Below are 56,648 nucleotides of genomic sequence, written 5' to 3' on the forward strand. Positions count from 1 at the left end.
GACGGCGTCGACCTGTCCGCCGACCGCGACCCGGGCTCGGCGGAGGCCGTGACCGGGCTGGCCCGCGGCCTCGACCTCAAGGTCGGCACCGACCCCGGAGCCCCCTACGTGGTGGTGCGCGGCACCGACGTGACCGCGGCGATCCGCGAGAGCCGCATCTCGGCCGCCGTGAGCGCCGTGGCCACCAACCTCGAGGTGCGCTCCGAGCTCATCCGCCGCCAGCGCGCCGCCCTGGCCGCGCAGGCCGCGCTGCGCGGCGTCGTGGCCGAGGGCCGCGACCTGACCACCGTGGTCGCCCCCGACGCCGCCGTGCGCGTGCTGGTCGTCGTCGACGAGGCCCGCCGCCTGGCCCGGCGCGCCCTGGAGCTGCACGGCGCCGCCGACGCCGCCGCGGTCGAGGCCACCCGCGACGAGGTGGTGCGCCGCGACCGCGACGACTCCACCGTCGCCTCCTTCACCGAGGCCGCCGACGGCGTCGCCGTCCTCGACAACTCCGGGACCCTGGAGGAGGGCGTCGAGGCGCTGCTCTCCCTGGTCCGCGCCGCACTGACCACCACCGCTGGAGCCCGCGCATGAGCGCCGAGAACACCGCCCCCCACCACGACGACGAGCTGGACCCCAGCGACGCCCTGCGCGTCGGCCTGGACGACTACGAGCTCTCCGAGGACGACCTCGCCGTCCTGTCGGGCGCCTCCGACGGCGCCCACGGCGACGACGACGGCGCCGTCCTGCCCGTCATCGCGATCATCGGGCGCCCCAACGTGGGCAAGTCGACCCTGGTCAACCGCGTGCTGGGCCGCCGCGAGGCCGTCGTGCAGGACGTCCCCGGCGTCACCCGCGACCGCGTCACCTACACCACCGAGTGGGCGGGCACCCCGTTCAACGTGGTCGACACCGGCGGCTGGGAGGTCGACGTCCACGGGCTCGACGCCCGCGTCGCCGAGCAGGCCGAGATCGCCATCGAGATGGCCGACGTCGTCGTGTTCGTCGTCGACGCCTCCGTGGGCGCCACGGCCACCGACGAGGCCGTCGTGAAGCTGATCCGCCGCTCGGGCAAGCCCGTGGTGCTCGCGGCGAACAAGGTCGACGACGCCCGCACCGAGGCCGACGCCGCCCAGCTGTGGTCGCTCGGCCTGGGGGAGCCGTTCCCGGTCTCGGCGCTGCACGGCCGCGGCTCGGGCGAGCTCCTCGACGCGATGCTCGCCGCCGTCCCCGAGACGCTCGTGGGCGAGCGCGAGGTCACCGGCGGCCCCCGCCGCGTGGCGCTGCTCGGTCGGCCCAACGTGGGCAAGTCGAGCCTGCTGAACAAGCTGGTCGGGTCCGAGCGCGTCGTCGTCGACCCCACCGCCGGCACCACCCGCGACCCGGTCGACGAGCTGGTCGAGCTCGGCGGGCGCCCGTGGCGCTTCGTCGACACCGCCGGCATCCGCCGTCGCGTGCACCAGACCTCCGGCGCCGACTTCTACGCCTCCCTGCGCACGCAGGCGGCCCTGGAGCGCGCCGAGGTGGCCGTGGTGCTGCTGGAGGCCTCCGAGCGCCTCACCGAGCAGGACACCCGCATCATCTCCACCGTCATGGAGTCGGGGCGGGCCCTGGTGCTGGCGTTCAACAAGTGGGACCTGACCGACGAGGAGCGCCGCCACTACCTGGAGCGCGAGATCGAGCAGGACCTGGGCCAGGTGGCCTGGGCGCCGCGCGTCAACATCTCCGCCCGCACCGGCCGCCACACCGACCGCCTGGTGCCCGCGCTCGACGTCGCCCTCGACAGCTGGGACCAGCGCATCTCCACCGGGCGCCTGAACCAGTTCCTCACCTCCGTGGTGCAGGCCCACCCGCACCCCCTGCGCGGCGGCAAGCAGCCGCGCATCCTCTTCGGCACCCAGGCCTCCACGCGGCCCCCGCGTTTCGTGCTGTTCGCCTCGGGCTTCCTGGAGGCGCAGTACCGTCGCTTCCTCGAGCGGCGCCTGCGCGAGCAGTTCGGCTTCGAGGGCAGCCCCGTCGAGGTCAGCGTCCGGGTGCGGGAGAAGCGCCGCCGCTGACGCGGTGGTCGTGCCCGCTGACGCGCTGACCGTGCCCGCTGTCGGTGCCGGCGGGCATGATCCGGCAGGTGGTCGAACACCTGTCTGGTCCTGCCGCCGTCCCGTCCGGCATGACGCTGAGCCGCGCCTGGCAGGAGTACGTCGCGACCGCGACGGTCGACCCCAAGACCCTGTCCCTCTACGAGACCGTCTTCGCGTGCCACGTGGAGCCCGTGCTCGGTGACCGGCGGGTCGCCGACCTGACCGCTGACGACGTCGAGGCCCTGCTCGGCGGGGCGAGGTCCCGGGGCAGCAGCCCGTCGGTGGTCCGCCTGGCGCTGCTCGTGGTCGCGGTGACGTGCCGGCGGGCGATGGCGCTCGGGGTGGTCGACCGGCTGCCGACGCAGGGCGTGCGCGCTCCTCGACCCGTGGCTCCCCGCCCCCGGGTCCTGACCCCGCAGGAGTTCACCGCAGTGCGGGACGCGATGCCCACGCCGGCGGCGCGGCTGCTCGCCGAGCTCCTGGTGCGCAGCGGCCTGCGCGTCGGGGAAGCCCTCGCCCTCGTGGTGGGCGACCTGCACGACGGTGCGCTGGTGGTCTCGCGCTGCCTCTCCGAACCCGGCCGGCGCTTCTCGGGGAGCGGACAGCGCTTCGTCCTCCGTCCCTCGACGAAGAACGGCGCCGATCGCCGCGTGGTCATCGGGGAGGACTTCGCGAGGCGGCTCGAGGTGTGGGCGCAGGAGCAGGGGCTAGGACCGGCCGACCTCCTCTTCCCGGGCCGGCTCGTCCTTCCCGAGCCGTCGGGCAGGAGCTCCCCCACGAGGAAGTACTCGGAGCCGCTGACCGCAGAGCGCCTGCAGGCGCTGGGGACCTTCACCGGCCCCAACGGGACCGTCTACCAGCACGGCACGGTGAACGGGTACGCCACCGGGCGCTGCCGCGAGGCCTGCTGCCGCCAGGCGGTGGCCGAGTACTCCGCCGCCAGGGCACGCGCGCGTCGCGCCCTGGCGGGACCGTCGCGGCCGGCCCGCAGGAGCGGCCTCAGCGCACCCGCCGGTGCCCAGGAGCCCTTGGCCGAGCCGGGGGCCCCGCTGGGGGCGACCACGCCGCAGGGCTGGGCCCGCGTGTGGTCCGAGGCGGTGCGGGCTGCCGGTCTCGACTTCCGCCCGCTGCCGCGACAGACGCGTCACGCCCACGCGTCGTGGCTCAACGGCGGTGGGGTCAGCGTCGACGAGATCGCCGAGCGGCTCGGTCACCGCGACGAGCGCTCGACGCGGGGGTACGTCCGCCCCGTCGGGGCCGAGCCGGAGGCCGTCAGCGTCCTCGACGCGCTCCTCGAGGCACCTGCCTCACCTGCCCGCGGAGCCGGCTCCGACAACCTGTAAGGTGTTCACCGGTCCATCACGGACCACCGGATGTCGGCCTGGTCGATGTCACGGGCTGTGGCGCAGCTTGGTAGCGCACGTGACTGGGGGTCACGGGGTCGCAGGTTCAAATCCTGTCAGCCCGACATCAGAGCCCTGGTGGGAGTTCCTCCCACCAGGGCTCTCGTCGTCCCAGGGGCTGCGTCCGCCGCCGTCAGCCGACGCGCACGACCATCTTCCCGGTGTTGCCGCCGCGCATCATCGAGCTGAAGGCCTCGAAGGTGCGCTCGACGCCGTCGACCACGGTCTCCTCGTGGACCAGCTCACCGGCGGCGAACCACTCGGCCAGGCGGGCGGTCGCCTCGGGCAGCTGCGCGGCGTAGCTGCCGAGGGTGAAGCCCTGCAGGGTGAGGCCGCGGGTGATGGCGTTGGCCAGGTTGTCCGGGCCGGGGGTGCGCGGGGCGCTCCGGTCGGCGTTGTAGCCGCTGATCGCGCCGCACAGCGCCAGGCGCCCGCCGCGGTTCATGACGTCGAGCGCCGCCTCCAGGTGGTCACCACCGACGTTGTCGAAGTACACGTCCACGCCGTCCGGCACCAGCGCGGGCAGCTGCTCGCGCACGGGGGCGGCCTTGTAGTCGAGCGCGGCGTCGAAGCCGGAGCGCTCGCGCAGGCGCGCGGTCTTCTCGGGCCCACCGGCCGAGCCGACGACGCGCGAGGCGCCGAGCAGCCGGGCGACCTGCCCGACGGCGCTGCCCACGGCACCCGCGGCGCCGGAGACGAAGACGACCTCGCCGGGCTGCAGGTGGGCGACGGAGGTCAGGCCCACGTAGGCCGTCTGGCCGGTCAGGCCCAGGATCCCCAGGTGCACCGACGACGACACCGCCTCGCCGGAGGGCCCGCTCACCTCGGGGACGGCGCGGAAGCCGGAGGCGTCGCCCTGGGCGACGTCGCGCCACCCCAGCGCGTGGGTGACCAGGGTGCCGACGGGCAGCTCCTCGGCCGTGCTGGCGACGACGCGGCCCACGGCACCGCCGGTCATCGCCTCACCGAGGCCGAAGGGGGGCACGTAGCTCTTCACGTCGTCCATGCGGCCGCGCATGTACGGGTCGACCGAGACGAACTCGTTGGCGACCCGCACCTGGCCGGGCGCCAGCTCGGGGAGCTCCACCTCGACGAGGCGGACGTCGCTGGGCTGCGGCTCGGCCTGGGGGCGGGAGACGAGCTGCCACTGGCGGCTGCGGGCGGTCTGCGCGGCCGGTGCGGACTGTGCGGTCATGGGGGGACCTCCTGGGGTCGGGGGGCGGTTCGAGGGGTGCTGCGTCAGCGGGCGAGCAGGCCGGCCGCGAGCAGGGCGCAGCCGAGCAGCGGGGGCCCGGCCTGGACCAGCGCCGCCCGCAGCTTCGAGCGGTCGGACAGGGCGAGCACCAGGCCCGCCGCCACCATCGAGCCGGCACCCGTGAGGGCCAGCGCCGCGCCGACGGCGCTCGTGGTGCTGCCCGCAGCGCTGGTGCCGACCACGACGACCCCCGCGCCCGCCGCGACGGCGAGGAAGAGGTTGTAGAAGCCCTGGTTGAACGCCAGCGCGCGGGTCGCGCGCGCCATCTCCGGCGTGGTGCCGAAGGTGGCGCGCGCCCGCGGGCTCGTCCAGGCCAGGGACTCCAGCACGAAGATCCACACGTGCAGGAGAGCGGCGGCGCTGATGAGGACGAGCCCGGTGGTGACCACGAGCAAGTACTGTAACGATCGTTGCACAACAACGCGAACGGGAGGGCCACGTGGGTCGCCAGCAGGGGTTCGACACCAGCGCCGTCGTGCGCAGCGCCAGAGCGGTCTTCTGGGAGCACGGCTACGACGGCGCCTCCGTCCCCGCCCTCGAGCGCGCCACCGGCCTCGGCCGCTCCAGCCTCTACCACGCCTTCGGCAGCAAGCGGGGCCTCTTCGACGCCGCCGTCACCAGCTACCTCGACGAGGTCGTCCGCCCCCGCCTGCAGCCCCTGCGCGCCGCCGCCGTCGCCCCGACGGCGCTCGCGGGCTACCTCACCGGCCTGCGCGCAGCCCTGGCCGCGGCCCCGCGCACCCCGGGCTGCCTCCTGCTCAACACGGCGACCTCGCCCCTGGGTGGCGACGACGCCGTCGCCGCCACCGTCGGGGCCTACCGGGCCGAGCTGGCCTCCGCCCTGGCGGCAGGGGTGCGCGCCGCCAGGCCCGACCTCGACGCCGCCGCGGCGCGCCACCTCACCGAGACGCTCACCGGCCTGGTCCTGGCGGCCTTCGCCCTCGCCAGGACCGACCCGGCCGCCGCCACCGGCTGCCTCGACACCGCCCTGGTGGCCTGCTCACCCCTCGGCCTACCGCCTGCTCACCCCACGAGGGGCACGCGCAGCGCCAGCCGGTAGCCGCCCTCGCCGTCGGGCCCGGCCACCAGGTCACCGCCCAGCAGGTCGGCGCGCTCGCGCAGGCCCACCAGGCCCATCTGGGACGACGGCAGCCCCAGCGGCCGGCCCGAGCGCGGCCCGTTGGCCACGACGACCTCCAGCACGTCGCCGTCCCGCGACCCCCGACGCGCCACCCGCACCGACACCGCGGCACCGGGTGCGTGCTTGCGGGCGTTGGTCAGCCCCTCCTGCACCGTGCGGTACACCGCCCGCTCGACGGGGGGCTCCAGCACCAGGGCGTCGTCCAGCTCCAGCGACACCCCGCACCCGGACGCCTCCACCAGGTGCCGCAGGTCCGACAGCCTCGGCTGCGGCTCCAGGGGCGCTTGGCCGGGTCGGGGCGCCCGCAGCACCCCGACCATGTGCCGCAGCTCCTCCAGGGTCGCCACCCCGAGCTCCCGGATGGTCGAGGCGCTGGAGCGCACCACCTCGTCGGGCGCGGTGACCTGCAGCGCCCCCGCCTGCACCGCGATGAGGCTCACCTGGTGGGAGACGACGTCGTGCATCTCGCGGGCCAGCCGCAGCCGCTCGCGCTCCAGCGCCCGCGCCTCGCGCATCTCCCGCTCCGCGCAGTGCGCCGCCTCCAGCGCCACCAGCTGCTCGCGCAGCTCCTCGCGGGTCCGCGCCAGGCGGCCCAGCGCCACCGGCGCCGCCCCCGCCAACGACCCGTAGACCAGGTCGAGCAGGAGGTCCCGGGGGCTCTCGCCGGCCAGCGCCAGCAGGTCGTGGGGCGTCGGCGGCGAGGGCAGCGCGGCCAGCGCCGCGGTCACCGCGGCCGCCACCAGCAGCAGCCGCCGGTGCTCCGAGCGCCGGGACAGCTGGTACAGCGCCACCAGTGCCGGCACCAGCGCGAACGACAGCGACAGCGCCGGCAGCGTCATCACGAACCCCGCCTGCGGCGCGCGACGGCGCAGCAGCAGGCCCAGCAGCGCCACCCCCGCGGCCACCGCCCCCCAGCCCTCGACGCGCCCGCCGCTGGAGGTGGTCACCGCGTCCAGCGCCGCCGCCGCCAGCAGACCCACCTCGCCCAGCACGCGCAGCGCCGTGCGCCCGCCCTCACCCACCCGGCGCCCACCCGTCGTCCAGGCCCGCCTGCCGCGCCAGCAGCGCCGCCTGCACCCGGCTGGTGACGGCCAGCTTGCCCAGCACCGCGCTCACGTGGTCCTTCGCCGTGCTCGACCGCATCCCCAGCTGCCGCCCCACCTCGGCGTTCGACAGCCCCCGGCCCAGCAGCGCCAGCACCTCCGCTCCCGGGCGGTCAGCGCGGCCACCTGCGCCCGGGCCGCCTGAGCCGCTGCGCCGCCCGCGTCCTGACGCCGCAGGAGCGCCCGCGCCGCCCCGGGGGACAGGACCACCGCCCCGGCCGCCAGCGCCAGCACCGACGCGACCAGCTGCTCGGGAGGCGTGTCCTTGAGCAGGAACCCCGACGCGCCCCGCGCCAGCGCCTCCTCCACGTGCTCGTCGGCGTCGAAGGACGTCAGCATCGCCACCGCCGGCGGCTCCGGCAGCGCCACCAGCTGCGGGAGCACCGCCAGCCCGTCGACCACGGGCATCCGCACGTCCAGCAGCACCACCGCCGGACGGACCGCCGCGACGACGCCCGCGGCGTCGACCCCCGTCGCGCACGCCAGCACCTCGACCCCCTCGGAGGCGTCGAGCACCACCTGCAGGCAGGACCGCACCAGCGCCTCGTCGTCGACCACCACGACCCCCACCACCCCGGGATCATCGCGGCTGCCCCCCGGGCGCGGTCGGGCGGGCCCCCCGACCCACCCGCTCGGCCCTGCGATGCTTGTCCCGTGACGGGCCAGGGCAGCGGTGCGGCTCCCGGCCCCGCTCCGCGCCGGCGGCCCGACGCGTCCATGACGCTGCTCGTCGAGGTCGTCGAGCGCCCCCTCGACCCCGGCTACGCCGCCGCCGCCGAGCGCCGGCGCTCCCGGGAGGCCACCGGCAGCGAGGCCTCCCGCCGCGGGCCCCGCCGCCGCCGGGCCGCGGTCACCGCGGCGATGGCGCTGGTCGCGGGCCTGCTGGTCACCGGCGCCGCCTCGGCGCTGACCCGCCCCAGCGACCCCGACGACCGCGCCGCCCTGGTCAGCGACATCGAGCGCCGCACCGCCGACGCCGACGACGCCGCCGCGCAGGCCGCCGCGCTGCGCGCCCAGGTGCAGGCCCAGCAGGACGCCCTGCTCGCCGGTGACGACGACGCCCCCACCCGCGACCCCGGCCTCCTGGTGGCGTCGGGCACCACGGCCGTGACCGGCCCCGGCCTCGTCGTCACCGTCTCCGACGGCCCGGGCGCCACCGGCGACGGCGCCAGCGACCCCCGCGACGTCGACCCCGACGTCGACGCCCGCGTGCAGGACGGCGACCTGCAGCGCGTGGCCAACGGCCTGTGGAGCTCCGGCGCCGAGGCGGTGGCCATCAACGGGCAGCGCCTCACCGCCGCCACCGCCATCCGCAGCGCCGGCGGCGCGGTGCTGGTCAACTTCCGCCCGCTGTCCCCGCCCTACCGCGTCGAGGCCGTCGGCTCGCCCAACGCCCTCGCCGCGTCGTTCGCCCTGACCCCCGCCGCCCGCTGGCTGCAGGCCCTCTCGGACCAGTACGGCATCGGCGTCCAGGTCTCGACGTCGGACGAGCTGGACCTGCCCGCGCTCGACGCGCAGCGCCTCTACAGTGCTCGGGTCCCCGAGGAGCAGGAGCCCACCCCGTGATCGCCGCCGTCGGCCTCGTGCTGGGCATCGTCCTCGGTCTGGTGCTCGACCCGTCCGTCCCGCCGTGGCTGCAGCCCTACCTGCCGATCGCGGTGGTCGCCGCGCTGGACGCCGTCTTCGGGGGCTTCCGCGCCCTGCTCGACGGCATCTTCGACGACCGCGTCTTCATCGTGTCGTTCCTGTCGAACGTGGTGGTCGCGGCGGTGATCGTCTACCTGGGAGACCAGCTCGGCGTGGGCAGCCAGCTCTCCACCGGGGTCATCGTCGTCCTCGGCATCCGCATCTTCTCCAACGTCGCCTCCATCCGGCGGCACCTGTTCAAGGCATGAGCGCCCGCTCCCCGGAGCCGACCGGGCAGCCGACCGGGCAGCCGACCGAGCAGCCCGACGAGCAGCCCGGCGTCCTGCCGGGCCAGCTGGCCCTGGACCTGCCCGCTCCCGAGCCGGATCGCGTGCCCGAGCCGGGGCCCGCGGCGCTCCCCGCCGCGGAGCGACCCGGCAGCGGCGGCAGGCCGGTCACCGGGATGCGGGGGCTGCGGGCGGCCCTGGCCCCCCGCGCGACCCGCGGGCAGGTCGTCGTGGGGCTGCTGTGCCTGCTGCTGGGCGTGGCGGTGGCGGTGCAGGTGCGCCAGCGCACCGGCGCCGACCTGGCCGGCCTGCCGCAGTCGGAGCTGCTGGGCCTGCTGGACGACGCCACCGACCGCTCCGACCGCCTGCAGCGGGAGATCAGCGAGCTGGAGACGGCCCGGGGCCAGCTCGAGGCCAGCGGCGACCAGCAGGCCGCGGCCCGCGAGCTGGCCCAGCAGCGCCTGGACACGCTCGGCATCCTCGCCGGCACCCTCCCGGCGAGCGGCCCGGGCATCCGCCTGACCGTGCAGGTCCCCGCGGGCACGACGCCCAGCGCCGCCACGCTCCTGCTGGGGGCGGTGCAGGAGCTGCGCGACGCCGGTGCGGAGGCCATCCAGATCGGCGACGCCCGCGTGGTCGCCAGCACGGCCTTCACCGACGACACGAGCTCGGGCGACGGCGCCGTCGCGGTCACCGGGCCCGGGGGGCCGGTGGTCGTGCGGGCGCCCTTCACGGTGCTCGCGGTCGGCGGGGCGCAGACCCTGGCGTCGGCCATGGAGTTCCCCGACGGCGTCGGTCCCACGGTCCGCCGGGTGGGCGGGTCGATCAGCGTGGAGCAGCTCGACCAGGTCGACGTGACGGCGTTGCAGCCCGCACCGGAGCCTGCGTACGCTCGGCCGGTCGACCCGGCCGACGCCGGCTGACGCCCCCCACACGCTCCCAGGAGGACGCCACGTGACCGACGTCGAGGTGCCCGAGGGCCTGCGCTACACCGCCGAGCACGAGTGGGTCGCCGACGCCGGCGACGGCGTGGTCCGCGTGGGCATCACCGCCTACGCCCAGGGCGAGCTCGGCGACATCGTCTACGTCTCCCTGCCCGCGGTGGGCGAGCGCGTCGAGGCCGGCACCTCCTGCGGCGAGCTGGAGTCCACCAAGAGCGTCAGCGACCTGTACGCCCCGGTGACCGGTGAGGTGGTCGCCCGCAACGACAGCCTCGACGGCAGCCCGGAGCTGGTGAACTCCGACCCGTACGGCGAGGGCTGGGTCCTCGACCTGCGGCTGGACGACCCGGCCGCCCTCGACGCGCTCCTCGACGCCGCCGGCTACCGCGCGCAGATCTCCTGACCGCACCGGTGAGCGCGACGAGGGTGACTAGGGTGGGCCTGTGAGCGAGCGCGACGAGAACGAGCGCGACGAGCCCGGTCGCGGCGGGTCGGACACCACGATGTCCTTCCCGGCCATCTCGGTGCCCGAGGTCGAGGTCTCCGGCGAGGCGCCCCCGCCCGGCCTGACGTCCGACCAGCAGCGCGCCGTCGACGCGCTCCCGGAGGACTGCGCCCTGCTGGTGGTCCAGCGCGGCCCCAACGCCGGCGCGCGCTTCCTGCTCGACGCCGAGCGCACCACCGCCGGGCGCCAGCCCAGCAGCGACATCTTCCTCGACGACGTCACCGTCTCCCGCCGTCACGCGGAGTTCGTCCGCGACGGCGAGCGGTTCCGCGTGCGCGACGTCGGCAGCCTGAACGGCACCTACGTCAACCGCGACCGCGTCGACGACGTGCTGCTGTCCGCGGGTGACGAGGTGCAGATCGGCAAGTACCGCCTCACCTTCCACCCGTACCGCGCCGCCCGGTGACGCGGCGGTGACGCGGCGGTGACCCCGCCCCCGCAGGGCTCGGGCGCCGCCGGCCGCAGCGAGGAGCCCCTGCTCACCATCGGTGAGCTGCTCTCACGCCTGGCTCCCGAGTTCCCCGACGTGTCGCACTCCAAGGTCCGCTTCCTGGAGGACCGGGGCCTGGTCTCGCCGCAGCGGACCCCGAGCGGGTACCGCAAGTTCGCGCCGGCCGACGTCGAGCGCCTGCGCGCCGTCCTGACCCTGCAGCGCGACCAGTACCTGCCGCTGCGCGTCATCCGCGCCCACCTCGACGCGCAGGACGCCGGCCTGGAGGTCCCCGCCGACCCGGCTCCCGCCGCCGCGCCGCCGCCACCCCCCGCACAGCCGCTGCAGCCCGTGCAGCCGGCGTCCCAGGACCCGTCGGAGCCGGTGGCCGTGACGCGCGCCGAGGCGCTGGAGGCCGCCGGCGGCGCCACCGGGCTGCTCGAGGCGCTGGAGGACCACGGGCTCCTGCCCCGCGAGAGCGCCGGCCGCTACCCCGCGGCCGCCCTCGACCTGGTGCGGGCGGCCCGCGTCCTGGCCGACCACGGCGTCGAGCCGCGGCACCTGCGGGCGCTGCGCAGCGCCGTCGGCCACGAGGCCGCCCTCGTGGAGCAGGTGGTGAGCCCCCTGCGCCGCCAGCGGTCCGCCGACGGCGACGGCGAGGCGCAGCGCGTGGGCGCCGAGCTGGTGTCCTCCATGCTGGCGCTGCACGCCGCGGCCCTGGGCTGCGCCCTCGACCCGTCGTGAGCCCGACCGGGGGTTACGGTGGGCGGGTGCGTGAGCTGGACGTCGTGGGTGTCAGGGTCGAGATGCCCTCGAACAACCCCATCGTGCTGCTGCGGGAGCGCGACGGAGACCGCTTCCTGCCCATCTGGATCGGTGCGCCCGAGGCCAGCGCCATCGCCTTCGCCCAGCAGGGCGTCGTGCCGCCGCGGCCCCTGACGCACGACCTGCTGAAGGACGTCATCGCCGCGGTGGGCCGCCAGCTGGTCGAGGTCCGCATCGTGTCGGTGACCGACGGCGTCTACCACGCCGAGCTCGTCCTCGACGGCGGGTTGACCGTCAGCGCCCGCTCGTCCGACGCGATCGCCCTTGCGCTGCGCACCGGCTCGCCGATCCTGGGGGCCGAGGAGGTCCTGGAGGCCGGGGGCCTGCCCGCCCCCGAGCAGGACGAGGACGAGGTGGAGAAGTTCCGCGAGTTCCTCGACCACGTCAGCGCCGAGGACTTCGAGGCCCCCGGCGGCGACGACACGCCGGGGAGCGACACGCCGGGACGGTGAGGGGCCCCGTCGTTGACGGGCGCCCTGGGCGGCCCTACCGTCAGGGAGACGACGTGCGCCCGACCTGGTGGCGTCGCGAGGACGGGAGGTCCGCGTGAGGGGCTCGGGAGACGGTGGCGGGACCCGCGGGTCCGTCGCTGCGCAGAGCCTGCTGTTCACGGAGGCGCTGCCGGCGCTCGACCGTGACGCGGGCTACCGGGGCCCCACGGCCTGCAAGGCGGCGGGCATCACCTACCGCCAGCTCGACTACTGGGCCCGCACGGGCCTGGTCGAGCCCAGCGTGCGCCCCGCCAGCGGCTCGGGCACCCAGCGGCTCTACGGCTTCCGCGACATCCTCGTGCTCAAGGTGGTCAAGCGGCTGCTCGACACCGGCGTCTCCCTGCAGCAGATCCGCTCCGCCGTCGTGCACCTGCGCGAGCGCGAGGTCGAGGACCTGGCCCAGATCACCCTCATGAGCGACGGCGCCAGCGTCTACGAGTGCACCTCCGCCGAGGAGGTCGTCGACCTCGTCCAGGGCGGCCAGGGCGTCTTCGGCATCGCCGTGGGCCGGGTCTGGCGCGAGGTCGAGTCCTCGCTGGCCACGCTGCCGAGCGAGAAGGTCGACGGCGGCGGCTCCGGCACCGACGAGCTCGCCGCCCGCCGGGCCGCCCGACGCACCACCTGAGCCCCCAGCCCGGGGCGGTCGGCGCGGTCAGCCCAGCACGGTCCGCAGCCGGGAGCCGGCAGCGGTCCGCTGCACCTCCAGGCGCGCGGGCACGCGCGTGCGCAGCTCCGGGACGTGGCTGACCAGCCCCACCGCGCGCCCCCCGGCGCGCAGCTGCTCCAGCACGCCCATCACCTCCTCCAGCGACTCCGGGTCCAGCGTGCCGAAACCCTCGTCGACGAACAGGGTCTCCACCGGCGTCCCGCCGCCCTCGGCGCGCACGACGTCGGCCAGGCCCAGCGCCAGCGCCAGGGAAGCCATGAAGGTCTCGCCTCCCGACAGGGTCGCGACGTCGCGCTCCACGCCCGTCCACGCGTCGAGCACCCGCAGGCCCAGCCCTGACCCCGCCCCGCGCCGCTCCAGGGCGTCGGTGTGCACCAGGCGGTAGCGCCCGTCGCTCATGACCTCCAGGCGCTCGCTGGCCGAGACCGCCACCTGCTCCAGCCGCGCCGCCAGCACGAACGTCGACAGCTTCATCCGCCGGGTGTTGCCGCCCCCGGTCCCCTCGGCGCAGCGGGCCAGGTCACCGGCGACCTCCGCGGCGGCCGCCAGCGGCCGGGCGGCCGCCGCCCCCTGCTCGGCCTGCACCACGAGCCGCTCCAGCACCTGCGACGCGCTGCTCGCCCGCTCGGCGGCGCGCAGCGCGGTGTCGGCAGCGGCGTCGGCCTCCTCGCGCTCGCGCCGGGCCCCGACCAGCGCCTCCGCCGTCCCGACCGCCGGGCCTGCTCCTGGGCCCTCTGCGACGGCCGCACCCAGCTCCTCGAGCTGGGCCTGCACCCGGGCGCCGGCGCGCTCGTGCTCGGCCACGGCCTCCTCGAGGCGGCGGCGCTCGCCGGCCGGGCGCTCGGCCAGCGCCGCGGACTCGAGGTCGGCGAAGCCCCCTGAGACCGCCGCGGCGCTGGCGGCCTCCCGGGCCGCCTCCTCGGCGCGGAGGGCGGAGGCCTCGGCCTCGGAGGCGGCGGCGAGCTGCTCGGCGGCGTCGGCCAGGGCCGCCAGGCGCGCGCTGCGAGCGGTCAGCCCCTCCTCGCCGTCGCGGGCGCGCTCGAGGCGCTCGGAGTCGTGGGCCAGCCCCGCCGCGAGCTGCTCGGCCCGCTCGCCCAGGCGCGCCAGCGACGCCACGACCTGCTCCTGGGTGCGGACCGCCGCCGCGTCGGCGGCCTCGACGTCGGCCAGCCGGGCGCGCAGGCTCCCCACCAGCGCCGCCGCGGAGGAGGCGGCCGCGGCCCGGGCGCGCAGCTCCTCGACGCGTGCGGCGGCCTGCTCGGTGCCCAGGTCGCCGGCGCGGGCGCGGGCGGCGGCCACCTCGCGCTGGAGGTCGTCGAGGCGCTGCTGCGCCGTCCGCGCGGCGGCCTCCGCGCGGTCCCACCGCTGCTGGGCGGCGTCCTCGGCGGCGGCCGCACCGCTGCCCGAGGCGCTGCCCGAGCTGTCAGGCCCCTCCGGAGCCGCTGGAGCCGGGTGCTCGCAGGCGCCGCACACCGGGCAGGCCGCCCCGGGCCGCAGGCGCGCGGCCAGCTCGGCCGCGACGCCGTCCAGCCGTCGCTGGCGGGCGTCCAGCCACCCCGCGCGGGCCTCCAGGGCGGCCTGGGCCGCGTCGTGGGAGCCCTGCGCCGCCGACGCGCGGCGGGTCTCCAGGGCGTCGGCGGCCCGGGCGTGGTCGAGCACCGCCTCGGCCTCGTGCAGGGCGTCGGCGGCCGCCGGGGCGAGGACGGCCAGGTCGGTGCTCCCGGCGAGCTGCTCGGCCAGCTCGACGCGCTGGAGCGCGTGCTGCTCGCGCTCGGCGGCGACCTGCTGCTGGAGCGCGTGCACCCGCTCGTGCTCGGCGGCCACCTCGCGGGCCTGCCGCTGCCGGGCGGCCAGGTCGGACTCCAGCGCCACCAGCTCGCTCAGGCGGCCCTGCTCGCGGCGGTGGGCAGCGGCGCGCTCCCGCAGGTCCTGCGAGGTCGGCGGCTCCTGCGCCGAGGTCGCCGCGGAGGCCTCCCCTGAGGCCTTCCCTGAAGCCTGCCCGGGGGTCTCGCCGGCGACCTCGGCCAGGTGGGCCGCGGCGGCGCCGGCGCGGGCGGTGGCCTCGCGCAGGGCGGTGCCGGCCGCGCGCACGGCGTGCAGGTGACCGCTCAGCCCCGCCGCGGCCGCGGCGGCCACCAGCTCGGTGCGCTGCGCGGCGACGCTCGGCGCGGCGGCGAGCAGGGCGCTGCGGCGTGCGTGCAGGTCCGCCAGGCGCTGGGCCCGGTCGGCGGCGGTCTGCGCGGCGTGCTCGCGGGTCTGCGCCGCCCGGGCTGCTGCGGCGGCGGAGGCGCGCTGCGCCTCGGCGGAGGTCGCGGCTGCGCGCACGGCGCCGGCCAGCTGGCTCACGCGCTCGACCACCTGCTCATGACCGGTGGGGCCGTCCTCGGGGGCTCGGGGGCCCACTCGGCGGCGGTGTGCTCGGCGCGCTCGGCGGTGGAGGCCAGTGCCGCGGTGGCCCGCTCCAGCGCGGTGGCGGTGCGGGTGCGCTCGGCCACCAGCCACCGCTCGGCCCGCTCGAAGCGGTCGGTGGCGAACAGGTGCTGCAGCAGCGCCCGGCGCTCGGCGACCCCGGAGCGCAGGAAGGTGGCGAACTGCCCCTGGGGCAGCAGCACCACGGTGGCGAACTGCGCCAGGCCCATGCCCAGCAGGTCGGTGACGAGCTGGGCGGCCTCGTCGTTGCGGGACGACAGCGGCCGCCACCCGTCGTCGCCGGCCTCGGGGTGGCCGGGGGCGTGCTCGCTGAGCAGGGTGCGGGCCTGCTCGGTGGTGGTGCCCTCGCCGCGGCGCTTGGGCCGCTGCCAGGCCGGGGAGCGCTCCACCCGCAGCCGGCGCCCGGCGACGGTCAGCTCCAGCTCGACCACCGGCGCCAGGTCGGGGGCGGCGTGGTGGGAGCGCAGGTCGGGGGCCGCGGCGGCCCGGGCCCCGGGCACGGCGCCGTACAGGGCGAAGCAGACCGCGTCGAGCACGCTGGTCTTGCCCGCCCCGGTCCGCCCGTGCAGCAGGAACAGGCCGTCGGCGGACAGGGCGTCGAGGTCGACCTGCTCGCTGCCGGCGAAGGGCCCGAAGGCCTGCACCGACAGGCGGTGGAGCCTCACGCCACCACGCCCGCGGCCGTGCTGGGGCCGCTGGGGCCGCTCGAGGTGCCGGTGAGCGCTCGCTCCCCGTCGCGCAGGTCGACGGCGGCCAGCTCGGGCCTGCCCGAGGGGTGGCCCGGGTGGCCCGGGTGGCCCGGGTGGCCCGGGTGGTCGGCGTCGACGTGCTCGGTGCGGGTGGCCTCCAGCGCGGCGCGCAGCAGGGCGCGCTCGGCGTCGTCGGTGGCGCGGCCGCGGGCGTGCTCGACGAAGGAGCAGCACAGGGCCTCGTCGTCCAGGCCGGCGACGCGCTCGGCGTAGCCCTGGGGCCGCCGGGCCCCGGGGACGGGGTCGGGCTCCCACGAGAGCACCAGCACGTGGGGGAAGCGGGCGCGCAGCGCGGCCATCGGCTCGCGGGGGCGCTCGGGGTCGGTCAGGACCACCTGGCACCACGAGCCTTCGGCGGTGGCGTGCTCAGGAGCGCCCAGCAGGTGCTCCAGGCGGCCCCGCAGCAGCGCCAGGGCCCGGGGCGGGGCGACGTCGACGGCGTCGACGCGCTCCACCCCGCTCGCGCCGAGCTCGACCAGCCAGTGGCCCTTGGTGCGCCCGGCCTCGCCGAAGGAGTACGCCAGCGGGGAGCCGGAGTAGCGGACCTGACCGGTGGGACCGTCGGTGAGGACCTGGCGGCCGTGCAGGTGCCCCAGGGCCAGGTAGTCGGGCCGCCCACCGGGCTCGTCGTCCGGCGCGTCGTCGGGGTGGCCCAGCAGCACGCCCGCCGGCACCGACCCGACGCCGCCGACGGTGATGTCGCGCTCGTCGCCGCTGGCCTCGCCGCCGACGACGAAGGCGTGGGCGGCGACCAGCGCGCGGGTGCGGCCCCGGGCGCCGTCGCTCGAGCGCCGGGAGGCGAGGTCGGCCCGCACCCGGGCTCCCACCTCACCGAGCACCGCCGCGTGGCTGCGGGCGGTGCCCAGCTGCCCCGCCACCAGCCCCGGCTCCAGGTAGGGCACGCCGTACAGCACCACCGGGCCGTGCGCGTCGGAGAGCTCCACGGGGCGGGCGGTGTCGGCGACCCGGGTGCGCAGGTGCAGCCCGGCGCCCTCGGTGGCGCGGCCGCCGAACCCCAGGCGGGTGGCGGAGTCGTGGTTGCCGCTGGTCAGCAGCACCTGCGCACCCGTGCCCAGGAGTCGGTGCAGCGCGTCGTCCAGGACGCCGACCGCGTCGACCGCGGGCAGGGCCCGGTCGTACACGTCACCGGCGACGACGACGGCGTCGACGCGCTCGGCGCGGACCACCTCCACGAGCGCGTCGAGGGCGGCGGCCTGGTGCTCGAGCATGCCCACGCGGTGGAAGGAGCGGCCCAGGTGCCAGTCGGAGGTGTGGAGGATCCGCACCCCTGCGACGCTAGGCGGCCCCACCGACAGCCCGTCGTGGCGGGGCGGGTGCCCTTCGCTCCCGGCGGTGTGCTGCGAGGAGGTGGCCGTGGGCCAGGAGGTCGACCCCGACGCGCTGGGACCGGACCAGCTGCGCGAGCACCGCGCCAAGCTCGTGCAGGGCCTCAGCGCGCTCTCGGGGATGCTCGCGGGTGACCGCAGCCCGGTCGGACGCGCGTTCGACTCCGGGGCTCCCGAGGTCGGCCTCGAGCTCGAGCTGGTGCTCGCCGACCCCGCCACCTGGGCCCCGGCGCGCTGCAACGAGGACGTGCTGGCCCGCATCGCCGGCACGCCGGACGCCGCGCTGTGGGGCCCGGAGATCAGCGCCCACACCCTGGAGCTGAACGCCCCGCCCACCACCCTGGCCGGCTCCGGCCTGGCCGAGCTGGAGCGAGGACTGCGCTCGCGGCTGGACGCCGTCGGCGCCCGGGCCCGCGAGGCCGGGCCCGGCTGCTGATGACGGGGATCCTGCCCACCCTGGGCCCCGAGCACCTCGACCCGGGGTGGATGACGCGCTCACCGCGGTACCGGGCGCTGCAGGAGGCGGTGCTCGCCGCCCGCGGGGAGGACCTCGAGCTCGACATCGGGGCCGTGGAGGGGGACGGCGTCGACGTCGAGGAGGAGGGCCTGCGCCACCGGCTGGGGTCGCTGGCCGCCGAGGGGGCCTGCACCAGCACCCAGGTGCACCTCAAGGTCGCCCCGGAGGGCTTCGCCGACACCTGGAACGCCGCCCAGCTGCTCATGGGACCCCAGGTGGCCCTGGGGGCCAACAGCCCCTTCGCCCTGGGGCGCCGGGTGTGGGCCGAGACCCGCATCCCGCTGTTCACCCAGTCCGTCGACGTCCGCTCCCTCGAGCACGCCCGCACCGGGGTGGCGCCCCGCGTCTTCTGCGGCAGCGACTGGCTGCGCACCGGCGCCCACGACCTCTTCGCCGAGAACGTGCGGCGCTTCCCGCCGCTGCTGCCGCAGAACTCCGACGAGGACCCCCTCGCCGAGCTGCTCGCCGGGAGGGTCCCCGCCCTGCCCGAGCTGTGCCTGCAGGGCGGCACGGTGTGGCGCTGGAACCGCCCCGTCTACGACGTCACCCCCGCCCGCGGCGGGCTGCCCGCCCGCCCGCACCTGCGGGTGGAGAACCGGGTGCTCCCCGCCGCCCCCACGGTCACCGACGCCGTGACCGACGCCGCGGTGTGGCTGGGCGCCGTGCGGGGCCTGCGCGAGGCCGGCCCGGACCCGGCCGCGCTCCTGCCCCACGACGCCGCCGTCGACGGGCTCTTCGACGCCGCCCGACACGGCCTGGACGCCCACCTGCCCTGGCCCGGCCTGGGAAGGGTCGGCGCCCGCCGGCTGCTGCTCGACGTCGTCCTGCCCCTGGCCGCCGACGGGCTGGCCGCCGCAGGGGTGGACGGCGCCGTCGCCGACCGCTACCTCGAGGTGGCCCGGGCCCGGGCCGCCTCCGGGCAGAACGGCGCCACCTGGCAGGTCCGCACCGCCGCGGCGCTCCAGGCGCGCGGCGCCGACCGGGCGACGGCGCTCGCGGGCCTCGTGGAGCGCTACGCCGAGCACATGGAGGCCGGCGCCCCGGTGCACACCTGGCCGCTGGAGGTGGGGGCCTGAGGTCAGGCCAGGCGCGCGGGGAAGCCCCCGGTGGCGATCGGCCCCCAGCGGGTCGGGGTGATGCTGACCAGCGACTTGCCCTGGTCGCGCATCGCCCGGCGGTACTCCTCCCAGTCCGGGTGCTCCCCGGAGATGCAGCGGAAGTACTCCACCAGCGGCTCCACCGCGTCCTCGCCGTCGACGACCTCCGCGGTCCCGTCGACCTGCACCCACTCGTTGCCGAACCCCGGAGACAGCACCACCAGCGAGGCCCGCGGGTCGCGGCGCAGGTTCACCGCCTTGGCGCGGTCGGGGTAGGTCGACACCACGAACCGCGCCTCGCCCTGCGCCCCCGGCAGCGCCGTCGTCACCCCGCACGTGACGGGGGAGGACTGCAGCGACCCGTCGCGGCGGAACGTGGTCAGCACCGCGTCGTGGCGCTCGCGGGCGAAGGCCACCAGGCCGGCCAGGTCGGTGCGGGTGGAGGTCGCGATCGTGCGTGCCATGGTCAGGAACCTAGGGGTGCGACCGCAGATCGGCTCCCGCTACGGTCCGGGTGACGCCCGTCGTGAGCCGCGCCGTCCTCCTGGAGGTCCCGTGTTCCGCAAGGTCCTGGTCGCCAACCGCGGGGAGATCGCCGTCCGCGCCTTCCGCGCCGCCGTGGAGCTGGGCGCCCGCACCGTCGCGGTCTTCCCCCACGAGGACCGCGGCGCCGTCCACCGCATCAAGGCCGACGAGGCCTACCAGATCGGGGAGCGCGGCCACCCCGTGCGGGCCTACCTCGACGTCGACGAGATCATCCGCGTCGCCCGCGAGTCCGGCGCCGACGCGGTCTACCCGGCTACGGCTTCCTCTCGGAGAACCCCCGCCTGGCCCGCGCCTGCGCCGACGCCGGCATCGCCTTCGTCGGCCCGCCGCCGCACGTGCTGGAGCTCGCGGGGAACAAGGTCCGCGCGCTCGCGGCGGCCCGGGAGGCCGGCATCCCCGTGCTGCGCTCCTCATCGCCCTCGGCCGACGTCGACGCACTGGTCGCCGCCGCCGACGGCATCGGCTTCCCCGTCTTCGTCAAGGCCGTCGCCGGGGGCGGGGGCCGCGGCATGCGCCGCGTCGACACCCCCGCCGCGCTTCCGGAGGCCCTGGCCACCGCCATGCGCGAGGCCGAGGGCGCCTTCGGCGACCCCACCGTCTTCCTCGAGCAGGCCGTGCTGCGGCCCCGCCACATCGAGGTGCAGGTCCTCGCCGACGGAACCGCCGGACCCGACGGTCTCGTCCACCTGTTCGAGCGCGACTGCTCCGTGCAGCGGCGCCACCAGAAGGTCATCGAGATCGCCCCCGCCCCAACCTCGACCCCGACCTGCGCGCCGCCATGACCCGCGACGCCCTCGCCTTCGCCCGCTCCCTGGGCTACGTCAACGCCGGCACCGTGGAGTTCCTCGTCGAGACCGCCGGGGAGCGCGCCGGCAGCCACGTCTTCATCGAGATGAACCCCCGCATCCAGGTCGAGCACACCGTCACCGAGGAGGTCACCGACGTCGACCTCGTCCAGGCGCAGATGCGCATCGCCTCCGGGGAGACCCTCGCCGACCTCGGCCTGTCCCAGGACCGCATCGTGCTGCGCGGCGCCGCCCTGCAGTGCCGCGTCACCACCGAGGACCCCGCCAACGGCTTCCGCCCCGACACCGGCACCATCACCGCCTACCGCTCCGCCGCCGGCGCCGGCGTCCGCCTGGACGGCGGCACCATCGACACCGGCGTCGAGATCAGCGCCCACTTCGACTCGATGCTCGTCAAGGTCACCTGCCGCGGCCGCGACTTCCCGACCGCCGTCCGCCGCCAGCGCCGGGCGCTCGCGGAGTTCCGCGTCCGGGGGGTGAGCACCAACATCCCCTTCCTGCAGGCGGTCCTGGACGACCCGGCCTTCACCGCCGGCGACGTGGCGACCTCGTTCATCGAGGAGCGCCCCGAGCTGCTCACCGCCCGCACGCCGGCCGACCGCGGCACCAAGCTGCTGACGTACCTGGCCGACGTCACCGTGCACCGCCCCCACGGGGAGGCGCCGGTCGCGCTCTCCCCGGCGGAGAAGCTGCCCGCCACCGACCTGTCGGCTCCGCCGCCGCCGGGCTCGCGCCAGCGCCTGGCCGAGCTCGGCCCCGCCGGGTGGGCCCGCGCCCTGCGCGCCCAGACCGCGGTCGCCGTCACCGACACCACCTTCCGCGACGCCCACCAGAGCCTGCTGGCCACCCGGGTGCGCACCCGCGACCTCGTCGCCGTCGCCCCGCACGTCGCGCGGGCCACCCCCGGCCTGCTCTCGGTGGAGTGCTGGGGAGGGGCCACCTACGACGTCGCCCTGCGCTTCCTGGGGGAGGACCCCTGGGACCGCCTGGCCGCCCTGCGCGAGGCGATGCCCAACCAGGCGCTGCAGATGCTGCTGCGGGGGCGCAACACCGTCGGGTACACCCCCTACCCCGAGGCCGTGACCCGCGCCTTCGTCGCCGAGGCCGCCGCCACCGGCGTCGACGTCTTCCGGGTCTTCGACGCCCTGAACGACGTCTCCCAGATGCGCCCGGCCATCGACGCCGTCCTGGAGACCGGCACCACCGTCGCCGAGGTGGCGCTGTGCTACACCTCCGACCTGTCCGACCCGTCCGAACACCTGTACACGCTCGACTACTACCTCCGCCTGGCCGAGCAGATCGTCGACGCCGGCGCCCACGTCCTCGCCATCAAGGACATGGCCGGCCTCCTGCGCGCCCCCGCCGCCGCCACCCTGGTGACGGCGCTGCGGGAGCGGTTCGACCTCCCCGTCCACCTCCACACCCACGACACCGCCGGCGGCCAGCTCGCCACCCTGTGGTCCGCCGTCGCCGCAGGCGTCGACGCCGTCGACACCGCCAGCGCCCCCATGGCCGGCACCACCAGCCAGCCCGCCGCCTCCGCCCTGGTCGCCGCCCTGCGCCACACCGAGCGCGACACCGGCCTCGACCTGCGCGCCGTCATGGACCTCGAGCCCTACTGGGAGGCCGTCCGCCGCCTCTACGCCCCCTTCGAGTCCGGCGTCGGCGCCCCCACCGGACGCGTGTACGACCACGAGATCCCCGGCGGCCAGCTCTCCAACCTGCGCCAGCAGGCCATCGCCCTCGGCCTGGGGGAGCGCTTCGAGCAGGTCGAGGCCATGTACCACGCCGCCGACCGCACCCTGGGCCACCTCGTCAAGGTCACCCCCTCCTCCAAGGTCGTCGGAGACCTCGCCCTCCACCTCGTCGCCGTCGGGGACGACGTCGAGCAGACCGCGGCCGCCTTCGCCGAGGACCCCCAGCGCTACGACGTCCCCGACTCCGTCATCGCCTTCCTGTCCGGAGAGCTCGGCGACCCGCCCGGCGGCTGGCCCGAGCCCTTCCGCACCAAGGCCCTCGCCGGACGCCCCGCACGACGCCCCCGCGAGACCCCCCTGTCCGACGCCGACGCCACCGCGCTCGCGGCACCCGGGTCCTCCTCCAGCCGCGAGCGGCAGGGCCTGCTGAACCGCCTGCTCTTCCCCGGCCCGTCCGCCGAGCTCGCCAGCACCCGCGAGGCCCACGGCGACGTCTCCGTGCTCGACACCCGCGACTACCTCTACGGCCTGCGCCGGGGGGTGGAGTCCACGATCCACCTCGGCCGCGGCGTCGCCCTCATCGCCGAGCTCGAGGCGGTGGGGGAGGCCGACGAGAAGGGGGTGCGCACCGTCATGACGGTGCTCAACGGCCAGCTGCGCCCCGTCGCCGTCCGCGACCGCACCCTGGCCGTCGACGTCAAGAGCGCCGAGAAGGCCGACCCGGCCCGCCCCGGCCACGTGGCAGCCCCCTTCGCGGGGGTGGTCACCCTCGTGGTCGCCGAGGGCGACGACGTCGAGGCCGGCGCCACCGTGGCCACCATCGAGGCCATGAAGATGGAGGCGTCCATCACCACCCCCGTCGCCGGCAGGGTCGCCCGCCTCGCGCTGGGGGCCGTGCAGCAGGTGGAGGGCGGCGACCTCGTCGTGGAGGTCACCCCCTCCTGACGCGCCGCGGCCACCTCGCCAGGCGATGAGGTGAGGCTGCCCTCACCCCGGTGGTCGACCCCGGGGTGAGGGCAGGCTAACCTCACGCCCGTGACCGCGACCGCCACACGGCCCCAGCGCCGCCACGGCGAGATCCCCCCCAGCCCCCGCGGCACCCGGGGCCGCCGCACCCTCCTCGTCACCGCCCTGCTCGCCGCCACCGCGCTCGCGGCGGCCGCGAGCCTGCTGCTGGGGTCCGGGACGGTCCCGCTGCGGGCCGTGCTCGCGGCCCTCGCCGACGGCCCGGCCGCCGCGCTGCGCGCCGGTGCGAGCGAGAGCGCCGTCGTGGTGTGGCAGCTGCGGGTGCCCCGCACCGCGCTCGGGCTGCTCGCCGGGGCCGCCCTCGGGGTCGCCGGAGCGCTGATGCAGGGCCACACCCGCAACCCCCTGGCCGACCCGGGCCTGCTCGGCATCACCCACGGCGCCGGCCTGGCCGTCGTCGTGGCCGCCGTCACCCTGGGCTCCGACGGCGTGCTCCCCGCCTCCACCACCGTCACCGCGGCGCTGGTCGGCGCCGCGGGCGGCGCGCTGGTCGTGGTGGGGGTGGCCGCCGGCGGCCGGCGGCTCAACGACCCGCTCACCCTCGTGCTGGCCGGCGCCGCCGTCACGGCGCTGCTCGCCTCGCTGGTGCAGGCGGTGATCCTCGCCGACGCCACCGGTCTGCAGGCCTACCGGTTCTGGGCCGTGGGCTCCCTGGCGGGCGGCACCGGTGACGTCGTCGCCCTCGCCGCACCGGTGGCGCTGGTCGGCCTCGTGCTGGGCCTGGCGGGCGCCCGCTCCCTGGACCTGCTCGCCCTCGGCGACGACCTCGCCCGCGGCGCCGGTCTGAGGGTCGGCCCGGCCCGGCTCCTGGGCGTCACGGCGATCGTGCTGCTCGTCGGCGCAGCCACCGCGGCGTGCGGGCCCGTCGCCTTCGTGGGGCTGGTGGTCCCGCACGTGGCCCGCGCCCTGGTCGGCCCCGTGCACCGCTGGCTGCTGCCGGTCTCCGGCCTGGTCGGGATGGTGCTGGTGCTGCTGGCCGACGTCGTCGGCCGCCTCGTCGCCGCCCCGGCAGAGGTCCCCGTGGGCGTCGTCCTGGCGGTCCTCGGCGGCCCGGCCTTCGTCGCCCTGGTGCGCCGCCGCCGGCTGGTGTCCCTGTGAGCAGTCCTGTGAGCGCCGGCCTGCTCGAGGCGCGGGGCACCCGCGCGGTGCGCGTCGGGCCCGTGTCGGCGCGCCTGCACCTGCGGATGCTCGGCGCCGTCCTCGTCGCCGCCGCCCTGATGCTGCTCGTGGTGGCGGTCGACCTGTCCCGCGGGTCGGCCCAGCTCGGCCTGGGCGACGTCCTCGGGGTGCTGACCGGGGGAGGGGAGGCCGGGGCGCGCTTCGTCGTCACCGAGCTGCGCCTGCCCCGCACCGCCACCGGCGTCGCCGTCGGCGCGCTGCTGGGGCTGTCGGGGCGCTGCTGCAGGCCTTCGCGCGCAACCCCCTGGCCAGCCCCGACATCCTCGGCGTCGACCGCGGCGCCGCCGCCGGCGCGGTGCTCGTGATCCTCGCGGCCACCGCGCTGCCCGCCGCCGCCGGGCCGCTGCAGGCCGTCGGCGTGCCCGTGGCCGCCGGCGCCGGGGCGCTGGCCACCGCCGGGCTCATCTACGCCCTGGCCTGGCGCCACGGCGTGGAGGGCACCCGCCTGGTGCTCATCGGCATCGGCATCGCCGCCGCGCTGCAGGGCCTGATCTCGTTCATGCTCATCGGCGCCCGCCTGGAGTGGGCCGCCGAGGCCGTCCGCTACCTGTCCGGGTCGCTGTCGGGGCGCGGGTACGAGCAGGTCGCCCAGGCCGGCGTCGCCCTCGCCGTCCTGCTGCCGCTCGCGCTGGTCCTCGGCCACCGCCTCGACGCGCTCGTGCTCGGCGACGACTCCGCCCGGGCCCTCGGCGTCGGGCTGCAGCGCAGCCAGCTAGCGGTGCTGCTGGTCTCGGTGGCCGCCGCGGCCGCCGCCGTCGTCGCCTCCGGGCCGATCGGCTTCGTGGCGCTGCTGGTGCCGCAGGTCGCCCTGCGCCTGGCCGGCTCCGCCGCCCGCGGGCGGCCCCCGGTGCTGCTGTCGGCGCTGCTCGGGGCGGCGCTCGTCGTCGCCGCCGACTGCGTCGGGCGCACCGGCCTGTTCTTCGCCCTGTCCACCGAGGTGCCGGTCGGAGTGGTCACCTCCGTGATCGGCGCCCCCTACCTGATGTGGCTGCTCGTGCGCCGCGCCCGCGGAAGGACCGTCTGATGGAGAGCACCAGCCCCACCCCAGAGAACCGGCTGAGCGCCCGCGGGATCCGCCTGGGCTACGGCGACCGGGTCGTGGTCGGCCGCGAGCAGGGCCTGGACCTGCCCGTGCCCGACGGCGCGCTCACCGTCGTCGTCGGCCCCAACGGCTGCGGCAAGTCGACGGTGCTGCGCGCCCTGGGCCGCCTGCTGCGCCCCAGCGCCGGGCAGGTGCTGCTCGACGGCCGCGCCATCGAGTCGATGCCCACCCGCGTCGTCGCCCAGCACCTGGCCCTGCTGCCGCAGAGCCCCACGGCCCCGGAGGGGCTGACCGTGCGCGACCTCGTCGGGCGCGGGCGCCACCCCCACCAGCGGTGGTTCTCCACCGCCTCGGCCGCCGACGACGACGCCGTGGGCCGCGCCCTCGCGCAGGTCGGGCTCACCGACCTGGCCGACCGCGTCGTCGACGAGCTCTCCGGCGGTCAGCGCCAGCGCGCCTGGATCGCCCTGGCCCTGGCGCAGGAGACCGACCTGCTGCTGCTCGACGAGCCCACCACCTTCCTCGACCTGTGCCACCAGCTGGAGGTGCTCGACCTCGTGCACTCCCTGGTGCACCCCCCGCAGACGGGCCCGGGCGGGCGGGCGGGGCGCACCGCCGTCGTCGTCCTGCACGACCTGAACCTCACCGCCCGCTACGCCGACCACGTCGTCGCGGTGCAGGACGGCGCGGTGGTGGCCTCCGGCACCCCCGCCGAGGTCTTCACCGAGGAGCTGCTCGAGCAGGTCTTCTCCGTGCGCGCCCGCGTCCTGGAGGACCCCGTCGCCGGGGGTCCGCTGATCGTCCCGCTCCCCGCCCGGCACGCCGTCGTGCTGCCCTCCCAGCCCACCGACCAGCACACCCACCCGCTGACCGCAGGAGCCACCCGATGAGCCGCCCGACCCCTCGTCCCACCCCCCACCTCGCCTCCCTGCTGGGCTCCCACCTGCCGCCCTCGGGAGCCTCGCGCCGCGCGGTGCTCCTGGCCGGAGCCGGCGGCCTGGCCGGCCTGCTGGCCGCCTGCGGCTCGAACGGCTCCAGCGGCTCGACCGCCGCTGCCACCGACGGCGGGGACGCCGCGTCCTCGGCGCCGGCGGGCCCGTGGAGCTTCACCGACGACCGCGGTGAGACCGTGACCCTGGACGCCGTGCCGCAGCGCATCGTCGGGTACGCCGACGAGGTCAGCGCCCTGTGGGGCTTCGGCATCGCCCCCGTCGGCGTCTGGCACCGCTACCAGCTGGACCAGGACCTCAACTTCGCCGACCGCGACACCTCCGGCGTCACCGTCCTGGGCACCACCTACGGCGAGATCGACCTCGAGGCCCTGGCGGGCCTGGCCCCCGACCTGCTCGTGGTGCCCGGCTACCCCAACGACTCCTCCGGCGAGCTCACCGGCTCCCTGTTCTCCTTCGCCGACCAGGCCCAGCAGGACAGCGCCGCCAAGATCGCCCCCATCGTCGCGATCGCCCAGAAGGGCACCTCCGACCAGGTCGTCGCGCGCAACGCCGAGCTCGCCGAGTCCCTGGGCGCCGACCTCGCCTCCGCGGACCTCGCGCAGGCCGAGGCCGACTGGGAGGCCGCGTGCGAGCGGGTGCGCGCCACCGCCTCCAAGGGCCTGGTCGTGGGCGCCCTCTACGCCACCCCCAGCGACGGCATGTACTGGGCCAAGGCCACCGACGACCCGGGCCTGGCGTTCTACCAGTCCCTGGGCATCACGTTCCTCGAGCTCACCGCCGACCCGAGCGCCTACTACTGGGAGACCGCCTCCTGGGAGAACGCCTCGAAGTACACCCCCGACGTCGTCCTCTACAGCCCCATCGACGCCCTGGACGCCGACGGCCTCAAGGCCCAGCCCACCTTCGCGCCCACCCCGGCCGCGCAGGCCTCCCAGCTCTACCCGTGGTACTTCGGCTCGCAGGACCACGTGCAGCAGGCCCGCGTGCTCAACGCCCTCGCCGACGACCTGGAGAAGGCCAACAAGGTCACCTGACGCTCAGGTGAGCAGGTCCGGGGTGAGGTTCCAGCGCCTCACCCGGGCACGTCGTGCTCGACGTCCAGCACGCACGCCGCGGCGGTGTCGAGCAGCAGCTGCGCACCGGCAGCGGGATCGGCCTCCAGCCAGACCGCGGCCAGGACCCGCAGCAGGTGGCCGTGGGCGACCAGGACGACGTCGCCGCGCTCCAGGTCGGGCCCGACCCGCTCCAGCGCGCGGCCCGCGCGGGCGGCGACGTCGGCCAGCTGCTCCCCGGGCGGCTGCCCCGGGCCCCCGGGGGCCACCCCGTCGCGGAAGACCCGCCAGTCGTCACCGCGCTGCTCGCGGATCTGCGGCGTGGTCAGCCCCTCGTAGGCGCCGTAGTCCCACTCGGCGAGGTCGTCGTCGACGGCGCTGACCTCCAGCCCGGCGAGCTCGGCGGTGCGCAGCGCCCGCTGCCGGGGGCTGGAGAGCACCGCCACCGGGGCGCGCCGCCCAGCAGGTGGCGCAGCAGGGGGCCCGCGGCCCGGGCCTGCTCCTCCCCGGCCCGCGTCAGCGGCACGTCGGTGCTGCCGGTGTGCCGGCCCGTGGCCGACCACTCGGTGGTGCCGTGGCGCAGCAGCAGGAGCCTGCCGGGGTGCGAGGAGGCGGGGGTGCTCGTGGGGCTCACGAGAGGGGACCCTGCCAGGCCCGCCTACGATGCGCTCGGCGCACTGCGCTGACATCTGCTGCCGAGTCAGGAGGACGTGCGTGACCCCGGTGCTCGCCTGGGCCACCGGGGTGCTGGCCCTGGTGGTGACCGTGCTCGCAGGCCTGGCCACCGCCCGCGGCCGCCGCATCGACGACCCCCTGCTCATCGGCGCCGCCGTCCTGGAGCTGGGGCTGCTGGTGCAGGCCGTCATCGGGTTCGTGGCGCTGGCGATGACCGAGCGCGACGTCGACGGCGTCGTGTTCAGCGGCTACCTGCTCACCAGCGTTCTCATCATCCCGCTGGGGGCGTTCTGGGCCGTCGGTGAGAAGTCGCGCTGGGGCACGGGCGTGCTCCTGGTGGCGGCGGCGACCACCGCGATCCTCGTGGTGCGCCTCGAGCAGGTCTGGAGGACCGGTGGCTGACCGTGTGCGGACGAGCGGGGCGACGGGCGCACAGATGCGCCACGGCCCGGGGCGGGTGCTGGTGGCGGTGTACGCCGTCCTGGGCCTGTCGGCGACGGTGCGCGGCGCCTACCAGGTGCTCGCCCACTTCGACGAGGCCCCGCTGGCCTACCTGCTGAGCCTGTTCGCGGGCCTGGTGTACGTGGTGGCGACCGTCGCGCTGGCCCGCTCCACCCCCGCCTCCTGGCGGGTGGCGCTGGCCGCGGTGGGCGTGGAGCTCGTCGGCGTCCTCGCAGTGGGCACCCTCACCGTGCTCGACGCCGCCGACTTCCCCGACGGCACCGTGTGGGGCCACTACGGCCGCGACTACGGCTGGGTGCCGCTGGTGCTGCCGCTGCTCGGGCTGGCGTGGCTGCGGCGCACGCGTCCCGCGACCCGGTGACGCAGCGGGTCCTGCTGGTCGGGTGGTCCAGCGTCGTCCACGGCGAGGCCACCGCGGGTGACGTCCTGAGCATGCGCGCCGTCGAGGGCGCGCTGCGGGCGGCCGGGGTCGCCGTCGACCTCGCCTGGAGCCCGGTGATGGCCGCCGCCCCCGGAGCGGGGGGCCTGGAGCTGGGCAGCGCCGACCCGGGTGGCTACACGCACCTGGTGTGGGCGTGCGGACCGCTGCACGGCCGGTCCGTGCAGGAGGTGGCGCAGCGCTTCACGGGGTGCCGCCGCATCGCGGTGGGGGTCTCGGTGGTCGACGACGCCGACCCCGCCCTGGCCGCCTGGGACCTCGTGCTCCCGCGCGACGCCCCTGGCGCCGCACCGGTGCGCGACCTGGCCGCAGGCCCCGCCGCGGTGCTGACCTCGGGCTGGGACCGGTCACCGTCTGCGCCGGGGGACGAGCCGCGGGGCGGGCCGGTGCTCGGGGTGTGCCTGGCGCCGGGGCAGGCCGAGTACGGAGCCCGCCGCCGCCACGACGCGGTCGGCGAGCACCTGGGGGAGTGGCTCGCCTCGCTCTCCACCTCCTCGACCGCCGAGCGGGTCGGTGCGCGCCTGGCGGTCGACACCCGGCTGGACCCCCGGGGCTGGCGAGACCCGCACACCGCCGCCGAGGTGCTGGTCGCGATGGGGCGCTGCGAGGTGGTGGTGACCTCGCGCCTGCACGGGCTGGTGCTGGCCCTGGCGGCCGGGGTGCCCGCGCTGGCGCTGGACCCGGTGGCCGGCGGGGGCAAGGTCAGCGCCCAGGGCGAGGCCTGGGGGTGGCCGGTGGTGCCCGCCGGTGACCTCCTCGACGGGGCTGTCACTGGCGGGGCTGTCACCGGCGGGGCTGGTGCTGCGCTGCGCGAGGCGCTGGACCGCGGGCTCGCCTGGTGCCTGGGACCGAAGGGGCGGACGGCCGCTGCCCGTGCTGCGGCGCAGGCGCCGCACGCCGGAGCCGACCAGCTCGACGCGCTGGTCACGGCCGTGGTCGGCGGGCACGCCGCCTGACTCCTCGCCCGGCCCCTCGCCCGACTGATAACAGAACCAGGCGGGGGAAGGGCGGACCCCGCACCCGCGGGGAAGGGGCCTCAGCCGGACCAGTCGGCGCTGGGCACGCGCTGGCGCCGGAACACCCAGGTGCGCAGCAGCAGGAACCGCAGCACCGTTCCCACGAGGTTCGCCGCCGTCAGGACGGCGACCTCCACCCCGTGGGAGACCCCGGGCGCCGCGGCGTGCAGCGCCGCCAGGGCCCCGGAGGTCAGCGCCCAGCAGATCCCGAAGACCACCAGCCCCTGGGCCTGGTGGCGCCCCAGGCGGCGGGCGCCGCGCACCCCGAAGGTGAACGCCCGGTTGGCCGCGGTGTTGGCCACCGCCGTCACCAGCAGCGCCGTGAGGTTGGCGGCCTGCCCGCCCAGCGGCTCGCGCAGCACCAGGTACAGCAGCGCGTAGGCCACGGTGGAGGCCACGCCCACGACGCCGAAGCGCAGCACCTGGCTGAGCAGGCCCGCCGGGGTGGTGGGGGAGGGGCGGGTGCGCAGCGCGGCCGCCACGTCGGCCAGGGGGAGCTCACCGCGGGCCAGTGACCCGCCCAGGCGCGCCAGCCCCCGCAGGTCCGCGGCGGCGGTGGCCAGGACGTCGACGCGGGAGTCGGGGTCGTCCACCCAGTCCACCGGCACCTCGTGGATGCGCAGGCCCGCGCGCTCGGCCAGCACCAGCAGCTCGGTGTCGAAGAACCACGCGTCGTCGACCACCAGCGGCAGCAGCGCGTCGGCGACGTCCTTGCGCACGGCCTTGAACCCGCACTGGGCGTCGGAGAAGCCCACGTGCAGCGAGGTGCGCAGCAGCACGTTGTAGCAGCGGGAGATCACCTCGCGGCGCGGCCCGCGCACCACCCTCGAGGCGCGGTGCAGCCGCGTGCCGATCGCGAGGTCGGAGTGCCCAGAGACCAGCGGGGCCACCAGCGGCAGCAGCGCCGCCAGGTCCGTGGACAGGTCCACGTCCATGTAGGCGACCACCTGGGCGCGCGAGGCCGACCACGCGCTGCGCAGCGCCCCGCCGCGGCCCTTGCGGTCCAGGTGGACCACCACCACCCCGGCCTCGGGGCGTCCAGCTCGGTGGCCAGGGCGCGGGCGGTGGCCAGGGTGGTGTCGGTGGAGGCGTTGTCGACCACCGTGATGGTGAAGGAGTACGGCAGGTGGGTGCTCAGGTGGGCGTGCAGGGCGCGCACGCACCCGGGCAGGTCGCGCTCCTCGTTGTAGACCGGGACGACGACGTCCAGGACGGGGGAGAGCACCGGCGTCAGCGACGACGCCTCCGTCGTCGTGCCGACCGGCGTCTCAGGCGGGACCACGCCCCCGAGCGTAGGCGCGCAGGTTCGCCGTGGACAGGTCGCCCAGGCCCGGGTCCTCCAGCGACAGGACGGTCAGGGTGGTGGTGAAGGCCAGGCGCAGCCCGCGGTCGGAGACCGGCAGCCCCGCCGGGCGCAGGGCCCCGGTGCGCAGGTCGGTGGAGGGCCTCACCCGCAGCCACAGCGCGCCGGGATCGGTCCCCTGCAGCAGCGCCGCCAGCACGGCCCGGTCGCGCAGCCAGCCGTTCAGGGCGGTCCGGGCCGGCTCGGGCAGCGCCCACGAGCGCGGGTCCAGCCCGCCGGTGACCCGCAGGTGGGTGCCGGCGACGGCGGCCGCCGGCAGGGAGTGGTCGGCCTGCTGCTCGCGGGCGGCGTCCTGCACCTGCTCCCAGCGGACGGCCTGGTCCACGAGCACCACCGGCTGACCCACCGGCTGACCCACCGGCTGACCCACCGGCTGACCCACCGGGCTGCCGGGGGAAGAGCTGTCAGACCTCCCAGGACTACCGGGACCCCCAGAACGCCCAGGACTGACGGGCTCGTCGCTGAACAGCGGCGGGGTGACCGAGTCACCGTCGATGTGAGATCCACCGGCAGGCCTGCTGTGAGATGTTCTGCTAACCGCGCCTGTGAGATGTGTTGTGAGTTCAGCACCGCGTGAGGAATGAGGGTCAGGGGCGGCTCCCTCTCCGGCTACCTCATCTCGAGCCACGGGCGAGAGGTCACGGAGCCGAGTGATAACAGAATCAGGCGGGGGAGCAGAGCCACCCGTGACATCAGCCAGGGCCAGCTGGGCCATGACGTCCTCTCGCTCGCCGGTGAGGGCCAGCAGGTGGACGTGGGCGCAGAAGCGCGTCCACACCGCCGGGTGCACCGCCAGGGGGCGCCGGTCGGGGTGGGCGGCCACGAGCAGGCGGCGCACGGGGTCGGGGTCGGGCCCGGGAGCCAGCGGGGGAGCCGGCATCCGCAGCACCGGCCCCAGCGCCTCGGTGGTCCCAGCGCCCAGCCCGGCGGAGCGCTCGCCGTGCTGGGCGAGGGCCCGGGCGGCCGAGGCGCGCGCCCGCAGGCCCGGCAGCGAGGCGGGCGGGTCGGCGGTGGCGGCGACGTCGAGCCAGGAGCGCACGTGGTCAGGGGTGAGCATCGCGGCGGGGGAGGACAGGCCTGATGAGTGCGCGAGCAGCTCGCGCAGGGCCCAGGTGCGCTGGCGCTGGGTGGAGGGGCTGGTGGCGCCCAGCGTGGCCAGGTAGCCCTCCACGAAGCGTTCCAGGGCCGGCGATGCGATCGAACCGCCTGGGCCCGGGTCGCTCGAGCCGCCCGGGCACACAAGGCCCCGCGCGGGGTCCCGAGGGGTCGCCCGGTCGGGTGATGTCGTCTCGCTGCGCTCCGCCACGCCACCCATCGTACCGAATCTGATAACAGAACCAGGATCACACCGTCATCTCCGGTCGGCCCCAGAGACCCGCGGGGCGCACGAGTGTCGTTCTGGCCGGGTCTGACCTCGACGTACTGAGGGTCCGGACCGCGTCAGGGTAGGTGGGGGGCCGGGTTCCGTTATCAGTTAGGTAGGTGTCGAGCGGGATACTGGCGGAGCACGAGGGCCACGAGCCGCAGGGGATGCACCCGAGGCCCACCCGAGAACTAGGTGGGCCGGCGCGAGCCGCGGCCCCGGGGCCAGGTGGAGCGAGGCAGGGAGCCACGAGGTGTGCGAGGTGTGCGAGGCGCTGCGGGGCATCACGGGGGCGCCGTGAGCTGGTGATGAGGCGCCGGGCCCGGGTGGGAACGGCGACGGGTACGAGAGATCGGGGCACGGAAGAACGGGTGCCTCGCAGGGCGAGGCACCCCTAGGGTCGCGCCGAGAGCATCCGCACCTATCGCGCCGAGAGCATCGGTCAGCTCGACCGACCCACCGGGCCCGTGCGCGAACGCCTGCTGCGGGAGCAGTCGGCGCACGACGTCTTCGCCTCGGCGTTCACCCCTGAGGGCTGCCTGACGTACGGACCGACGCTCACGCGCTTCACCGTCCGCCACCTGCTGACCGTGGAGGCGCCCTCTGCGGTGGACGCTGACTCCGAAGCAGCACTGGAGGCCGAAGTGCGCGCACTGGCGCTGCTGGAGGAGCTCGAGGTACCGGTCCGCGGTGAGCTGGCGACCTCCCTCACGTGCCTCGAGGACCTGAAGCGCCGCTGACCCCCGTTGACCCCTGCTTCGGGGGAGCGCCCTCGGAGGGGGTCCAGCCCCTTCCGACCCCCTCCTTCCCGGTGCGTAATGACATAACGTCGATTATCGGCGCACTGGGACGGACCCAGGGGAGAAGGTCATCAGGCCAGGCCAGGTGGCGGCCTGCCCGCGTCGACCGTCCTGCCCGTCAGTGGCATCGGTGCCATCGGTGCTCGGGTCGCAGGCTCGCACCGCCTCGTCGCGGGCCTGGGCGGCAGACAGGGTGCGACTCCCCCTGGGCCCAGCGACGCCGCATCAAGGCCGGCCCGGAGCCAGCTCCTGAGCCAGTTCTGTCGACCGCATTCTCCGGTGGTCAGGTGCTCACTGCGCGGTCGAGTCGACGGAGACGGCGGCCGGGTGGCCCAGGGCGCGTGAGCCGACTCGCCGAGATGGGTCACCCACCCAGCGGTGCGGTCGGGTGCGGCCCCGGTGCGCCGGCACCGGGGGACCCGGTCGGTGCGCCCCTCCTCGAGCCGTCGGGCTGTCGGGTCGGTGCAGCACCGGCACCTCCGGTCTCCGCGCCCTGCTCGGGCAGCCTCGCCTCCGTCTCGGCGGCCGGCTCCTCGATCGACTCCCCTGCGCGATCACTTCCCGCAACGCTGCCGTTATCAGGCGGGGGTGTGGGTCGGGACGGTGGTGACCCGCGAGCTCGGCCCTGATGTGAGCTTGAGGCTGGTGGTCGCACCTCACCACCCCTCACCCACTGAACCTCTTCGCCTGTCGCCACCCCTCCTCACGCGTGAGATCGAGACCTCCATATATCACACACTCACACCACGTGAGTTTGGAGGTTGCGTCGATGTGCACAGCACCCCCATCGGTGCGTGTGACATCCAGCGTGACCTCTGGTTGCATGAGCGTGTGAGTTCTGCCCGAGAAGACGACATCGTCAGCTGGGTCGAGGCCGACGGTCGCGTCGCGCTGTCCGACCTGGCCGAGCGGTACGGCGTCTCGGAGATGACGATCCGCCGCGACCTCGACTCCCTCACCGCGGCTGGGCGCCTGCAGCGCGTGCGCGGCGGGGCGGTGCGCCTCCCATCTCCCGGCGACGAGCCGTCAGGGTCCACGGCCGGGCTGGCCAGTGCGCGACCTGCGGGCGATCGCCGCCGAGCTCCGTCGCCGACCGCGCCCGCCGCCCAGACCCCTCCCCCGTCGCCCCCGGCTGATGCTGCCGAGCCGTCGGGGCAGCACGATGAGCCCTCTCCCCCGCCCGGTGCCGTTATCACGCTGTCGCGGGACCATGAGGAGCCTGACCCCTGGGAGGGGGCTGCAGATGCCGCCCTCTCGGTGCTCGGTCCTCTGTTGAGCGCCGGCGGAGGTGCCGTCGTCCTGCTCACCGGAGGCCCGGGGTGCACCACCGTCGCCCGGCGCCTCCGGGCCGCGGTGGCCGCGAGCCCCTCCCCCTCCCCTGCGACCTCCTCCGCCGACCTCGCCGCGGTCACCGCGGTCGTCACGTCCATCGCCCCGGCCTCTGAGCTGGCGGGTGCACCCGGCATCCGGCTCGTGGTGCTGGGGGGCGAGGCCGACCCCGGCAGCGACGAGCTCGTCGGCCCCGCCGCGCTGGCCGCCCTGGACGACCTCCACGTCGACCTCGCCGTGCTGACCCCGTCCGGGCTCGACGTCCGCGGGGGCGTGGGCGCCGACGTCGTCGACCGCTCAGCTCCACGCCGCCGCGGCCCGAGCCGCCGACCGCGTCGTCGCCGTCGTCGGCCCCGGTGCGCTGGGCGTCCCGGGCGCGTGCGCGCCGTCGGTCTCGGAGACCTCGACCGCGTCGTCGCCGTCTCCGGAACGGGTGAGGGTCAGGACGACGTCGCCGCGCGGCTGGGTGCCCTGCGCGCCGGGGCCCCCACGGCGCCGGAGCTCGTCACCGGCTGAGGTGCCCTCTCCCCCGCCCGGTGCCGTTATCAGACGAGCGGCGGGGCGGTACTCCCAGCACGCGCGAGCAGGCCAGCACCACCAGCGCCGCCGCGGCGGCACACACCACCGGCAGCAGCAGCGCGGTGCGTGGTCCCGGCCCCTCGATGAGCGGGCCGGAGGCCGCCGCCCCGAGGGAGACCCCCACCCCGAGCGCCGTCCCCACCCACGCCAGCCCCTCGGTCAGCTGTCGCGGGGCGACGAGCTCGGCGACCAGGGCGTTTGCCGGAGATCAGCGTCGGGGAGATCGCCAGGCCCGACAGGAACAGCGTCGCCGCCAGCACCGGCACGCTTGCCCGCCAGGGCCACCGGTGCGATCAGCACCGCCATCCCCACCGCACCCAGGCGGAACCGGCGCGGCAGGCTCCCCCGCCAGGTCACCGCCCCGAAGGCGACGCCGGCCACCAGGCTGCCCACCGAGTACAGGGCCAGCACCACCCCGGCGGCTCCGGGCACGCCCCGCTCGGCGGTGAAGGCCACCGCGATGACCTCGACGGAGCCGAACACCGCGCCCGTCGCGACGAAGGTGAGCGCCAGCGCACGAAGTCCCGGCACGCGCAGGGCGCCGACCGCGCGGCCCACCCGGGCCCGCAGCCCGGCGGGCGCCCCGCCGCCCGACACCTCAGCCCCCTCAGCCGCCTCCGCCGCCGGGTCGGCCCGGTGCGGCGGCGGCTCGGTCCGGCGCTGCGCCAGCAGCGCCACTCCCCCGGCGACCGTGGAGGCCAGCGCCGCCCCGAGGGCCACCGAGGGCGACACGGCGACGGCGAGCAGCGTGGCCACCGGGGGGCCGACGGTGAAGACGACCTCGTCGAGCACCGACTCCAGGGAGAACGCCGGGTGCAGGTGGCGGGCGCCGTCCGGTCCGCGCAGCGCGTGCGCCCACCGCGCCCTGACCAGCGAGCCCCAGCTGACGAAGGCGGCGCCCGCGAGCGCGGCGGCGAGCCCGAGCAGGAGCAGGTGGGCGCCGGTGGCGGCGATGAGGAGGACGGCGAGGAGGGCGGCGGCGTGGACCGCGAGCGCGGGGAGGGCGACGCGGGCCTGGCCGTGGCGGTCGACGAGGCGGGAGAGCAGGGGTGAGACCAGGGCCTGGGCGAGGGCGTAGGTGGCGGCGACGGCTCCGGCGGCGGCCCAGTCGCGGGTGAGTCCCTGGGCGAGGAGGACCAGGGCGAGGCCGTTCATGGACAGGGGCAGGCGCGCCAGGAGCCCGGCGGCCGCGAAGGCGGGGGCGCCGGGGGTGGCGAGGGCTCCTCGGTAGGGGGTGAGCAGCCCCACGGTCAGCGGTTCATGCGTGGGTCACGGGCGGGTCAGGGAGGTGCCGGGCTCGGTGGCGTCCAGGTCGAGGGGGCGAGGTCGGCGAAGGCGTCGCCGGGTCCGGGGTTGTCGGGGTGGGTGCTGCCCCCGAGGTGGCGCACGACGCCCCAGACGGCGTTGAGGGCGGTGGTGACGGCGCCGTCGGCCCAGCCGGGGGTGAAGGAGATGTCGTCGCCGGCGAGGAAGAGGCCCTGCTCCGCTGGAGGGAGGTCGTCGCGGACGAAGTGGCTGTAGAGGCGGCGCTGGTAGCGGTAGTGGCCGGGGAGGGCTCCGCGGAAGGCGCCCATGAAGTTGGGGTCGGACTCCCAGGAGACGGTGACGGGCTCGCCGACGATGTGGCTGGCGATGTCGACGCCGGGGTAGACCTCCCCCAGGGAGCGGACCATGAGGCGGACGCGCTCGTCGGTGGACAGGCCAGCCACTTCAGGGCGTCGTCGTTCCAGGTGTAGGACAGGCAGATGGTGGCGGGCTCGTCGTCGCCGCCGCCTTCTCCGTCGAGCAGGTAGGTGGCGCGGGTCATGCGGTCGGTTGAGGGTGGTGGACAGGACCCGTCGTCCGGTCACCGGGTCCCTGTCGCGCCAGAAGGGCCTGTCGACCATGACGAAGGTCTTGGACGACTGGGCGTAGTGGGAGCGGTCCATCGCCATCCACGTGGGGTGGTCGAAGAGCTGCTCCTCGGTGTCGATGCGGGCCGAGAGCAGCCAGCTCTGGCAGGTGACGACGACGGCGTCGTGGGTGGCGGAGCGTCCCCAGCGGTCGGTGACGACGACGCCCGAGCTCCCGGAGGTGCCCGCTCCGGCGCGGGCGAGGGCGGCGACCCCGGGGCGGGGGGCTCCTGAGTGCAGGTCGCGCAGGCTCTGCCCGGCGAAGGGGCCGTCGGGCAGGGGGCGGGTCCACAGCCCCACGGGCACCTGCTGGACGCCGCGAGGACGCGGCGGTGGTCCTCGTCGGCGTTGGTGGAGATGACGCGCAGGATCTCCAGGATGGAGTGGGGGAAGTCGGTGTCCCACCCCCGGTGCCGAACCCCACCTGGCCGAAGGCCTCGCGGTGGGCGTAGGGCAGGGCGGCGAAGGCGCCGGAGGCGGCGATGAAGCCGTAGAAGCTCTGCTCGTCGCGGGCGCGGACCAGGGGGTTCCAGATCGCCTTGATGCGGGGCAGGTCTCGGGCGGCGATGGCCTCGCGCAGCTCGGGGACGCCGATCTCCGCGAGCGCGGCGGTCCAGGCCTCGGCGACCTCGGAGAAGAAGGGGGGCAGGTCGGCGGGGGTCTCGGCGTAGTGGGTGCGTCCGCCGAGGTCGATGACGGTGGAGCCGGCGTGGGGGGTGAGGGGGTTGGGGAAGGGGACGGTGCGGGCGCCGACGAGGTCGGCGTAGTGGAAGAAGGAGCGCCCCGACGGGGGGAAGCGCATGCCGCCCAGCTCGGCGAGGACGCCGTCGACCCCTCCGGGGAAGGGCACCGAGCGCAGGCGGCCGCCGATCTGGTCGGCCTCGTGGACGACGGGCCGGGCTCCCAGGCGGGCGAGCTCGTAGGCGGTGACCAGGCCGGAGATGCCGGCGCCGACGACGGCGACGCTGGCGCCGCCGGGACCCACGGCGCCGGCGGGCAGCCGCCCGAGCCCTGCGGGGTGGGCGAGCCAGCGCTCGTGCTCGAAGGGGAAGTCGGGGGTGAGCATGGTCACCCCGGTGGTGCGGTCGCCCTCGAGGACGCCCTCTCCGGTGGCGGACGTCATCGGTTCCCTCCAGCAGTCGTCGAGGTGGTGGGGTCGAGGGCCATGAGCGAGACGAGGTCGTAGGCGACGTGGCTGGCGGCCACGGCGGTGATCTGGGCGTGGTCGTAGGCGGGGGCGACCTCGACGACGTCGGCGCCGACCAGCTGCAGGCCGGCCAGCCCGCGCAGCACCTCGAGCAGCTCGCGGCTGGTCATGCCGCCGGCCTCGGGGGTGCCGGTGCCGGGGGCGTGGGCGGGGTCGAGGACGTCGATGTCGACGCTGACGTACAGCGGGCGGTCACCGATCCGCGAGCGCAGGCCCTCCACCACCTCGTCGACGCCGCGGCGCATGACGTCGGCGCTGGTGACCAGGCCGAAGCCGAGGCCGGCGTCGGCGGCGAGGTCGGAGCGGCCGTACAGGGGGCCGCGGGTGCCGACGTGGGTGAGGGCGCCCGGGTCGAGCAGGCCCTCCTCGACGGCGCGGCGGAAGGGGGTGCCGTGGGTGTAGGGGGCGCCGAAGTAGGTGTCCCAGGTGTCGAGGTGGGCGTCGAAGTGGACCAGGGCGACGGGGCCGTGGCGGCGCACGACGGAGCGCAGCAGGGGCAGGGCGATGGTGTGGTCGCCGCCGATGGTGACCAGGCGGGCCCCGGCTCCGGCCAGCTCGTCGGCGCCGGCCTCGACCTGGGTGATGGCCTCGTCGATGGAGAAGGGGTTGGCGACGACGTCGCCGGCGTCGACGACCTGCTGGAGGGCGAAGGGGTCGACGTCGAGGCCGGGGTGGTGGGGGCGCAGCAGCCGGGAGGCGTCGCGGACGGCGGCCGGTCCGAAGCGGGCCCCCGGTCGGTAGGACACCCCCGCGTCGAAGGGGACGCCGATGACGGCGACGTCGGCGCGGCCCACCTCGTCGGCGCGGGGCAGGCGCGCGAAGGTGGCGGGGCCGGCGAAGCGGGGGACGCGGGAGGAGTCCACGGGGCCCACGGGCTCGTCGACGGGCTGGCCCACGGGCTGGTCGACGGCGTGGGTCGCCTCGGTCGGCTCTGTCACCGCAGCATCGTAGGAGCCGGGTGCAGCAGCTCGGTGGCCCGGACGACGGCGCGGGCGCCCGACCGGGCCAGGGCCTGGCTGACGGCGGGCTGGGTGATGCCCTCGTGCTGGGCGGCCTCGGCCTGGGAGCGGCCCCGCAGGTGGTGGGCGAGCAGGCGGCGCGCGCGGGGGCTCATCCCGCCGACCAGCTCGTCGCGCAGGAGCAGGTGGGCGTTCACCGCGGCCACCCACCCGTCGTCCCCGTCATGACCGTCGTCCCCGTCGAGCCAGGTGCGGGCGCTGCGCGACCGGGGCGAGGCGGCGTGGGCCTCGGTGGTCCGGACGGCGCGGCGGGCACCCCTCCAGTCGTCCACGGCGAGGCCGGTGTGCAGGTCGCCGCCGGCGTCCAGGAGGGCCAGGCGCACCAGGAGCGCCGCGAGCGCGGCGGTCCCGACGTGCGCGTAGGTGCCGCACACCTCCTCACCCGGAGCGGGGGTGAGCGGCTGGACGGACGGGGCGAGGTCCTCGACCTCGGCGACGACGGCCTCCAGGGCCCGCTGCAGGTGGGGCCGCTTCCAGGGGCGGTGGGTCCCGCTGACCCTGCCGACGAGGACGACCACCGGGCCGGCCGGTCGACGACCTGTTCGATCGCCTGTCCGATCACGCAGGGTGTTATCCACGCCCCACATCACACCAGCGGTGATGCCCGTGGCGCGGGAGCGACGCGCGGGGTGCGCCTGGCGCACCGGCGGGTGCGCGTGGGCCAGACTGCGCCCGTGCCCCAGCGCCAGCCCACCGGTGAGCAGCGCGGCTTCCTCGGCCTGGTCTGCCCGGTCGGCCTGGCCCACCGCGGCAGCGCCGCCCACCCGGAGAACTCACCGGCGGCCTTCGCCGAGGCGGTGGCGCTGGGGTACCGGGTGCTGGAGACCGACGTGCACGTCAGCGCCGACGGCCAGGTGGTCGCCCTGCACGACCCGACGCTGGACCGCACCACCGACGGGACCGGTCCGCTGTCGTCCCTGACCTGGGAGCAGGTGGCGCGCCTGCACCTGCTCGACGCCGGTGCGACGCCCACCGGGCACCACCCCTTGCGGCTGGCCGACCTGCTGGACGCCTCCGGCGGGGTCGCGCCTGCGGTGCGCCTCAACGTCGACGTCAAGGAGGACGCCGCCGTCGGTCCCGTCGTCGAGCTGCTGGCCTCCAGGCCCGCCGACGCCGCCCGGGTGTGCGTGGCCTCCTTCTCCGACGCCCGCCGCCGCGCCGTCGTCCGCGCCCTCGCGCGGCGCGGCGTGCGCGTCACCAGCTCGGCCGGCACCGGCGGCGTGCTGCGCTTCCTGGTGGCCGCGCGCCTGGGCCTGCGGGGCCGGCTGCTGCGACGGGTGGTGGCCGGGTCGGTGGGTCTCGACGCCCTCCAGGTGCCCGAGCGCGCCCACGGGCTGGCGCTGGTGAGCCCGCGCCTGGTGCGCGCGGCGCACTCCGCGGGCCTGGTGGTGCACGTGTGGACCGTCGACGACCCGGCCCGCATGCGGCACCTGCTCGACCTCGGGGTCGACGGGATCGTCACCGACGACGCCCCCGCCCTCGCCGCCGTGCTCCGCGAGCGCGGGGCCTGGCCACCCGTGGAGCTGCCCGCTGACCCGCCCGCTGACCCGCCCGCTGACCAGGAGGTCCGACCGTGAGCGAGACCGTGAGCGAGGACGGACCCCTCGACGGCGCTGCGCTGGGCCGGGCCCGGCGGGCCTGGTACGTCTACGACTGGGCCAACTCGGCCTACGTGACGACCACCGCGACCGTGCTGTTCTCCCCCTACCTGACGGCGGTCGCCGAGGCGGCGGCGTGCCCGGGCGGGGCCGGGGAGGTGGACGGCGTGTGCCGGGTCCCCTGAGCGTGCTGGGGCTGCCGGTGGCCCCGGGGTCGCTGGCGCTGTACGTGGTGACGTTCGCGACGCTGCTGTCGGCGCTGGTGCTGCCGGCGGTGGGGGCGGTGGCTGACAGGTCGCGCTCGCCCCGGCGGCTGATGACCGGGTTCGCGTGGGTGGGAGCGGCGGCCGCGTCGGCGATGGTGCTGGTCACCGGTGACCGGTGGGTGCTGGGCGCGCTGCTGCAGCTGGTGGCGAGCCTGTGCCTGGGGGCGTCGCTGGTGGTCTACGACGCGCTGCTGGTGCGCCTGGCCGGGCCCGCCGAGCGCGACAGGGTCTCCAGCCGCGGGTGGGCGCTGGGCTACGCGGGCGGGGCGGTCCTGCTGGCGGCCAACCTGGTGCTGCTGAGCGCGGCGCCGGCCCTCGGCCTGGACCAGGGCGAGGCGGTGCGGGTCAGCCTGCTCTCGGCGGGGCTGTGGTGGGCCTGTTCACGCTCGTGCCGCACCTGGGGCTGCGCCGCCTGGACGGGACACCCGCCGTCGTCGCTGCTGGGGGTGGGGCCGCCGTGAGCACCGGGCGGCTGGTCGCGGGCTCGATGGGACAGCTGGTGCGCACCCTGCGCTCGGCGCCGGCCTTCCCCCAGACCCTGATGTTCCTGGTGGCGTACCTGTTCTTCAACGACGGCGTGCAGACCGTCATCGCCGCCGCCAGCATCTACGGCCAGCAGCAGCTCGGCTTCGCCGCCGGTCAGCTGGTCACCGCCATCCTGCTGGTGCAGGTGGTGGCCCTGCTCGGGGCGCTGGGCGCGGGGTGGGTCGCCCAGCGGACCAGCGCCAAGGCCACGGTGCTCGGCAGCCTGGTGGTCTGGGTGGGCGTCGTCGTCGCCGGCATGGTGATCCCGGCGGGGGCGTTCGGGCTGTTCCTGGCGCTGGCCGCGGGCATCGGGCTGGTGCTCGGCGGCACGCAGGCCCTGTCGCGGTCGATGTTCAGCCAGCTCGTGCCCCGGGGGCGGGAGGCGGAGTGGTTCGGGCTGTACCAGTCGGCCGAGCGCGGGACCAGCTGGCTGGGCACCCTCGTGTTCGGCCTGGTGTTCCAGCTCACCGGCTCCTACCGCCCCGCCATCGCCTCGCTGGTGGTGTTCTTCGTGGTCGGGGGCGTCCTGCTGTGGCGGGTCGACGTGGCCCGCGGGCGCCGGGAGGCCGAGCAGGCCCCCGAGCTCAGCTCCTGACCGCGCCGAGCACTCCGACCGCACGGGCGACGGCGCGGACCTGCTCGGGCCCCACCCGGCAGCACCCGCCCACCAACCGCGCCCCCGCGGCCACCCAGCCCCGGGGGTCCGCGCCGGCGCCGAGCTCGGGGCTCCCGGGTCGCCACGCGCGGGCGGCGGCGTCCCACCCCTCCCCGCTGTTCGGGTAGACCACGGGAACAGCCCCCCCGCACGCCCTCGAGAGCGCGCAGGCAGGGCAGGACGACGGCGGGGTCGGTGCAGTTGACCCCCACCGCCACGACGCACGGCACCGAGGCCGCAGCGGCCAGCACCGGCCCCAGGGGCTCACCGCGGCGGGTGCGGACGACGCCGTCGTCGTCGACGACCGCGCTCAGGCTGACCCAGGCCGGGGCCCCCAGGACGTCGAGCTCGGCCAGCAGCGCCTCGACCTCCGCGGCGCCCGGGAGCGTCTCGCAGGCCAGCACGTCGGCACCGGCCTGCGCGAGCAGCTGCAGGTGGGGGCGGTGGAAGGCCCGCAGCGCGGCGGTGCTCACGCCGTCGAGGTAGGCGCCGGTGTACTTCGAGCCGTCGGCCAGGTGCGCGCCGTACGGCCCGACGGACCCGGCCACCCACCCCGCCGTCCCCCCACGGCCCCGCCCCTGGAGCTGCCCCTCGTACTGCCCCTCGTACTGCCCCTCGCGCGCCAGGGCGACCGAGGAGGCGACGAGCCGCTCCGCCGCGGCGCGCGAGATCCCCGCCGCCTCCAGCCCGGGCAGCGTCGCCTGGTAGCTGGCGGTGGTGGCCACCTGCGCGCCCGCCGCGGCGAAGGCGGCGTGGGCGTCGACGACGGCGCCCGGGTCGTCCACGAGCAGCCGCGCCGACCACAGCGCCGAGGTGACGTCGTGCCCCCGCGCCTCCAGCTCGGTCGACAGCCCCCCGTCCAGCACCACCGGGCCGGCCGCGAGCGCCTGCTCGAGGGACTGCTCGAGGGACTGCTCGAGGGACTGCTCGAGGGACTGGGCCGGTGAGGTGGTCCCGCTCATCCGTTCCGGCTCCTCCGGTCTGCACGGCTCCAGGCCCGCGGGTGCGGAGCCGACGTCCTGCTCGACGTCCAGTGTGGCGTCCAGTCCGCACGGCGCGCGGCGCCGAACGCGGGGTGGTGGTCCTGGCTCGGGGAGGGGGCGGTGGAGGTGGGTGCACCTGTGTCACCGACGTCACACCCAGAGTCGGATCGGACGCGACAGATGAGGAACACAACGGGTACTGGGCCGTTGTGACTTTCGTAGTGGTCGGCGCGGGAGGTCCGGTGACGGACCTGTCCGCCGCACGGCCTGCTCCCAGCCCGCGAGCGCCCGCCCCTGCTCGTCATCGCGCGGTGCCACCGGCTGGGAGGCCATCAGCATGACCATCGACTGGAGGACAGCATGAGTGACCGCAGCCTGCGCGGTACCCGACTGGGCGGTTCGAGCATGGAGAACGAGGACGGCGTCGAGCTCGCCCCTCGCCAGCTCGCGGTCTACGACTGCCCCCAGGGGCACGTGACCCAGCTGCCGTTCTCGGTCGAGGCCGACGTGCCCGCCGTCTGGGAGTGCCGCTGCAACGCCGAGGCCCGCCTGCGCGACGGCGCCGAGCCCGAGGTCAAGGCCGTGAAGCCGGCCCGCACCCACTGGGACATGCTGCTGGAGCGCCGCTCCGTGGCCGACCTGGAGGTCCTGCTGGAGGAGCGCCTGACCAAGCTCCGCAACGGGACCCTGCACCAGCGGCGCAGCGCCTGACGCTGCCCGCACCCCCCCGCCTGACGCCGTGAGGCTCGGCGGACCCGGGTGAGGACCTCGCCCCCGCGGGTCCCCCGGGAACGGGCCGGACCGCTCCCTCACCGGGAGCGGCCGGCCCGCTGCTCTTCCCGGGCCTCCTTCCGGGAGGCGCTCCAGACGTCGTAGCGGGCGCGGGCCTGGGCCCAGCGGCGCTGGGCGCCCCACAGCGTGGTGCGGGCCAGGGCCTCGACGACGATGGCCCGGCTCATCTTGCTGGTGCCGGCGGCGCGCTCGGTGAAGGTGATCGGGACCTCGACGGCCACCAGGCCGGCGCGGACCACGCGGGTGGCCAGCTCGAGCTGGTAGCAGTACCCTCCGAGCGCACCGAGGGCAGGTCGGCGGCGGCGAGCGCGCGGGCGCGGTAGGCGCGGTAGCCGCCGGTGGCGTCGCGCAGGGGGACGCCGAGGGCCCAGCGGGCCCAGGTGTTGCCGCCGCGGGAGAGCACCTGGCGGCCCAGCGGCCAGTCGACGACGCGCCCGCCGGGCACCCAGCGCGACCCCAGGGCCAGGTCGGCTCCCGCCTCGACGGCGGCCAGCAGGGCGGGGAGCTGCTCGGGGGCGTGGGAGCCGTCGGCGTCCATCTCGACCAGTACGTCGTAGCCGCGCTGCAGGCCCCACCCGAACCCCGCGGTGTAGGCCGCGCCGAGGCCGCCCTTGCCCGGGCGGTGCATGACGTGCACCGAGGGGTCGGCGGCGGCGATGGCGTCGGCGACCTCGCCGGTGCCGTCGGGGCTGCCGTCGTCGACGACGAGCACGTCGGCGTCGGGCACCGCGGCGCGCAGCCGCGCGAGGGTGACCGGGAGCGACTCCCGCTCGTCGTAGGTGGGGGTGATCACGAGGACCCTGCTGGCGGGGGGTGGCGGGGCTGCCGGGCGAGCTCATCCCACGGGCTCCTTGCTGCGCGCGGGCTCGGGCGTCGCCTCCGGGCCGGGTCGGGTGCCGCCTGGTCCGCCCAGGCGGCTCCGGCGCGCGGTGACCAGGCCGCCGGCGGCGCCGAGCAGGCCCAGGGCCACCAGCAGCCCCTCGACCGGGACGCCGGCCTGGCGCACCCGGTCGGCGACGGTCAGCGACGTCCGCAGCGGCACCTGCCCGGAGATGACCGCGGGGGTGAACAGGGCGGTCGGGTCGACCAGGGCGCCGTCGGGCATCACCAGCGCGGAGGTCCCCACGGTGGAGACGTGGACGACGGCGCGGCCGTGCTCCACGGCCCGCAGCCGCGACATCGCCAGCTGCTGGACGTTCTCGTCGGAGTACCCGAACGTCGCGTTGTTGGTCTGCACCACGAGCAGGTCGGCGCCGTCGTCGACCGTGTCGTCGACCAGCCCGTCCTCGACCACCTCGAAGCAGATCATCACGCCCAGGCGGGCGCCGGCGACGTCGAGGCGGCCCACCCGGTCACCGGGCACGAACTGCGCCACCACGAGGTCGACCTTGTCGGTGATGAGGCGGAAGAAGTCCTTGTACGGGATGTACTCCGCGAACGGCACCGGGTGGCGCTTGTCGTAGGAGTCGACCACCCCGCCGCCGCTGGGGGCGCTGTCGGGCTCCCACACCAGCGAGCTGTTGCGGACCGTGCCGGGGGTGTCTCCCACCAGCACCGCCCCGAGCACGAGCGGCGCGTCGACGGCGTCGGCGGCGGCCTGGACCTCGGTGTAGGCGTCGCGGTTGCGCAGCGGGTCGATGTCGGAGGAGTTCTCCGGCCACACCACCAGCTGCGGCGCGGGCGCCCGGCCGGCGGCGACCTCGTCGGCCAGGCCGAGGGTGGCCCTGACGTGGTTGTCGAGGACGGCGCGGCGCTGGGCGTTGAACTCCAGGCCCGCCCGCGGCACGTTCCCCTGCACGGCGGCGACGGCGAGGTCGCCGCTCTCGGCGCCGGTGGGGCGGGGCACGAGGGAGCCCGCCAGCAGCACCGCGGCGGCCGCGGCCACCAGGGACAGACCCCTGGTGGACCGGCGCCGCCGTCCCCCTCGCTCGAGGAGCACCTGGGCGAGCAGCGCGCCCACCAGCGCGACGGCGAAGCTCACCAGCGGCGCCCCGCCGAGGGCGGCCAGGCCCAGGGTGGGGGCGTCGGCCTGGCTGAAGGCCACCCGGCCCCAGCCGAAGCCGCCGAAGGGCCAGCGCGCCAGCACCGCCTCGACGGCCGTCCAGGCGCCGGCCGCGGCGACCGCCCGCAGCACCGCGGCCCACCAGCCCCCCACCCGACCCCGACCCGGCCCCCGAGCTGCAGGCGTCCGGTCCAGGCCAGCAGGACGCCGGCCAGCGCCACCGACAGCGCGCAGGCCAGCGACAGCGGCACCCACGCGATCGGGCCGAGGTAGATCCCCGACCACGACAGCAGCGGGGCGAAGAACGCCAGCCCGTGCAGCAGGCCCAGCCCCGCGGCCGGCCGCGCGCGGCGTCCGGAGGTGGCGACGACGAGCGCGCCGATGCCCAGCGGCGCGAGGAACCACAGGTCGTGCCCCGGGAAGGCCAGGTAGAGCAGGAGCCCGCCGCCGACGGCCACCAGCGCCGCCCACGGCCACCGGAGCGCGGGCGTCATGACAGCGCTCACGACAGGACCCCCGCGTCGTGGGCGGTGGCCCCGCGCACCAGGGTCCGCAGGCAGCGGGGGGCGGGGGTGCCGGGGGTGAGGTCGGGCAGGCCGGGGGTGCCGGAGCGGGCATCGGTGCTCCAGGCCTGGAACCTGTCGTCGGGGGCCTGGACCACGAGGTCGGACGGGGCCCACACCGCGAGGGTGGCCGGTGCGCCGGGGACCAGGGCGCCCTCGCCGTCGCGGCGGGCGGCGCGCCAGCCGCCGCGGGTGGAGGCGGTGAAGGCGGCCCGCGCGGAGACGGCGTGCTCGCGCACGTGCGGGAACGCCGCGGCGCGGACCGCCTCCCAGGGGGCGAAGGGGGTGACGGGGCTGTCGGACCCCAGGGCGAGGGGGACCCCGGCGGCCGCCAGGGGGGCGAAGGGGTGCAGCGCCAGGGCGCGCTCGCGCCCCAGGCGGGTGGCGTAGACGCCGTCGGGGCCGCCCCACGCGGCGTCGAAGGCCGGCTGCACGCTGGCGACCAGGCCCAGGCGCGCCATCGTCGCGATCCCGGCGGCGTCGACGCCGGTGACGTGCTCGAGGCGGTGGCGGGCCCCGGCGACGGCAGGGGCGCCCAGCACCTCGGCCGCCAGGGCGAACCCCTCCAGCGCGAGGGCGACGCCGGCGTCACCGATGGCGTGGACCCCGGCCTGCAGGCCCGCCCGGGTGCAGGCGACGACGTGGTCGCGCAGGGCCGCGGCGTCGAGGTACCCGTGGCCGCTCGGAGCCGGCGACCCCGCGGGGGCGTCGCTGTACGGCTCGCGCAGCAGCGCGGTGCGCGAGCCGAGCGCGCCGTCGACGCAGAGATCACCCCCCAGGCCCAGCAGCACCCCGGAAGGGAGGTCGAGGCGGTCCACGAGCGCGCGGGCCTCCTCCTCGGAGGCGACGAGCTCGCCCCACAGGGCCAGCACCTCCGGCAGCGCTCCGCCCTCGTCGAGCCCCCGGCTGAGGGCGACGAGGTCGCTCAGGTCCTCCGGGGAGCCGACGTGGGGGGCGGCGCACTCGTGGACGCTGCCGATGCCGGCGGCCGCGGCGGCCCGCAGGGCCAGGGTCTGCAGCTCGCGGCGGCGGGCGGGGTCGGAGCGCAGGTGGACGTGGGCGGCGTCGCGCGCGGCGTGGTGGTCGTCGCGCTCCACGCGCCCGTCCCACCCCGGTGTCGTCGCCGCTGCTGCCAGCCCGGCGCGCTCCGCCAGCGCGGACGACACCACCGCGGAGTGGATGTCGGTGCGGGCCAGGTACACCTCGGCGCCGCCCGCGGCGCGGTCGAGCTCGGCGGCGCTCGGGGGCCGCTGCTCGGGCCAGCGGGTCTCGTCCCAGCCCGACCCCAGCAGCAGCTGCCCGGGGCGCGCGGCGGCGGCAGCGGCCACGCGGTCGAGGGCGTCGGCGAGGCTCGTGGCGCCGGACAGGTCGACGCCGTCCAGGGCGAGGCCGGTCTCGGTGGTGTGGACGTGCGCGTCGACGAACGCGGGGGTCACCAGCGCCCCCTCGAGCCCCACCACCTCCAGGGCCTCGCCGGCCGCGCCGCGGCTGCGGGCGACCTGGGCGTCAGCGCCCTCCTCCGACCCGACCCAGGCCACCGAGGAGCCCTCGACGAGGACGGCCGTGGCGAAGGGGTCGGCGGGTGAGTACACGCTGCCGTCCCGGTAGAGCACGCGGTTCACCGCCTCATTCTGCCGTCGTCGGCTGTGAGCCCTCCGGGCGCTCCACCGGAGCAGGCTGGTTCTGTTATCAGTCTGCGGTGACGGGGGTGCGACGATGCGACCGTGAGCACCTCCTCCAGCGCACCGGACGCCCGCACCGGCAGGGCGCTCCTGCTCGACGCGGCGACCCTGTACTTCCGGGCCTTCTACGCCATCCCCTCCTCGGTGACCGCCCCCGACGGGTCGCCCTCGGGTGCGGTGCGCGGCTTCCTCGACATGGTCACGACCCTCGTCGAGCGCTTCGAGCCCGCACAGGTCGTGGCGTGCTGGGACGACGACTGGCGCCCGGCCTGGCGGGTGGCGCGCATCCCCTCCTACAAGGCCCACCGCGTCGGCGACCCGGACGCAGGAGGGGGTGAGGAGGTGCCCGAGCACCTGCCGGCCCAGGTCGACGCGATCGTCGAGCTGCTCGCCGCCCTCGGCGTCCCCCGCGTCGGCGCACCCGCCTGCGAGGCCGACGACGTCGCCGGGGTGCTCGCCACCCGCCCGGGGAGCACGCCCACGACCACGGGGGTCGACGTCGTCAGCGGTGACCGCGACCTGCTGCAGCTCGTCGACGACGCCGCGCACGGCGGCGCGGGCACGCGGGTCGTCTGGATCGGGAAGGGCGTGGCCAAGGCGGAGGTGGTCGACGGCGCCGCCCTCGCCGAGCGCTACGACCTGCCGGCCGGCCCCGGGGCGTCCCCCGGTGACGCCTACGCCGACCTCGCCGTCCTGCGCGGCGACCCCAGCGACGGGCTGCCCGGTGTCGCCGGCATCGGCGAGAAGACCGCCGCGACGCTGCTGCGCCGCCACGGGGACCTGCTCGGGATCCTCGAGGCCGCGACCGGCAGTGGTGGGGCCGACGCGTCGGTGACCCCGGCGCAGCGCCGCCGCCTGGCGGAGGCCGCCGACTACCTCGACGTGGCCCCGCGGGTGGTGCGGGTGCTGCGCCACGGCGAGGTCGTCGAGCCGTTCGGTGACGACCGCGAGGGGGTCGACGCGACCTCCGTCGGCGAGCCCGCGCCCGGTCGCGTCGACGAGGCCGCCCTGGCCGCCGTGGCGGAGCGCTGGGGCGCCCGCTCCCCCGCCGAGCGGCTCCTCGCATCGCTCAGCAGGCCCTGAGACCCTCCACCCTCACCTGAGGGTGGAGGGTTCGCACACCTTCGACCTTGAGTCGAAGGTGTGCGCGTCGGTGCAGGTCAGACGACCGGAGCCGTCGGCCGGGAGGCCGACCCCGCCGAGTACGTCACGACGCCGCGGTCGACGAGCCCGATGGCCTGCCGCGCGGTCCGCGCCAGCGCGTCACCGGCCTCGTCGCCCGCCGAGGCGGCCACGACGACCACCTGGTCGAGCAGGTCGAGCAGCTGGCGGGCCCAGCGCACGAAGTCACCGGCGGCCAGGTCCGCCGGTCCGGCGTCGAGCACGGCGTCGAGCGAGGCGCCGCGGCACCAGCGGTGCACCGGCCACACCAGGCCCATGTCGGGCTCGGGCGTGACCCGCAGCTCGTGCGCCTCCTCGGCGTCCGAGAGCCCCGCCCAGGCGCGCACTGTGGCCGTCAGCGCCCGGGCGACGGCGACGCCGCCGGGGGTGGCGGCAGCCGGCGGGCCCTCCTCGCGGCGGGCCTCGTAGACGATCGTCGACAGGACGGTGGCGAGCCCGGCGGGGTCGAGGGCGCTCCAGGCGCGGGAGCGCAGGCACTCCGCGACGAGGAGGTCCTTCTCGGCGTAGACGCGCCGCAGCAGCTGCCCGGCCGCCGTCACCTCGAGCTCCCGATTACCCGTGCTGCCGGCGACCGGCTCGAGGTACCCGAGCTCGGTGAGGAGCACGCAGACCCTGTCGAAGGTCCGCGCGATGGTGCCCGTGCGCGACTCGATGCGCGACAGGACGCCCTTGTGCTCGCGGTCGAGCCGGGCCCAGCGCTCGGCCCAGCGGGCGTGGTCGTCGCGGTCGGGGCAGGCGTGGCAGGGGTGCTGGCGCAGGCGCCGGCGGACCCTGCCGATCTCCTCGGTGACGGCGTCGGCGGAGGGCCCAGCAGCCGCAGGGCGCGCCCCGCGGGGGGCGAGCTCCTCCACGGGGCCGCGGCGGCGGCGGCGAGCCCCCTCGCCCTCCAGCTCGCCGATGCGGCGCCGCAGGGCGGCGTACTCGGCGAAGTCGCCCAGGTGGCACGTCATGGCCTCGGCGTAGGCGGCCAGCCCCTCGGACTGGTTGCGCGCCTGGCGGGCCAGGCCCACCACGCCGCGGTCGGCCTGGAACTGCGCGAAGGACGTCTCCAGCACCTCGCGGGCCCGGGGGCGCCCCACCTGGTCGACCAGGTTGACCGTCATGTTGTACGTGGGCCGGAACGAGGAGTGCAGCGGGTAGGTGCGGGTGGAGGCGAGACCGGCCACCGCCTCGGCGTCGAGCCCCGGCTGCCACACGACGACGGCGTGTCCCTCGACGTCGATGCCGCGCCGGCCCGCCCGGCCGGTCAGCTGGGTGTACTCCCCCGGCGTGATGTCGACGTGCGACTCGCCGTTGAACTTCACCAGCTTCTCGATGACCACGCTGCGGGCGGGCATGTTGATGCCCAGCGCGAGCGTCTCGGTGGCGAAGACGGCCTTCACCAGGCCGCGGGCGAAGAGGTCCTCCACGACCCCCTTGAAGGTCGGCAGCATGCCCGCGTGGTGGGCGGCGACCCCGCGGGAGAGGCCGTCGAGCCAGTCCCAGTAGCCCAGGACGGCCAGGTCGGCGTCGGGGATGGCCGAGCACGCCTCCTCGACGACCTCGCGGACCTCACGGCGCTCCGCCTCGGTGTTGAGGCGGATGCCGGCGGCCACGCACTGGCGCACGGCGGCGTCGCACCCCGCGCGGGAGAACACGAAGACGATGGCGGGCAGCAGGTGGGCTTCGTCGAGCTCGGCGAGCACCTCGGCGCGCGAGGGCGCGTGCTGGCGCAGCCGGACCGCCGGGGAGCGCTGGGCCCCCCGCGGGGGCCGCTTGCCGGGGTGGGCGCGCCCGCCGCCCTGGCCTCCCTGCCCCCCGCGGCCGCGCTGCACGTCGTCGCGCGACATGCGCAGCAGCTCGGGGTTCACCTCGAGCTGGGTGGTCGGCTGCGCCGGCGCCGTGCCGCGGCGGCTGGGGACGGGCGTCTGGCCGTCGCGCTCGGTGAACAGGTCGACCACGCGGGTGCCCACCATGACGTGCTGCCACAGGGGCACCGGGCGGTGCTCGGAGACGACGACGTCGACCTCGCCGCGCACGGTGGCGAGCCAGTCGCCGAACTCCTCGGCGTTGCTGACGGTGGCGGACAGGGAGGTGATCAGCACGTCGTCGGGGAGGTGGATGATCACCTCCTCCCACACGGCGCCGCGCGCGCGGTCAGCGAGGTAGTGGACCTCGTCCATGACCACGTGGGCGAGGCCCGCCAGTGCCGGGGAGCCCGCGTAGAGCATGTTGCGGAGCACCTCGGTGGTCATGACGACGACGGGCGCGTCGCCGTTGACGGAGGTGTCACCGGTGAGCAGGCCCACCTGCGCGGACCCGAAGCGCTCGGCCAGCTCGGCGTGCTTCTGGTTGCTCAGCGCCTTGATCGGCGTGGTGTAGAACGCCTTGCGCCCGGACGCGAGGGCCAGGTGGACGGCGAACTCACCGACCACCGTCTTGCCCGCCCCCGTCGGGGCGGCCACCAGCACCCCGCGGCCGGCCTCGAGGGCCTCGCAGGAGCGGAGCTGGAACTCGTCGAGCTCGAACCCCAGGGCCTCGCGGAACCGCCCCAGCTCGCTGGTGGCCAGGAACTTCTCGCGCTGCTGACGGGTGCGGGCCGCGGCGAACCGCTCCGCTGGAGATGCCATGCACCGAGCCTAAGCGGCGCGGCCGACAGCGCCTCCGGGCCGAGGGAGGTGCGGGGCGGACAGCTAGAGGGCGCTGGCCTCGTCGTCGGACAGGCCCGCGTACTGCGGGTCGCTCTTGGGCCGTCGGCGGTCGTTGAGCAGGCAGATGCCGATGGCCACGGCGAACAGGAAGAGCATCGGTGTGGCCAGCAGGAACATCGAGGTGATGTCGGGCGTGGGCGTGGCGATGGCCGCGAACGCGAAGCAGACGACGGTCACCCAGCGCCACGCCTTCAGCACCGCCTTGCCGGACATCAGCCCCGCCAGGTTGAGCGCCACGAGCACGACCGGCAGCAGGAAGGCGATGCCGAAGGCGAGCACCGTCCGCATGACGAAGCCCAGGTAGACCTCGGCGGAGATGATGTTGGAGCCGGACTCCGGGGTGAAGGAGGTGAAGAACTGGAAGACGTTGGGGATGAAGAAGCTGGACAGGTACACCCCGGCGAGGAACAGCGGCACGGCCGCCGCCACGAAGCCGAGCGCGTAGCGCTTCTCCTTGCGGGTGAGCCCCGGGGTGATGAACATCCAGACCTGGAGGATCCAGACCGGGCTCGAGACGATGAACCCGATCCACACCGACATCTTCAGCTTCATGTCGAACGCCGAGCCGACCTGGCCGAAGTTGATGCTGACGTCCTCACCGGCGTCAGCAGCCGCCTTGATGGGGGCGGTGATGTAGTTGAAGACCGGGTCGTACAGGTACCAGCCGGCGACCGAGCCGAGGATGATCGCGACACCCGCGATGAAGATGCGCTTGCGGAGCTCGAGCAGGTGCTCGCGCAGGGGCATCCGCCCCTCCGGGTCCTTGCCCCTGCGCGAAGGACGCGGAGGGGTCTCGGTGGCCACGGTCGGTCAGCCAGTCAGTCGGTGGCGGGCGTCAGCGAGCGGCGCTCAGGCGGAGTGGCGCTGCTGGGGGTCGTAGGACCCCTGCTCGCGCGGCGCCTCGGTGCGGCGGGGCTCGTCGTCGACGACGCGACCCTCCAGCGGGCGGGAGGGCGAGCCGGTGCTCCGGGCCTCGGTGCCCTCGGAGTCGGGACGGCGGTCGTCGTCCTTCATCTCCTTGACCTCGGACTTGAAGATCCGCATGGAGCGGCCGATGCTCCGGGCCGCGTCGGGCAGGCGCTTGGCGCCGAAGAGCAGCACCACCAGCAGCAGCACGACGACGAGCAGCACGGGGTTGTCGAAGATTGCGCGCACGATCCACCTCCGGTGTGGGTTCGCCTCACTGTAACCCCGCGACCGCCGGGGTCGACCGGCTCTCGGCCGGAGTCGGCTGGGAGGTCGCTGTCAGCGACCGGTCAGCCGACGAGCTGCTGCGCCCGGCGGACGCGCAGCTGCTCCTTGCGGCCCTCGCGCAGCGCGGCCACGCGGCGGGCCCGGCGCCTGCGCAGCTTCGCCTGCTCGGCGCGGCGCTGGGCGCGCAGGGCGTACGGGTCGTCCAGGACGCTGTGCGCCGGCTTCTGGGTCGGCAGGTGCTCCACCTGGGCCATCAGCTCGCCCGCGCGGGCGGACGCCTCTCCGAGCGCGGCGAGCACGGCGAAGCCCTTGCGGACCACGCCCCACGCGAGGACGCCGAGCACGACGAGGCCCGCCACACCCAGCCCCAGGTACACCGCGACCCACCACCAGCCCATCTCAGCAGGCTAGTGGTGGGTCCCGTCCTCGCTCAGGCGAGGTGGCGCGTGGTGGGCACGGCGCCGGCGATGGCCGCCAGCACGTCGGTGTCCTCCAGCGCGAGGGTGAAGTCGAGGACGTCGTCCCAGCTGATCGAGGCGCCCACGTGCTCCTCGAGCACCTCGGCCGGCACGGCCCAGTGCTCGGCGGGCACGCCGCCGGTGGTCAGCAGCCGCACCACGTCGTCGGTGGCGTGCTTGCGCACCTCCTCGGTGCACTCGGGGCAGTGGAACGCGTAGAAGCTCCACGCCGAGACCGTGCACACCACGAGGCGCACCTGGGGCGGGGTCAGCTCGACGTCGCCGCAGGTGGGGCACGAGGCCTTGATCGTGGTCATGGTGCGCGGGTCCTTCCGGTCGTGGTGCGCCCCCGCTCCGCAGGGGCTGACACGAACCTGATCGGGACTCCGCGACGCGGCCTTGACCGCTCAGCCCGGCGCTTGCTCCGCCCGGGTGTCGCCCCGACGGGTGACGCCCAGGTGCGCCTCGAGGGCGGTGCGCGCCGCGCGGGCCAGGCCCTCGGCCACCTCGGGCGGGTCGACGACGACGGCGGCGCCCCCAGCGGCAGCAGGAGGCGGCGCAGCCAGCGGTCGTCGGAGGTGCGCAGCCGCACCGCGGCCCGCCCCTCGCCGAGCTCCTCAACAGACTCCACCGTGACGTGCTCCACCAGCCAGCGCGCCTGGGCGTCGAGCTCGAGGGTGACCACGAGGTCGTCCTCGCCGGGGGTGAACAGGCCGTCGTCGACGTCGCGGGCCACGGCACCGGCCGGCGGGGTGCCGTCGGCGTCGAGCACGCGGGCGGTCACGACCCTGTCGACGCGGAACATCCGCACCCCGCCGGCCCGGTGGCACCAGCCCTCCAGGTACCAGCGGGCGTCGACGGTGAGCAGGCGCATCGGGTCGACGTCGCGCTCGGTGGTCTCGTCGCGCGAGGGCACGAGGTAGTGCAGGCGCAGCCGGCGGCGCCCGCCGGGGTGGCGCAGCGCCTCGCGGACGGCGACCAGGACGTCGCTGCTCTCGCGCGCCCCCGCCCCCACCCCTGGGTCGCGCGCGAGGTCGACGCTGAGCGCGCGGGAGGCGTGCGCGGCCTCGCCGGCGGCCTCGGTGAGCTTGGCCAGGGCCCCGGTCAGGGCCTCGCGGTCCTGCTCGCCGGCGAAGCCCGGGACGTCGATGAGCGTGCGCAGGCCCGTGATCAGGGCGAGCGCCTCGTCGATGCCCAGGCGCAGGGGCCGGGCGATGGCGTCGGCGTTGCCGATGTGCAGGCGCCCGCCCTCCCAGTCGGCCTCGATGAGGTCGTCGGGCAGGTGGCCGGGGGTGCCGCAGACGAAGAGGAGCTCGAGGTCCTTCACCAGCTGGTCGGTGGTGATCCCGAACCGGTCGGCGACCTCGTCCAGCGGCGCCCCCTGGTGCTCGAGCACCCAGGGGACCATCGCCAGCAGCCGGGAGAGCCGGTCGGCGGCCGAGGGCTGCACCGGCGGCCTGGGCCTCCTGGGGGCGGGGGTCACGCGCGGGCCACGGGGTGGGCGTCGACCACTCCGCGCAGGCGGCGGACCACGGCCTCGCGCAGGTCGTCGGGGGCCAGGGCGACGGCGTGGGGCGCGGCGGCCGCCACGGTGGCGGCGAGCTCCTCGACGTCGGTGAAGACGACCTCGGCCTCGACGTCGTCACCGGCGGCGGCCGCGGGGACCCCGGCGCGCAGGCGCAGCTGGCCGGCCGCTCCCCCGGCCAGGCGCACCCGGGCGGTCCGGGGCTCGCCGTCGCGGGCGCCGGCGGCGACGCAGGCGATCATGGCGCGGCCGTCGATGTCGTCGGGGACCTCGTAGGCGCCGGCGGGCCCGCTGCGGCGCACGGCGCCCTCGACGCGGGAGAGGCGGAAGACGCGCGGGGCGTCGCGGTCGAGGTCGTGCCCGACGAGGTACCAGTGGCCGTGCCAGGAGGTGACCTGCCAGGGCTGCACGGTGCGCTTGGCCACGCGCCCTCCTCCGTCGCCCCGCCCGGCGGTGCGGTACGTGAACGTGACGCGCTGGCGGTCGCGGGCCGCGGCGTACAGCGGCTCGAAGGCGGGCTCGGCGGTGCGGACGCGGGGCTCGACGCCGATCAGCGACTGCTCGTCGACCTCGACGCCGAGGGCGCGCAGCTTGGTGAGGGCGCGGGCGGCGGGACCGGCGAGGCTGGCCTGGGCCCACACGCGCGCGGCCAGCGACAGCACCGCCAGCTCGGCGGCGGTGAAGGAGACCTCGGGCAGGGCGTAGGCGTCGCGGTCGACCCGGTAACCCTGCTCGTCGTCGAACCAGGCCGACGCGGAGCCGGTGACCAGGGGCACGCCCAGCTCGCGCAGCTCCTCCTTGTCGCGCTCGAACATCCTGTCGAACGCCTCGGTGGTGGCGCAGTCCTCGTACTGGGGCACGGCCCGGCGGATCTGCTCCTTCGAGAGCCAGGTGCGGGTCGAGAGCAGGGCGATCACCAGGTTCAGCAGGCGCTCCGTCCGGCGGTCTCCCGCACCTGCCGCGCCTCCAGCCACGCTGGGAGGCTAGCAGCGGCCCTCTCGCCCCGGGGTGGCGCAGGTGGCGGCGCGCGCACGGGTGTAGGGACCTGTAGGGCCGTGTAGTGATCCGCTACACCCCCCTACAGGTCCCTACACCTACCATCGTCCCGTGGACCCCGTGGCGAACCCCTACGCCCCGGGCGCCGGGCGCACCCCGGCGGCCCTGGCGGGCCGCGACCGGCAGCGGGAGGCGTGGCGGGTCGGGCTGGACCGGGTC

General features: G+C 76.4%; 48 protein-coding genes, 1 tRNA gene and 11 pseudogenes (2 of these 60 only partly in view). 31 read left to right on the top strand and 29 right to left on the bottom strand.

Annotated elements, in window-relative coordinates; translation table 11 throughout:
* From cmk to F1641_RS14360, 4 genes are all read left to right on the top strand, one after another.
* Positions 1-576 carry the 3' portion of a (d)CMP kinase gene (cmk, locus tag F1641_RS14345; RefSeq protein WP_194906673.1) on the top strand. The gene continues 192 nt to the left of window position 1, outside the view, so the window shows 576 of its 768 coding nt (coding positions 193-768); its start codon lies beyond the left edge, outside the window; its stop codon occupies positions 574-576.
* Positions 573-2,039, top strand: a complete 1,467-nt coding sequence (der, locus tag F1641_RS14350) for a ribosome biogenesis GTPase Der (RefSeq protein ID WP_194906676.1) — start codon at positions 573-575, stop codon at positions 2,037-2,039. Before cmk ends, der begins: the two co-directional genes overlap by 4 nt.
* Before the next feature lie 68 nt (positions 2,040-2,107).
* Positions 2,108-3,403, top strand: a complete 1,296-nt coding sequence (locus F1641_RS14355) for a tyrosine-type recombinase/integrase (RefSeq protein WP_194906678.1) — start codon at positions 2,108-2,110, stop codon at positions 3,401-3,403.
* 51 nt (positions 3,404-3,454) lie between these two features.
* Positions 3,455-3,528, top strand: a tRNA-Pro gene (locus F1641_RS14360).
* A 68-nt stretch (positions 3,529-3,596) separates the two neighbouring features.
* On the opposite strand, the gene F1641_RS14365 is transcribed toward F1641_RS14360, so the two are convergent.
* Complete coding sequence (locus F1641_RS14365) at positions 3,597-4,658, bottom strand: NADP-dependent oxidoreductase (protein WP_194906680.1); 1,062 nt, start codon at positions 4,656-4,658, stop codon at positions 3,597-3,599.
* 44 nt (positions 4,659-4,702) lie between these two features.
* Positions 4,703-5,107: a DUF1304 domain-containing protein gene (locus F1641_RS14370; protein ID WP_194906683.1), complete on the bottom strand. Its 405-nt coding sequence runs from the start codon at positions 5,105-5,107 to the stop codon at positions 4,703-4,705.
* A 50-nt stretch (positions 5,108-5,157) separates the two neighbouring features.
* On the opposite strand from F1641_RS14370, the gene F1641_RS14375 reads away from it, so the two are divergent.
* On the top strand, positions 5,158-5,778 hold the full coding sequence (locus tag F1641_RS14375) for a TetR/AcrR family transcriptional regulator (RefSeq protein ID WP_194906685.1): 621 nt from the start codon (positions 5,158-5,160) through the stop codon (positions 5,776-5,778).
* Here F1641_RS14375 and F1641_RS23375 read toward each other — a convergent pair.
* Together F1641_RS23375 and F1641_RS14385 are read right to left on the bottom strand one after the other, a co-directional pair.
* Entirely contained in the window at positions 5,742-6,881 is a 1,140-nt protein-coding gene (locus tag F1641_RS23375) for a histidine kinase (protein WP_194906686.1), read from the bottom strand. The two genes, F1641_RS14375 and F1641_RS23375, sit on opposite strands and share 37 nt — an antisense overlap.
* Positions 6,874-7,535 (bottom strand): annotated as a pseudogene (locus tag F1641_RS14385) (response regulator). Before F1641_RS14385 ends, F1641_RS23375 begins: the two are co-directional and overlap by 8 nt.
* A gap of 81 nt (positions 7,536-7,616) precedes the next feature.
* Between F1641_RS14385 and F1641_RS14390 the strand changes: the two are divergent.
* The 8 genes from F1641_RS14390 to F1641_RS14425 all read left to right on the top strand — a co-directional run bounded on the left by F1641_RS14390 (position 7,617) and on the right by F1641_RS14425 (position 12,692).
* Positions 7,617-8,528 carry a DUF881 domain-containing protein gene (locus tag F1641_RS14390; RefSeq protein ID WP_194906687.1) on the top strand — a complete coding sequence of 304 codons (912 nt, stop codon included), beginning with the start codon at positions 7,617-7,619 and terminating at the stop codon, positions 8,526-8,528.
* Positions 8,525-8,857 (top strand): small basic family protein, encoded by a 333-nt coding sequence (locus F1641_RS14395; protein WP_194906688.1) that lies wholly within the window; start codon positions 8,525-8,527, stop codon positions 8,855-8,857. The genes F1641_RS14390 and F1641_RS14395 overlap by 4 nt, the downstream gene beginning before the upstream one ends.
* Positions 8,854-9,798, top strand: coding sequence for a DUF881 domain-containing protein (locus F1641_RS14400; protein ID WP_194906689.1), 945 nt, complete (start codon positions 8,854-8,856; stop codon positions 9,796-9,798). Before F1641_RS14395 ends, F1641_RS14400 begins: the two co-directional genes overlap by 4 nt.
* A 31-nt stretch (positions 9,799-9,829) precedes the next feature.
* Entirely contained in the window at positions 9,830-10,219 is a 390-nt protein-coding gene (gene gcvH / locus F1641_RS14405) for a glycine cleavage system protein GcvH (protein WP_194906690.1), read from the top strand.
* 100 nt (positions 10,220-10,319) lie between these two features.
* Complete coding sequence (locus F1641_RS14410) at positions 10,320-10,727, top strand: FHA domain-containing protein (protein WP_194906942.1); 408 nt, start codon at positions 10,320-10,322, stop codon at positions 10,725-10,727.
* An 18-nt stretch (positions 10,728-10,745) separates the two neighbouring features.
* Entirely contained in the window at positions 10,746-11,495 is a 750-nt protein-coding gene (locus F1641_RS14415; RefSeq protein WP_194906692.1) for a MerR family transcriptional regulator, read from the top strand.
* Between the two features lie 26 nt (positions 11,496-11,521).
* A complete protein-coding gene (locus F1641_RS14420; RefSeq protein WP_194906693.1) occupies positions 11,522-12,028 on the top strand; it encodes a bifunctional nuclease family protein in 507 nt (168 codons plus the stop codon).
* Positions 12,029-12,122: 94 nt separating this feature from the next.
* Positions 12,123-12,692 carry a MerR family transcriptional regulator gene (locus F1641_RS14425; RefSeq protein ID WP_194906696.1) on the top strand — a complete coding sequence of 190 codons (570 nt, stop codon included), beginning with the start codon at positions 12,123-12,125 and terminating at the stop codon, positions 12,690-12,692.
* Between the two features lie 27 nt (positions 12,693-12,719).
* On the opposite strand, the gene F1641_RS22475 is transcribed toward F1641_RS14425, so the two are convergent.
* Genes F1641_RS22475 through F1641_RS14440 form a run of 3 tightly spaced genes read right to left on the bottom strand, consistent with a single transcriptional unit; the run spans position 12,720 to position 17,199 of the window.
* Positions 12,720-15,080 carry an SbcC/MukB-like Walker B domain-containing protein gene (locus F1641_RS22475; protein ID WP_194906698.1) on the bottom strand — a complete coding sequence of 787 codons (2,361 nt, stop codon included), beginning with the start codon at positions 15,078-15,080 and terminating at the stop codon, positions 12,720-12,722.
* Entirely contained in the window at positions 15,077-15,829 is a 753-nt protein-coding gene (locus F1641_RS14435; RefSeq protein ID WP_194906700.1) for an AAA family ATPase, read from the bottom strand. Before F1641_RS14435 ends, F1641_RS22475 begins: the two co-directional genes overlap by 4 nt.
* Positions 15,826-17,199, bottom strand: coding sequence for an exonuclease SbcCD subunit D (locus tag F1641_RS14440; protein ID WP_206691206.1), 1,374 nt, complete (start codon positions 17,197-17,199; stop codon positions 15,826-15,828). The genes F1641_RS14435 and F1641_RS14440 overlap by 4 nt, the downstream gene beginning before the upstream one ends.
* A gap of 88 nt (positions 17,200-17,287) precedes the next feature.
* On the opposite strand from F1641_RS14440, the pseudogene F1641_RS14450 reads away from it, so the two are divergent.
* A pseudogene (locus F1641_RS14450) lies at positions 17,288-18,852 on the top strand (glutamate--cysteine ligase).
* A 2-nt stretch (positions 18,853-18,854) separates the two neighbouring features.
* Here F1641_RS14450 and F1641_RS14455 read toward each other — a convergent pair.
* Positions 18,855-19,337: a PPOX class F420-dependent oxidoreductase gene (locus F1641_RS14455; RefSeq protein WP_194906707.1), complete on the bottom strand. Its 483-nt coding sequence runs from the start codon at positions 19,335-19,337 to the stop codon at positions 18,855-18,857.
* A gap of 91 nt (positions 19,338-19,428) precedes the next feature.
* On the opposite strand from F1641_RS14455, the pseudogene F1641_RS14460 reads away from it, so the two are divergent.
* The 5 genes and pseudogenes from F1641_RS14460 to F1641_RS14480 all read left to right on the top strand — a co-directional run bounded on the left by F1641_RS14460 (position 19,429) and on the right by F1641_RS14480 (position 27,156).
* Positions 19,429-22,867 (top strand): annotated as a pseudogene (locus tag F1641_RS14460) (pyruvate carboxylase).
* Between the two features lie 90 nt (positions 22,868-22,957).
* Positions 22,958-24,046, top strand: coding sequence for an iron ABC transporter permease (locus F1641_RS14465; protein WP_206691207.1), 1,089 nt, complete (start codon positions 22,958-22,960; stop codon positions 24,044-24,046).
* 119 nt (positions 24,047-24,165) lie between these two features.
* Positions 24,166-25,151 (top strand): annotated as a pseudogene (locus F1641_RS14470) (FecCD family ABC transporter permease).
* Positions 25,151-26,059: an ABC transporter ATP-binding protein gene (locus F1641_RS14475; protein WP_194906708.1), complete on the top strand. Its 909-nt coding sequence runs from the start codon at positions 25,151-25,153 to the stop codon at positions 26,057-26,059. The pseudogene F1641_RS14470 and the gene F1641_RS14475 overlap by 1 nt, the downstream one beginning before the upstream one ends.
* Complete coding sequence (locus F1641_RS14480; protein ID WP_194906710.1) at positions 26,056-27,156, top strand: ABC transporter substrate-binding protein; 1,101 nt, start codon at positions 26,056-26,058, stop codon at positions 27,154-27,156. The genes F1641_RS14475 and F1641_RS14480 overlap by 4 nt, the downstream gene beginning before the upstream one ends.
* 3 nt (positions 27,157-27,159) lie before the next feature.
* Here F1641_RS14480 and F1641_RS23930 read toward each other — a convergent pair.
* Positions 27,160-27,808 (bottom strand): annotated as a pseudogene (locus F1641_RS23930) (histidine phosphatase family protein).
* A gap of 80 nt (positions 27,809-27,888) precedes the next feature.
* Here F1641_RS23930 and F1641_RS14490 point away from each other — a divergent pair.
* From F1641_RS14490 to F1641_RS14500, 3 genes are read left to right on the top strand one after another with little or no spacing between them, the layout of a single operon-like run.
* Positions 27,889-28,251 (top strand): hypothetical protein, encoded by a 363-nt coding sequence (locus F1641_RS14490; RefSeq protein WP_194906712.1) that lies wholly within the window; start codon positions 27,889-27,891, stop codon positions 28,249-28,251.
* 34 nt (positions 28,252-28,285) lie between these two features.
* Positions 28,286-28,672 (top strand): hypothetical protein, encoded by a 387-nt coding sequence (locus F1641_RS14495; RefSeq protein ID WP_194906715.1) that lies wholly within the window; start codon positions 28,286-28,288, stop codon positions 28,670-28,672.
* The gene (locus F1641_RS14500) at positions 28,669-29,706 is read left to right on the top strand and encodes a polysaccharide pyruvyl transferase family protein (RefSeq protein WP_206691209.1); all 1,038 of its coding nucleotides are present in this window, start codon (positions 28,669-28,671) and stop codon (positions 29,704-29,706) included. The genes F1641_RS14495 and F1641_RS14500 overlap by 4 nt, the downstream gene beginning before the upstream one ends.
* 80 nt (positions 29,707-29,786) lie before the next feature.
* Here the strand turns inward: F1641_RS14500 and F1641_RS14505 are convergent.
* Together F1641_RS14505 and F1641_RS14510 are read right to left on the bottom strand one after the other, a co-directional pair.
* Positions 29,787-31,000 (bottom strand): annotated as a pseudogene (locus tag F1641_RS14505) (glycosyltransferase).
* A 34-nt stretch (positions 31,001-31,034) separates the two neighbouring features.
* Positions 31,035-32,300, bottom strand: coding sequence for a hypothetical protein (locus tag F1641_RS14510; RefSeq protein ID WP_194906717.1), 1,266 nt, complete (start codon positions 32,298-32,300; stop codon positions 31,035-31,037).
* 605 nt (positions 32,301-32,905) lie between these two features.
* On the opposite strand from F1641_RS14510, the gene F1641_RS14515 reads away from it, so the two are divergent.
* The 3 genes and pseudogenes from F1641_RS14515 (at position 32,906) to F1641_RS21810 (ending at position 35,137) form a co-directional block, all read left to right on the top strand.
* Positions 32,906-33,232: a DUF6204 family protein gene (locus F1641_RS14515; RefSeq protein WP_309225632.1), complete on the top strand. Its 327-nt coding sequence runs from the start codon at positions 32,906-32,908 to the stop codon at positions 33,230-33,232.
* A gap of 891 nt (positions 33,233-34,123) precedes the next feature.
* A pseudogene (locus F1641_RS23935) lies at positions 34,124-34,282 on the top strand (DeoR family transcriptional regulator); the annotation flags it as partial.
* A gap of 282 nt (positions 34,283-34,564) precedes the next feature.
* The gene (locus F1641_RS21810; protein ID WP_255514721.1) at positions 34,565-35,137 is read left to right on the top strand and encodes a hypothetical protein; all 573 of its coding nucleotides are present in this window, start codon (positions 34,565-34,567) and stop codon (positions 35,135-35,137) included.
* Between the two features lie 222 nt (positions 35,138-35,359).
* Here the strand turns inward: F1641_RS21810 and F1641_RS14525 are convergent, their stop codons facing one another.
* The 5 genes and pseudogenes from F1641_RS14525 to F1641_RS21825 all read right to left on the bottom strand — a co-directional run bounded on the left by F1641_RS14525 (position 35,360) and on the right by F1641_RS21825 (position 39,836).
* The gene (locus F1641_RS14525; RefSeq protein WP_194906724.1) at positions 35,360-36,448 is read right to left on the bottom strand and encodes an MFS transporter; all 1,089 of its coding nucleotides are present in this window, start codon (positions 36,446-36,448) and stop codon (positions 35,360-35,362) included.
* A gap of 32 nt (positions 36,449-36,480) precedes the next feature.
* Positions 36,481-37,497, bottom strand: a complete 1,017-nt coding sequence (locus tag F1641_RS21815; RefSeq protein ID WP_309225616.1) for an FAD-dependent oxidoreductase — start codon at positions 37,495-37,497, stop codon at positions 36,481-36,483.
* A 265-nt stretch (positions 37,498-37,762) separates the two neighbouring features.
* Positions 37,763-38,215, bottom strand: a pseudogene (locus tag F1641_RS21820) (flavin monoamine oxidase family protein); the annotation flags it as partial.
* Positions 38,212-39,237: an agmatinase gene (gene speB / locus F1641_RS14535; protein ID WP_309225617.1), complete on the bottom strand. Its 1,026-nt coding sequence runs from the start codon at positions 39,235-39,237 to the stop codon at positions 38,212-38,214. The pseudogene F1641_RS21820 and the gene speB, both read right to left, overlap by 4 nt.
* Complete coding sequence (locus tag F1641_RS21825; RefSeq protein ID WP_194906725.1) at positions 39,234-39,836, bottom strand: hypothetical protein; 603 nt, start codon at positions 39,834-39,836, stop codon at positions 39,234-39,236. The genes speB and F1641_RS21825 overlap by 4 nt, the downstream gene beginning before the upstream one ends.
* A 156-nt stretch (positions 39,837-39,992) precedes the next feature.
* On the opposite strand from F1641_RS21825, the gene F1641_RS21830 reads away from it, so the two are divergent.
* The 3 genes and pseudogenes from F1641_RS21830 (at position 39,993) to F1641_RS21835 (ending at position 42,302) form a co-directional block, all read left to right on the top strand.
* Entirely contained in the window at positions 39,993-40,895 is a 903-nt protein-coding gene (locus F1641_RS21830; RefSeq protein ID WP_194906727.1) for a glycerophosphodiester phosphodiesterase family protein, read from the top strand.
* Positions 40,892-41,101, top strand: coding sequence for a hypothetical protein (locus tag F1641_RS20075; protein ID WP_206691212.1), 210 nt, complete (start codon positions 40,892-40,894; stop codon positions 41,099-41,101). The genes F1641_RS21830 and F1641_RS20075 overlap by 4 nt, the downstream gene beginning before the upstream one ends.
* A gap of 47 nt (positions 41,102-41,148) precedes the next feature.
* Positions 41,149-42,302: pseudogene (locus tag F1641_RS21835) on the top strand (MFS transporter).
* On the opposite strand, the gene F1641_RS23940 reads toward F1641_RS21835, so the two are convergent.
* Both F1641_RS23940 and mmuM read right to left on the bottom strand, forming a co-directional pair.
* Entirely contained in the window at positions 42,292-42,630 is a 339-nt protein-coding gene (locus F1641_RS23940; protein ID WP_375541496.1) for a homocysteine S-methyltransferase family protein, read from the bottom strand. The pseudogene F1641_RS21835 and the gene F1641_RS23940 sit on opposite strands and share 11 nt — an antisense overlap.
* Positions 42,575-43,324 (bottom strand): annotated as a pseudogene (gene mmuM, locus F1641_RS21840) (homocysteine S-methyltransferase); the annotation flags it as partial. The gene F1641_RS23940 and the pseudogene mmuM, both read right to left, overlap by 56 nt.
* A 381-nt stretch (positions 43,325-43,705) precedes the next feature.
* Here mmuM and F1641_RS14560 point away from each other — a divergent pair.
* Positions 43,706-44,056: an RNA polymerase-binding protein RbpA gene (locus tag F1641_RS14560; RefSeq protein ID WP_194906730.1), complete on the top strand. Its 351-nt coding sequence runs from the start codon at positions 43,706-43,708 to the stop codon at positions 44,054-44,056.
* A 98-nt stretch (positions 44,057-44,154) separates the two neighbouring features.
* On the opposite strand, the pseudogene F1641_RS14565 reads toward F1641_RS14560, so the two are convergent.
* The 4 genes and pseudogenes from F1641_RS14565 to F1641_RS14575 all read right to left on the bottom strand — a co-directional run bounded on the left by F1641_RS14565 (position 44,155) and on the right by F1641_RS14575 (position 48,324).
* A pseudogene (locus F1641_RS14565) lies at positions 44,155-44,930 on the bottom strand (polyprenol monophosphomannose synthase).
* A 42-nt stretch (positions 44,931-44,972) separates the two neighbouring features.
* Entirely contained in the window at positions 44,973-46,223 is a 1,251-nt protein-coding gene (gene lnt / locus F1641_RS14570) for an apolipoprotein N-acyltransferase (protein WP_375541497.1), read from the bottom strand.
* Positions 46,115-46,645: a hypothetical protein gene (locus F1641_RS23945; protein WP_375541491.1), complete on the bottom strand. Its 531-nt coding sequence runs from the start codon at positions 46,643-46,645 to the stop codon at positions 46,115-46,117. Before F1641_RS23945 ends, lnt begins: the two co-directional genes overlap by 109 nt.
* Complete coding sequence (locus F1641_RS14575) at positions 46,642-48,324, bottom strand: amidohydrolase family protein (protein WP_194906732.1); 1,683 nt, start codon at positions 48,322-48,324, stop codon at positions 46,642-46,644. Before F1641_RS14575 ends, F1641_RS23945 begins: the two co-directional genes overlap by 4 nt.
* Before the next feature lie 102 nt (positions 48,325-48,426).
* On the opposite strand from F1641_RS14575, the gene F1641_RS14580 reads away from it, so the two are divergent.
* Positions 48,427-49,467, top strand: coding sequence for a 5'-3' exonuclease (locus tag F1641_RS14580; RefSeq protein ID WP_194906733.1), 1,041 nt, complete (start codon positions 48,427-48,429; stop codon positions 49,465-49,467).
* A 77-nt stretch (positions 49,468-49,544) separates the two neighbouring features.
* On the opposite strand, the gene F1641_RS14585 is transcribed toward F1641_RS14580, so the two are convergent.
* The 7 genes from F1641_RS14585 to F1641_RS14615 all read right to left on the bottom strand — a co-directional run bounded on the left by F1641_RS14585 (position 49,545) and on the right by F1641_RS14615 (position 56,407).
* Positions 49,545-52,175, bottom strand: coding sequence for an RNA helicase (locus tag F1641_RS14585; protein ID WP_194906734.1), 2,631 nt, complete (start codon positions 52,173-52,175; stop codon positions 49,545-49,547).
* A gap of 63 nt (positions 52,176-52,238) precedes the next feature.
* Complete coding sequence (gene tatC, locus F1641_RS14590) at positions 52,239-53,060, bottom strand: twin-arginine translocase subunit TatC (RefSeq protein ID WP_309225620.1); 822 nt, start codon at positions 53,058-53,060, stop codon at positions 52,239-52,241.
* 45 nt (positions 53,061-53,105) lie between these two features.
* The gene (gene tatA, locus F1641_RS14595) at positions 53,106-53,402 is read right to left on the bottom strand and encodes a Sec-independent protein translocase subunit TatA (protein ID WP_375541498.1); all 297 of its coding nucleotides are present in this window, start codon (positions 53,400-53,402) and stop codon (positions 53,106-53,108) included.
* A 110-nt stretch (positions 53,403-53,512) separates the two neighbouring features.
* Positions 53,513-53,848, bottom strand: coding sequence for a hypothetical protein (locus F1641_RS14600; RefSeq protein ID WP_194906736.1), 336 nt, complete (start codon positions 53,846-53,848; stop codon positions 53,513-53,515).
* 32 nt (positions 53,849-53,880) lie between these two features.
* A complete protein-coding gene (locus tag F1641_RS14605; protein ID WP_194906737.1) occupies positions 53,881-54,225 on the bottom strand; it encodes a hypothetical protein in 345 nt (114 codons plus the stop codon).
* Positions 54,222-55,358 (bottom strand): YafY family protein, encoded by a 1,137-nt coding sequence (locus tag F1641_RS14610; protein ID WP_206691215.1) that lies wholly within the window; start codon positions 55,356-55,358, stop codon positions 54,222-54,224. The genes F1641_RS14605 and F1641_RS14610 overlap by 4 nt, the downstream gene beginning before the upstream one ends.
* A gap of 29 nt (positions 55,359-55,387) precedes the next feature.
* On the bottom strand, positions 55,388-56,407 hold the full coding sequence (locus F1641_RS14615; protein ID WP_194906738.1) for a YafY family protein: 1,020 nt from the start codon (positions 56,405-56,407) through the stop codon (positions 55,388-55,390).
* Between the two features lie 133 nt (positions 56,408-56,540).
* On the opposite strand from F1641_RS14615, the gene F1641_RS14620 reads away from it, so the two are divergent.
* Positions 56,541-56,648 carry the 5' end (the start) of an ATP-binding protein gene (locus tag F1641_RS14620; RefSeq protein ID WP_194906740.1) on the top strand. The gene runs 1,083 nt beyond the window's last position, so only the first 108 of its 1,191 coding nucleotides appear in the window; its start codon is at positions 56,541-56,543; its stop codon lies beyond the right edge, outside the window.

Origin of the sequence: Quadrisphaera sp. INWT6, from assembly GCF_015390235.1 — a bacterium.
GTDB lineage: Bacteria > Actinomycetota > Actinomycetes > Actinomycetales > Quadrisphaeraceae > Quadrisphaera.

What these genes read in the sequence shown, in the direction of transcription:
- F1641_RS14410 (WP_194906942.1), top strand. Translation starts at nt 10,320, where the DNA reads ATGTCCTTCCCGGCCATCTCGGTGCCCGAGGTCGAGGTCTCCGGCGAG.
- F1641_RS14455 (WP_194906707.1), bottom strand. Translation starts at nt 19,337, where the DNA reads ATGGCACGCACGATCGCGACCTCCACCCGCACCGACCTGGCCGGCCTG.
- F1641_RS14475 (WP_194906708.1), top strand. Translation starts at nt 25,151, where the DNA reads ATGGAGAGCACCAGCCCCACCCCAGAGAACCGGCTGAGCGCCCGCGGG.
- F1641_RS14585 (WP_194906734.1), bottom strand. Translation starts at nt 52,175, where the DNA reads ATGGCATCTCCAGCGGAGCGGTTCGCCGCGGCCCGCACCCGTCAGCAG.
- F1641_RS14480 (WP_194906710.1), top strand. Translation starts at nt 26,056, where the DNA reads ATGAGCCGCCCGACCCCTCGTCCCACCCCCCACCTCGCCTCCCTGCTG.
- F1641_RS14560 (WP_194906730.1), top strand. Translation starts at nt 43,706, where the DNA reads ATGAGTGACCGCAGCCTGCGCGGTACCCGACTGGGCGGTTCGAGCATG.
- der (WP_194906676.1), top strand. Translation starts at nt 573, where the DNA reads ATGAGCGCCGAGAACACCGCCCCCCACCACGACGACGAGCTGGACCCC.
- F1641_RS14495 (WP_194906715.1), top strand. Translation starts at nt 28,286, where the DNA reads ATGCGCCACGGCCCGGGGCGGGTGCTGGTGGCGGTGTACGCCGTCCTG.
- F1641_RS14400 (WP_194906689.1), top strand. Translation starts at nt 8,854, where the DNA reads ATGAGCGCCCGCTCCCCGGAGCCGACCGGGCAGCCGACCGGGCAGCCG.
- F1641_RS14365 (WP_194906680.1), bottom strand. Translation starts at nt 4,658, where the DNA reads ATGACCGCACAGTCCGCACCGGCCGCGCAGACCGCCCGCAGCCGCCAG.
- F1641_RS14605 (WP_194906737.1), bottom strand. Translation starts at nt 54,225, where the DNA reads ATGACCACGATCAAGGCCTCGTGCCCCACCTGCGGCGACGTCGAGCTG.
- F1641_RS14600 (WP_194906736.1), bottom strand. Translation starts at nt 53,848, where the DNA reads ATGGGCTGGTGGTGGGTCGCGGTGTACCTGGGGCTGGGTGTGGCGGGC.